The sequence below is a fragment of the Aliiglaciecola sp. NS0011-25 genome, assembly GCF_040370605.1.
In the GTDB taxonomy this organism is placed as follows: Bacteria; Pseudomonadota; Gammaproteobacteria; order Enterobacterales; family Alteromonadaceae; genus Aliiglaciecola; species Aliiglaciecola lipolytica_A.
Window position 1 is genome coordinate 115,344 of the sequence record NZ_BAABWR010000009.1, and the last position, 57,671, is coordinate 173,014.

The following is a 57,671-nucleotide window of genomic DNA, read 5'->3' on the forward strand; positions in this document are numbered from 1 at the left end:
AGTGCCACTGCCATCAGAGGAAACATAATAGGCTCCGCCGTTGGGACTGGATTTAATGTCGAATGTAGTGCGCGGTAACACACTAAACCACTTCGGTAATTGGCCCGCCATCTTACGTGTGATGTAGCTGGCTTTTTCTACCATGTCCAGTGCTGTATCAGTGTAGAATTTCTCGTCTGTTCGCAAGTAATGTATAAATTCACTGAAACTGCCTTGAAAGCCTACTTTTGCAATGATGCTTTGCATTTCAGATCTGATCCGGACCACTTCTTCTAAGCCAATTTGATGGATTTCTTCAGCGCTTAAATCTGTTGTGGTGTAGTACTCGATTAGATATTTATAGTATTGAGCACCGTTATCAACGCTGCTAATACCCGCAGTTTTGCGACAATTAGGCATGTATTGTTGAGTGAAAAAATCATAGAACTTTTGGTACTCGGGGATGACAGTTTGCATGATCAGGCGTTTAGCTTGTTGCTGGTATTTGTGTTTTTCTTGAGCAGAAATACGCGCAGGAAGAGTCGCAAATGGAGCCCAAAAAACACTGTCTTCAACATTGTTTACAATATGTTTGCTGATAGATTTATCATAGTTTTTAAAGGTTTCGCAGTAATGCACATAACCTTTGTTGACGGCCTCAGACAAATCACTTAAAAACGTTTGATTATAACGCGGAAAGTCGGCCAAACTAAGCAAATAATTATCATAATCTTCAGCGCTTAAAAACGACATATTTGCTGGTGCGCCGGCAAAATAGCTGTGATATCCAGCGTAATAATTTAATGGAAAATAGCGATCTAGTTGCTGATAGGTTTTGGCTTCGGCTTGTCTTTCATAAGAAAATAACTTGTAAGTTACCTGATTATTTTCTGACAATTGCGATACATCAATTCTGGCTAATCGTTGAATCAAGGTTTGGTTAAACTTTTCTCTTCTTTGCCGTCCTTTTTCAGACATATCGGGTAATTTGCCATTCGTTCTAAACGCATCAGGATCGTTTCTAAAAAACACTTTTTCCTGATTTTCATGTTGCCAATGATCATCCAGTAATTGTTGAAAAAGCTCGGTGTTATCTGTTTCGGCAGCGTGAGCGAACACAGAGACACAAGTCATTGTGATTAAGAAAAAAATGCCTTGATAAGAAATTGGTACTGACATGCTAACTCCTATTATTCAGCAAACAGTGAAAAGGTCTTTTAAAACGCTAACGGTAGCATTCAGTTTGTTCACGATTTTAATTATTTTAAATCAAATACAGAGCAAGTCTGGCACTTAGCACTTCTATTTAGATTAAGTGTTTGCCATTGCATAGACATTGCGTCAAATAACATCAGTTTATTGCTTAATGTTTGTCCGAAATCGACTAATATCTTGAGTGTTTCTAATGCCTGCATGGCACCAATAACGCCCACCAGAGGAGACAATACCCCTGCCTCGCTGCAACTTAATTGCTGCTCTCCAAAATGTCTGCTCAAACATCCGTAACAGGCACTTTGTTTGGCCGGTTGCATACTAAATATTTGCCCTTCCATGCGAATAGCCGCACCTGAAACTAGCGGTTTATTTGCTTTTAAACAGGCCAAATTCAATTGATTTCGAGTCGCTAAATTATCACAGCAATCCACTACAATATGATGATTTTTTATTATCTTATCTAATGCTGAAGTATCTAAACGGCGTTCAATTACAGTAATATTTGTACTGCTATTTAACATCGCTAATTTGCGTTTTGCAGATGTGCACTTGTTCTCGCCAATATTGGATTCATTATGCAGTATCTGTCTTTGCAAATTAGATTCATCGACAATGTCATCATCAACTAAGGTAATCCCTGCCACACCACTTGCCACTATATATTGAGCTGCGGCACAACCTAAACCTCCCACTCCTATTAACAGCACTTTTTTGGATAATAGTAACTCTTGTTTTTCCAAGTCAAATCCGGACAACATGATATGCCGGCTATAGCGCATTGCTTGTGAGTGAGTTAATTGAGCGGGTTCTTTTGTATCACTCATTTCCCTTGAATTCCCTGTTGAATCGACTGACGATAAGCGCTCAAAGCGGGAATACTTGCAATCACAAAGGTAGCCGCACAGACAATCCCAATAATGACTAGAGAACGGGTGCCTAAAATAGTATTTTCAATAAATAGACCGTACTCGGCGCTTAGCCAGGACGCGCCATATTGAAAACCACCCCAAACAACCACTAATGCAATCAAACTTGCACATAAACTCAGTAATAAGGCTTCAATTTGGATCAGCAAAAACACCACCCACGAATGGGCACCTATCGCCCGCAACACAGCCATTTCTTGACGTCGTTCGCGCACAGTGGTGAGCAACATAGTGGCAAGTCCAAGTAACGATGAAAACAAAATAAGCACCGAAATAAACAACAAGAGACTTTCGACACTACCGACTAATTGCCATAACTCAGCAAAGGCCACGCCGGGAATGATCGCTAACATAGGTTCTTGTTTATAGGTATTGATTGAACGTTGCAATTGAAAAATTTGCATCTTCGAATTGAGGCCAATGAACATTGCTGTCACGCTATCTACAGCTATATTAACTGGTTGTCCTGATTCGATTTTATGCTGTATTTCATCTATTTTTGCTTCACTCATATGCGCAACTTCCAGGCCACTCATACTGACGTGAATAGTTCTATCAACCGGCGTACCTGTTGGTGCGAGTATACCCGTGATAGTAAATGGCGAGTGTACATGCTTGCTGAAACTCACGTCAGCTAACCCATGGGACATCGCGATTTCATCGCCTAATTTATAATTGAGTTTACGAGCAACTTCTGAACCAATGACAGCATCAAATGTTGACTCAAATGATGTTCCGCTATTGATGACTAAAGGCTGTTTATTGCCGTACTGAAAATGCTTAAAATATTGATTATTAGTGCCCAACACCCTATACCCTCGATGGGAGTCACCTAAAGCCACTGGAATAATCCACTTCACACTAGGTAGTTTCGATAAAGATTGATAACTATCCCAGGAAACACTATTGGTTGGGCTGCCAATACGAAACACCGAATATAACAATAAATTTGACTGTCCCGTTGGTGCACCGACAATTAAATCAACACCAGAGATAGTGCGACCAAAACTGGCTTTCGCCTGCACTCTTAAATGTTCCACGCTGAGCAATAAAGACACGCTAACAATAATCGATAGCATAGTCAGTAATACTGCTGGTAAGCGATGTTTTAGGCTGCGTGCAGCAATACTAATTATCATTCAACCACCTCTTGAGCATGGTTAATCTCTGCTAGTTTTAAATGCTGATCGAAGTAGTTTGCTAAACTAAGATCATGGCTTACAAACAGCAAAGTAAACCGATACTGCTTAGCACATGCTAATAGTAATTTGATGAAACCATCTCGCGCTGACGTATCTAGGGCGGAGGTGGGTTCGTCGACAACTAACAGTTCAGGCTGGTTGATCAAAGCTCGAGCAATGGCCACCCGTTGTTGTTGCCCAACACTAAGTTGATTGGCGGGTTTTTGCAGTAATTCACTGGCTAAATTCAACTGACTACAAAGATTTATAATACTTGAAGTTGGAGCAAATTTTCGGCCCTTGCCAAAAAAAGCGGCGACCTCAATATTTTGCTTCACCGTTAAATACGGAATGAGGTTAAATTGTTGAAATACCACCCCAATATGCAACGCGCGGAAACGGTCCCGCTTTCTTTCCGATAATTTAGAAAAAGTTTGCCCTAAGATCGATATTTTGCCACTAGTTGGGACCAAGGTGCCACAGATCAGATTCAATAACGTACTCTTCCCCGAGCCGGATTCCCCAGAGATAAACACCGAACGTCCTTGGTCCACATGCCACTTTTTTATATCAATTGCATTCTTTGGCGAGTCGATTTTAAATCTAGTCGTTTGATTGGGATAACCAAAAGTGACGTTTTCGAATTCGATGGCTGTCGGAGTATTTGTCATAACACCTTTTTACAATCGGAAAAATACAGCGTTAACTTTATCTCGACAGCCGGATAGAAACAAATGCTTATTTGTTGAAAGTGTTCACATTTTTCAATTTAATCCAGTTCCGCCACTATCCCTTATCGATCACAAGCGCTAAAGCACCGAATAACCCCGAAAACTCACCTAATCCTGGACGTTGAATAATATGCTGTAAATCGATTTCTTTAGGAAAAACCACATATCCACTTAAAGATTCTTCAGTGTATTTAATCACTCTATCTAATAAACCTGGTTTGGCCATTACGCCACCACCAAAAATAATTCGTTCTGGACTGTAACTAATCGTAAGGTTGTGGGCTAACTTTGCCAACACTTGCCCTTGCACGTCCCAGGCTCGGTGATCATCAGCCAAAGTTTCCGCAGGCGTGCCCCAAATATCACTCATCGCCTTGCCTGAAGCCAGCCCTTCAACACAATTCCCATGAAAAGGACAGACACCTTTAATTCCCTCTGGCGCAGGAATTAGCATATGGCCCAACTCAGGATGCACCAAACCTTTTAAGGTTTCTCCGTTGATAACAATACCGACACCAACACCAGTGCCAACGGTCACGTAGACAGAAACAGATGTATGTTTTGCCGCACCCCATTTACATTCAGCAAGCGCCGCGGCATTCACATCAGTGTCAATAACCACGTTACAGTTTAAAGCGCTTTGCAGTTGCCCGACTATTGGCGTGTTCGACCATGACGGTTTTGGGGTTTTAGTAATATATCCATAAGTCTTCGATTGAGGTTGAAGATCTATCGGACCAAAACTGGCCAAGCCGAGCTGGCTAAAGTGATAACCTGCTTCTTGTTGCTGTTTAAAGAATGTAATCGTTTCACCAATAGTGTATTCCGGAGTGCGAGTATCGATGCGTCTACTGACCAAAACTTTCCGTTCTTTATCGATAATTGCACAGTTGAATTTAGTACCGCCACCTTCTATCGCTGCAAAATATGTATTCATTTTCTAAATCTCAATTTTATTAACTCATGTTGTTAAAACCTAGCTAAACCAGTAAATGTTAACGTCTGACTTACGACCTAATCCCGCTACAGCGCCACTTAAATTATGACTCTATGATTAAGCTATCGGGTTAATTTAAGCCCTAGCTTGATTTTCGTATCAGACCTTTGCAAATAACTGTTTAGTTAGTTCACAAACGCAATTTAAGTAACTTTACTGTAACGTTTAAGTTAAATCCATTAAATTCTTAACAAATGTTATTTATTTGTTATTGATAATGCTTTTATCACGCTGTATCATCAATAAAATAAATCTTAATCGAATTAGAAAGATATCTTATCAGGGTAATTTATGAACCTAGAAATTGAGAGTAAACGCTCGTTAAAACGAATCTTAGACAGTATTGATCTGACTTCGATGAGCAAAGCTGACCAACAATTATTTGAGCAACGATTGCACAATCACTTTCCCAAATTATTTACGCTTTTTCTAGAAATTTACGGCCATCGTTATGACGTTTTCTATTATCTTCAAGAGCTTATAGTTTGCCTTGCGAAAGGCTTTGGCGAACGCTCTAGGGCGTTAAAACAAAAAGACAAACAACGTCTTGCAGATCCATTGTGGTATAAAAATGAAAATATGCTTGGCATGGCGTGCTACGTAGACTTATTTGCTCAAGACCTTCAAGATTTACAAGCAAAAATACCCTATCTAAAATCATTAGGGATAACCTACCTTCACTTGATGCCGCTATATGATTCTCCAAAAGGCGATAGTGACGGTGGCTACGCTGTATCCGATTATCGCAAAGTTAATCAGAAGTTAGGCACCACTAAAGATTTAATCGCACTGGCAAAGGCCTTGAATAAAGAAGGTATAAGCTTAGTATTGGATTTTGTGTTTAACCATACGTCAGATGAACACAAATGGGCGTTGGCGGCGAAACAAGGTGATCCTGAATTCCAAGATTTTTATTATATGTTCGATGACCGCACAATTCCCGACCAGTACGAACATAATTTACGAGAAATCTTTCCTCAGGTTCGACGCGGTAACTACACCTGGAATGAAGATGCGCAGAAATGGGTATGGACTACTTTCAATAATTTCCAATGGGATCTAAATTACTCCAATCCTGCGGTTTTTAATGGGATAACCTCAGAAATGTTATTTCTTGCCAACTTAGGTTGCGAAGCATTGCGTTTAGATGCCCTCGCCTTCATTTGGAAAGAAATGGGCACAACCTGTGAAAATCAAGATAAAGCACACAAATTAATTCAAGCTTTCAATAGCTGTTTGCAAATATCAGCGCCAGCGGTGGTGTTTAAATCTGAAGCAATTGTGCACCCAGACGAAGTGCTCAAGTACATTGATCCTGAAGAATGTCAGTTGTCTTATAATCCTTTGTTAATGGCGTTATTGTGGAATAGCCTTGCCACGCGCAAGACCAATTTACTGACCCAGTCAATGCAAAAGAGTTTCAGTATTTCACCCAAATGTAATTGGGTAAATTATGTGCGCTGTCATGATGATATTGGTTGGACTTTTGATGACAAAGTGGCTGAACATTTAGGAATTGATGGTCACAATCATAGACAATTTTTAAACCAATTTTACACCGGACGATTCGACGGTAGTTTCGCCAAAGGAGTCGCATTTGGCGAGAACCCAAGCACCGGAGACTGCAGAGTCTGTGGTTCAATGGCATCATTGGCAGGTTTAGAGCAAGGTATCGAACTCAACGATCAGGAACTGATTCAAAATGCGCTTGCCCGAATTCAATTAATCAATGCAGTTATCTTGTCAATTGGTGGTATTCCATTACTTTACTCAGGGGATGAAATTGGCTTATTAAATGATTACAGTTATCGCCTTGATGAGAGTAAATTGCATGATGCACGATGGGTCAACCGTATTGCACTTACTGAGCAGGCAATAAACGACGCGCAAAACCCTAAGTCTACGTCTTATACAGTATCCAAAGAACTGCAAAATTTAATTGCATTACGCAAAAACTTACCGGTATTAGGGGATGCAAATACTCAAATATTAGACAATCAAAACCCACATGTGTTTGCTTACACACGATACTCTGATGAAGGCGAGGTTTTGCTAGCTATTAACAATTTCAGTGAGCATCCGCAGCTAATTGACTCAGAAATTTTACAGCAGCTTGGTGGCAGTAAGTATCAAGATCATATTTCTAAAAACACCTTAAGCCATGCTCAAAATGGCATTCAACTCGCAGGCTATCAAGTGATGTGGTTGACCGCCAAATAGCAGTCTTTTTGTTGTACTAGGAATTGTCACTAGTAAATAATTAACAGTTGCTCGGCAAAGTACTTGCCGAGTCAATTTATATGCTAAGTTAGCTCGGTTTGCAGCTGTCTCTGACCACCAATTTGGTTTCTAACACCAAATTTTCATTGGTTTTGCCATCCAATAGCAAAGTAGCCGCCACTCGGCCTTTTTCGATACTCTGTTGACACACTGTGGTTAATGCAGGTTCTGATCTAGCAGACTCAGGGATATCATCAAACCCCGTAATACTGAGCTCTTCTGGCACCTTAATATTCAATTCCTTAGCAACACGAATTGCAGCCAAAGCGATAATATCACTCATACACAACAATACCGTCGGACGTGGGTTCATCGTTAACGCTTCACGGGCAGCAATTTCTGCCAACTCAGCATCATTAATAGGAATATGCCACATTGAGGCCGCTGCAATATGGCAGTTTATTTTCTCTGCTGCTTTTCGGTAACCGGCTAATCTGGAATGGGATACTTCTTGTGAGTCTTCATTTAGATCGGCCTCGGTGAGGCGACATACTCTATCAGTATCAATTAAACGAAGTCCTAAAATAGCGACTCGCTCGTTTTCATCTCGAATAGCATATTCAGCAATTGTGAATGCGCCATTTTGGTTGTCGATATTAACAGATGCCGTCTCTTTATATTCAGAATCAACAACCACCACAGGTTTACCCGTTTTTAGAATAAACTTAAAAGAACGTGGATCGATAGCACCATACAAAATGAAACCATCAGGTAAAGATTCAGCCCCTCGCTGTTGATCCGCATCAGCATGACTAGATAGCAGCAACATATGTTTATTGCGTTCCACTAAGACTTCCGCAATCCCCTGCAAGAGTTGATTGGCCACGGGATCTGACAGACTGTATTTAAGTGAATCGAGCAGCATTACGCCTATCACGTCTGATTCGCCTCGACGCAAAGTACGAGCGGCTAAATTGGGGCCATGGTAGCCCAAATCAGCGGCTTCAAGTAGAATGCGCTCGCGCAATTTTGCTGATAATTGATCTGGTCGGTTAAATGCATTGGAAACAGTCGCGGTTGATACGCCCAACGCCTCAGCAACTTGCTTAAGATTCAACTTTTTTGCTCTTCCCACTTAACTTTCCCCTTGCAAACGACCCACACCAAATTATCGACAACGTTTAATTAGACAGCTTCTTAATCGATATCTTAAATTTAAGAAGTATCTTAATAAATCCTTAACAATCTTAAAGGTTATTCAGATTAAAGCTACTTTATTCCATTTTTTCAATTGTTTTTATTCAAAAGAAAAACAATTAAATCGCTAAATCTAACCAAAGAAGAACGGCTTGCTCGATAACAGCCGCTAAATCGTCGGAATTAGATTAGAAAGTGCCGGGTTAAACCCTATTCACTTGTAAATTTCCAGTTAATAAATGCTGGAATTCAAACTCTTAAACCATTAAGATGAAACTAACAAAACATTAACAAACATCAATCAGCCGCTAATTTGTGGTTGTTTTTAGAATCGAAAGAGAACCTTATGTCGCAATACAGTAAACAAAAACCAACCTTGTCCTTTTGGCAAATATGGAACATGAGCTTCGGGTTCTTAGGCATTCAATATGGTTTTGGTTTACAGCAGGCCAATTTAAGCCCTATTTTTCGATATCACGGCGCTGTGGAATCGGAATTACCTATATTATGGTTAGCTGGGCCAATTACCGGATTGCTAATTCAACCGTTAATCGGCGCGCTAAGTGATGGTACTTGGACACGTTTTGGTCGACGTAAGCCGTTCTTTTTAATCGGCGCATTGGTAGGCAGTATTGCGGTTATGTTCATGCCTTACGTGCCCTATCTCTGGATGGCGGTTGGCTTGTTTTGGATTTTAGATGCAGGTATGAATACAGCTATGGAGCCCTATCGTGCCCTGGTGGGAGATAAACTCAACACTCCCCAGCGTACTGTAGGTTATGCGGTTCAGACTTTTATGGTGGCGGCCGGTCAAATACTTGCCGGATTAATGCCATTGATAATGCTGGCGGTTGGGGTTTCAGGTATCTCTGAAGAAGGCGCAGTCAATTCAATTCCTGATGTGGTGAAATATTCTTTTGTGATTGGTGTAATTGCCATGCTTACCACTATGACCTGGACAGCCATCACCACTAAAGAAGATCCTCCTGAAAATCTACAGCAAATTTTAGCCGAACGTAAAAATAAGAATGTCATGCTCAGCGCTGTTAAGGATATTGTCAGCGCAGTCAAAACAATGCCTAAAGAAGTTAAAAATCTATGGTGGGTTAAATTCTTTTCTTGGTATGGCTTACCCTTAATGTGGCAATATCTTGGATTGTCTATTGCACGCCATAGCTTCAATGCGCCAGGCCCTGAATCTGAACTTTTTGCAGAAGGTGTCGCCAGAGGCGGTGTTGCATTAACCGTAATGAACATTACCACTTTGTGTATGTCATTCTTAGTCCCATCCATTGTGCACAAGTTAGGTAAGAAAAATACTTATGCGTTGTTGTTAGGATTGGCAGGAATCGGTTTTGTCTCAATGCTTTTTACCACCAACTTATATTTAATTTATGCAGCAATGGTATTGGTAGGGATGGGATGGGCAGGCATCATGACCATGCCTTTCATTATTGTCACAGATTCTGTTCCAGCTAAACAAATCGGTGTTTACATGGGACTAGTTAATGCCTTTATCTGTTTACCGCAAATATTCAGCATGTTCACTGTGGGCCTTTTTTATGACTCATTGTTACAAAGTGATCCGCGCAATGCGCTGGTATTGTGTGGTATTTGTATGTTGATTGCAGCTTATTTTGCAACGCGCTTGAAAGATCAATCAATGGACATGGGTACTGATGAAGTATTCGAATCTGAAGCTACAGCCAGAACAATGACCGAGCGATAGCAAACCTATAAGCTACAGATAAGTACGATTCACAATTGCATAATTTGCGATAGAATTTAAATGATTTGCTTACGAATGTTAGGGATAAATATTAGCTTACCCTCACACACACTCTCATTTTTATAACCTTTGAAAATGTGTGCTGAGGTAGATAAAAAAACCTAGTTAGCAACAAACTTTTTTAATTTCATCCAATGAACACGTAATGACACTGACATTTTCATAACCGACTCTTGCCAACTGCTCAGCTCCAAGCGCAGCCCGTAGCGAAGACGCACAATGCAAATAAATAGGACGTTTGGGGTCTTTCTCAAGCTCTAACATTTTTACTTCTAGCAGTCCTCTAGGAACATTAATGGCCCCACTGGCTGATCCAGCTTCGAATTCAGCGGGTTCACGCACATCGATAATGATTCCATTATTTTGCTTTTTTTCCGCATTCGCTTCTTCAGCGGTTAACATGCGCACATTCTGTCGCGCTTCCTGCAATAAAGTAGGGATAGTTTTGAGCATGGCTCCTCCTATTAAAATCTCCATTCAATGGTCCCAAATGACCATCGAAAAGTCTCACAATTTTATTCAAAATGTTGAGATGTGAGTATTTTCTTTTTCTCGTTCAACTAAAGGCGGCAATATATTAGCGGCTCTATCAGTTTCTGCTGCACTTTTTTCACTAGATTGATAAAGATTAGGCTGCTGTTGCACATAGGCTAATTTATCAATCATACTCTGATTTACTAGCCTAATACCTTTTGCACTTATACGAAAGCCACGTTTTCTATCCTCTTGCATATTTAGGCCTATTTTCAGACCCGCAGGAATATGGCAATCATTATCAATTATGCAACGAGTTAACACCGCGTTTTTGCCTATTTTAACATTTGGTAAAATAACCGCATCGATCACATTCGCACCTTCATCAACAGTTACATTACTGCACAACAAAGAACCACTTATGCTACAAACTTGAAGCGTTGTGCCATTTGCCAATAGTGAATTTTTTATTCTAGCTGAACGTCCAAGTTCGTCACTGATAATCTGCGTAGGCGCATTACAACTAGGGTTACTCCAAATAGGCCAGTTAACATCATTCACTTTTGCCGCAGGATTAGCCGCCAATAACGCCATGTTAGCTTGCCAATAAGCGTCAATCGTTCCAACATCCTTCCAATAGGCTGTTGTGTCTCCGTCGTTTGCATGAAAGCGAAATGCTTGTATATGAAATTGTTGAATAATATTGGGAATAATATCCTTACCAAAATCGTGATTTGACGCAAGGTCCTTAGCATCTTTTTCCAACTGTTGAACAAGAAAATCAGTATTAAATACATAGTTGCCCATGGAGGCTAGCACCTTACCAGGGGAGTCTTGCAAACTTGGTGGATTGCTAGGTTTTTCTTCGAATGAGGTTACTCTATCTTTGCTGTCGACGTTCATCACCCCAAATTGACCTGCAGCTTCATTTTTTGACACTTCAATACATGACACTGTCATATCTGCCTTTGAACGAACATGCTCGGTCAGTAATGTACGATAATCCATTTTATAGATATGATCGCCAGATAACACCAAGATGAATTTTGCTTTGGTAGACTTCAAAAATTCTAAGTTTTGATAAAGTGCGTTAGCAGTACCAGTATACCAGTCGGCATTAATTTGCTGTGACGCGGGCATAATCTCTAAGAAAGTGTTAAAACCCCGTTGATAGTTAGCCCATCCATTCACCAAATGACGTATCAGACTTTGTGCTTTATATTGAGTCACTACACCAATTTTTTTCAGACCCGAATTGGCACAGTTGGAAAGGGGAAAATCAATAATTCGATGATTACAACCGAATTCCAACGCAGGTTTGGCTCTTGATTGCGTCAACTCGTGTAATCGACTGCCTTGGCCGCCCGCTAAGAGGACAACATAGGTGTCATCGAGCACTTGATTTATATTTACTTGCTGCGTCATCGACATGGTTTACCTCACATTTAAATGTAATAGGACGAAACCCTGTCCTAGTTATAATTAAAGCAGTTTTTTATCAAATTAGTATTGATCCTAGTCAATATGAGAACAAAAAATGTGAAATTTTTTATACAATTTAAATTCCCTATAAACCACGGCCATTTACTATTTAACAGGCGTAAAAAACACTTAACTTCGTGAGGCTTAATTAAGTGATTTTTTAATTTGTGTTTTAATCATGTCAAACCTGGCAGGCATATCTCGGTTGTGTTTTTTAACTAAATATAAGGTTTCAGCGACAACATTATCGATATCCAGTATTTTCAATCGTTCTGCCAATTCAAAGTTATCCACTGTGCTGCGTGGCAAAACAGTGAACCCAAGGCCTTGGGAAATGGGCAGCAAAATTTGATGTATTTGATTCACGTAACCTTTGGTTTTTATTTTACGTACATCTAAATTGCTCAGAACCGCTTCATCACAATGAGCTAGATACAAACGCAAATAGTGGTCAATATCTGGATGACGAATTAAACCCAATTCCATTACCTCAGAAGCCAAATTATCCACGTCTACTGTTTTAGAGCTTGGAAAAACCAAGACCAACTCTTCCCTACCAATGACTTCACTTGAAAAAAGCAATGGGTCAGGTTTCTCAGTAACAATACCTAAATCGGTTTGGCCTTGGCTAATTTGCTCTAATATACGATTATTAGGTGCCGCTTCTAAATGAATGACTAAATTTTCGTATTGTGTTTGTAACTCAATAAACCCCGCATAAAGTGAGGTAGCTAACGAGCCTGAACAAGAAAGCGCGCATTTGCCAGATGTCTTTTCATTAGCCCCTAGATTCTCGAGCAAGTGAGATTCTTGTTGTTGGGCGGTGAGAATATATTTGTATAACAATTCGCCTGATAAGGTTACATCAAAAGATTTTTTCTGCCTTTTAATCAACTGATAACCGCAGGCTTGTTCTAACTTATTGATATGTTGACTTACGCCTGGCTGAGTCATGTGCAAAATCTCAGCAGTGCGAGTGAAATGACGGTTTTCAAATAAAGTTTTAAACGTGTTTAACCAAACAGGATTTAAAATCATAATTTTTTGTTATCAAAATAATAATTATTGATAATTTAACACAATCAAAAATACTTTGTAGTATGAATCCCATATTAAAACTAACTACGGAGTCATCACCAATGATACCTAACAAACAATATCCACGTTCCTTCTCTCATATAGGAATTTCCGTTCCAGATCTGGAAAAGGCCGTCGAGTTTTATACCCAAACTTTAGGTTGGTATCTGATTATGGAGCCAACAGAAATATTAGAAGACACTAGTCCTATCGGCGAAATGTGTACGGATGTTTTTGGTGCGGGATGGAAGAGCTTCAAAATAGCCCACTTGTCCACGGGTGACCGAGTAGGTGTGGAGATTTTTGAATTTAAAGATCAACAAAACCCAGATAATAACTTTGAATACTGGAAAACGGGTATATTCCATTTTTGTGTTCAAGACCCAGATGTAGAAGGATTAGCCGATAAAATTGTTGCCGCAGGTGGCAAGAAACGCATGCCTAAGCCACGTTACTACTACCCTGGTGAAAAGCCATACCGGATGATCTATATGGAAGACCCGTTCGGAAATATTCTAGAAATTTACAGCCACAGCTACGAATTAATTTACTCTAGCGGCGCATATAACTAGAGCTCCTATTTCACTAAAACGCAAATAAACAGTAGCCTAGTAAAAACGGCAACCGTATTGGTTGCCGTTACTTTATGTTAGTTTGTTAATCGCCTATTGGATGTCAAAGCGATCGGCAGTCATCACCTTTGACCAAGCCTTAACAAAATCGTCTACAAATTGCTGTTTAGCATCATCAGAAGCGTAGGCTTCAGACACGGCACGTAACTCTGAATTAGAACCAAACACCAGATCAACAGGTGTTGCCGTCCACTTTAGTTCACCTGACGCCCAATCTCTGCCTTCATACAACCCAACTTGCTCATTAGACTTCGCCCACTTGGTAGACATATCTAATAGATTCACGAAAAAATCATTATTCAAACTATCAGTATTGTCTGTAAGCACACCGTGTTTACTTAGGTCGGCATTGGCACCTAAGGTTCGCATGCCCCCCACTAACACGGTCATTTCAGGCACCGTTAGATTTAACGTATTGGCTTTATCTACCAACATCACTGCCGGTGAATAAGCTGCACCTTTTGCGTAATAGTTTCTAAAGCCGTCTGCAGTTGACTCAAGAACCGCAAAGGATTCTACGTCTGTTTGAGCTTGAGTCGCATCGACTCTACCTGCGTAAAATGGCACTTCGACTTTAAAACCTGCATTTTCGGCCGCTTTTTCAATTGCCGCCCCACCACCTAAAACAATGACATCAGCCAAGGATACTTTCTTACCTCGTTTCAATTTTTTATTGAACTCTGTTTGGACTGACTCTAAAGTGGCTAAAACCCGTGCCAATTCCTGTGGATTATTAACATCCCAGTCTTTTTGCGGTGCAAGTCGAACACGTGAACCGTTTGCCCCACCGCGCATATCAGTTGCTCGATAACTCGCAGCTGAGGCCCAAGCAGTTCTCACTAAATCAGCAATGGATAAATCCGTATCGAGTATTGCCGCTTTGAGTTTTCTAACATCCCTATCACTTATTACTTTGTAATCCACTTCTGGCAATGGATCTTGCCAAATTAAATCGACTTTGGGCGCATCTTCACCAACATATCGTGACCTCGGTCCCATATCACGGTGGGTCAATTTGAACCAAGCTTTAGAAAATGCCATTTCAAACTCTTTAGGATCTTCATGAAAACGCTTCGCAATTTTCCGATAAATAGGATCAAATTTTAACGACAAGTCGGTGGTAAACATGATGGGTGCATGACGTTTAGAAGCATCATGAGCATCCGGCACTAAGTTTGCGCCAGCATTATCTTTAGGGATCCACTGAGTTGCACCTGCGGGACTTTTGGTTTTAACCCACTCGAAAGCAAATAGATTATCTAAATATTGACTTGTCCAAGCTGTTGGATTGACCGACCATGCCCCTTCCAAACCGCTGGTGATAGTATCTTCAGAATGGCCTTTACCACATTTGTTTTTCCAACCAAAGCCTTGTTCTTCGACGCCCGCAGCAGCAGGTTCAGCATCCAAACATTCTTCTGGTTTGTGCGCTCCATGGGCTTTACCAAATGTATGTCCACCAGCAATAAGCGCCACTGTCTCCTCGTCATTCATTGCCATGCGACCAAAGGTTTCTCTGATATCTTTTGCTGCAAGTAAGGGATCAGGATTACCATTAGGTCCTTCTGGATTGACATAAATAAGTCCCATCTGCACTGCTGCAAGGGGCTTTTGAAGCTCTCTATCACCACTATATCGCTCGTCAGCTAACCAGGTAGTTTCTGGTCCCCAGAACACCATATCAGGCTCCCAATCATCTTCGCGACCGCCCGCAAAACCGTAAATTGTGAAACCCATTGATTCCATCGCAACATTGCCGGTTAATACCATAAGATCAGCCCAAGAAATTTTACGTCCGTATTTTTGTTTAATTGGCCATAATAAGCGTCTAGCTTTGTCTAAACTTACATTGTCAGGCCAACTATTCAGCGGTTCGAATCGTTGTTGTCCACCTGCGCCGCCCCCTCTGCCATCAGACAATCGATAGGTTCCGGTGCTATGCCAAGCCATGCGCACGAAAAAAGGCCCATAATGTCCATAGTCTGCAGGCCACCAAGGTTGGGAGTCTGTTAAAACAGCTTTAATGTCTTTTCTGACAGCATCAAGATCTAAAGTTTCAAATGCTTCTGCATAATTAAAATCATCCCCATAAGGGTTTGATCGCGGATCTTGTTGGCGTAATGGTTGCAAATTGAGTTTATCGGGCCACCAAAAATGCATATTTTTTTGAGTTTCAGCGGCAGTTACTGAATGAATTGCCACCGCCGGTAAAAAGGCAAGTGAAATAGCAGCAAAAAGAGGAACAGTACGTTTAAACATTGTTAAGTCCTGTAATAGGTTTGTATGAGTTCACACAAACTATAGACCTAAAATGAAAACATCAGCTGCGTTTAGCTATTGGAAAATTAGATTACCCTAATCTAATTTAACAATTAATTAACGCAGGCTTTAAATCGCAACATAATCAAACAATTAGATATCAACACATTGAAATTATTTAAATCAACGACAGACTTGCAGTAGGCTACTTTTATCAATTAGATTAGCAATATCTTGAGGATAAAAGGATTTATCCATTTCACACTATGAAACGAAGAAAGAAGGGCGTTTTTACTCGGCTAAAATTTCATAGGTATCTAGCATGGGTAATTGCAATACATCAGCTTTTGCCTTTACAAACAAACTTGGATGCATGGCTGAATATTCAGCTTAAAATCTATTTTCTTTTAGTCGAGTAGAAACCGATTAATTAGACCTTAAAGTGCCTCATCATTCTCTTCACCGGTGCGAATACGAATGGCTTGGGCAACTGGGGTGACAAAAATTTTACCGTCGCCAATTTTACCGGTAGCAGCCACTTCCATAATCGCTTCGATACAACGTTCTACATCAGAGTCAGTTACCACTAGTTCAATTTTAACCTTAGGTAAAAAATCCACACTGTACTCAGCGCCGCGATAGGTTTCTTTGTGACCTTTTTGTCTTCCATAACCTTTTACCTCTGTGACTGTAAGGCCAGTGACACCAACCTCCGTCAGTGCAGCTCTAACATCATCAATTTTAAAAGGTTTAATTATAGCTTCAATTTTTTTCATTCAATTTCCCAAATTGTTAAACAAAGGCTCACGTTTAAAAATGGTATACGATTTCCATCAGTTTATACATCTAGTTTTTTCAATACACCGCATTCACCAATAGAATGTCCCGCCGAACAAGAGGAGGCAATTTCAGTTAATACGACTTTTAAATTTGTTAATTCGTCAATGCGTACTGAAACTTCATTGATGTGGTGGTTAACCATTTGATTGACTGATTCACAGCTTCTGTCTGGCTCTTCCCGTAAAGCAATTAATTGCTGGATTTCATTTATAGAGATACCTAACGAACGACATTGACGAATAAAGGTTAACTGTTTTAGTGCAGAGGTATCATAGTCGCGATAGTTACTGGCACTGCGCAACGGTTGCTTCAGTAAACCTTGTTTTTCGTAAAAGCGAATTGTCTGAACAGAACAACCAGACTTGGTAGCGAGCATACCTATTTTCATTTTTAGCATCGAAACCTTGACTCTATAGTAGATATAGACTTTACACTGCAATCCTTCAGTCATCAATATGGAAATAAATTGTTATGGGTTACACTGATCACGCAAAACCATTTGTTCTTGAAAAAATTGCGCTAGCTGAACAGGCGAGAAAAAACGGAAATGAACAAAAAGCATTTGGCTTTTTGGAAGACGCGCACGTCATTGGACAAAAATCCACGTACTTACATTGTCTAGTTCATTGCTTAATGCTAAAACAAGGTTTTAGTAAGCTAAATTTAATGGAAATCGTTGGCCAAGCATTCCGATTAATCGGCGCTTTTACAAAAACACGTATTGGCTTATTACCGACGGGCAATACTGGTGGTGTGAATGTCAGTCCATTCAAAGCTATGCCGATATCAGCTGACAACCAAAAAATAATAAAAGCAATTGAACGACAAATACAACATTAGGAAACAGAGAATTCCCCATGGGTAAGAGCGATCAGCACGTAAACAGCCACCAGCATGCACATAGCCATCATCACGGGCATTCTCATATGCATGCTCACCAACATACGGCATCCAATCGTATTGGCTGGGCATTCTTTTTAAATGTCACTTTTACCATTATAGAGTTTATTGGTGGATGGTTAACCAATAGCACCGCGATCATGGCAGACGCGGTCCATGATCTAGGTGACAGTTTAGCGATTGGCACAGCCTGGTGGTTGAATAAATTAGGTGAGAAAGATGCAAATCAGGTTTTCACCTATGGCTTCAAACGCTTTTCGTTATTGGGTGCATTGATCAATAGTTTGATACTGATTGTCGGTTCAGTGTGGATAATGTTTGAAGCAATTCCAAGACTGAGTAACCCCGAAATGCCGCAGGCAGAAGGTATGTTTGCTTTAGCCATTTTCGGTATTTTAGTGAATGGTTATGCTGCTTATAAATTAAGTGACGGCGAGACTTTAAACGAACGCGTGTTGAACTGGCATTTAATCGAAGACGTTTTAGGCTGGGTAGCCGTGCTAATTGTGTCTGTGGTGTTGATGTTTAAACCTTGGCCAATTTTAGATCCCATTTTATCCATTGCATTTACGCTATTTATTCTCATCAATGTATTAAAAAATTTAAAAATCACCTTAGTACTTTTTCTGCAGGCAACACCAGACAATACAACCAGGGATGCTGTGAAAAGTATTCTATTATCTCCCAGTAGTGTTGATGATGTTCACCACCTGCACATTTGGTCCTTAGATGGCGAGCAACATGTCATGACAGCACATTTAGTGTTAAATGAACAAATTGGCATTCAATTAATGAAAGATTTAAAAGCCGATCTAAATGCTCAATTAGCCCCCTTTAACCTCGCGCACACCACAATAGAGTTTGAGTTTTCAGATGAAAGCTGTCGTGATAGTAAAACCTAACATAGAACCATTTATAAACAACAGTTGCCGAAATTCCATTAGTCTATTTACCTTCTAGGGGACAATTTCGTTATCACCAATACCAGAGGTAGAATAAATTCCTTTTGATGGAATGCCTCCTTTGGTATTTGCATAAAATACTTCTTGACGTTTTTCTATTGCATCGAGGATATTTTCTACGGTTTTCCCCTCTAAAATACCGGAAAGCATATCGATAATCTCGTGTGGATTAACCTTAGCAGCGTCCGTGGTAAAATAGGTGGGTACTCGAGAACCAATCACATCTGTATTTTCAGTATTTCCGATTTCGCTGCGGACTTCATCTAAATAAGCCATTGATGTACACGCCTGGAAAAACAATACACGATATTTATCAGGGTCAAACTGATCACTTGCTACCATCTCTTTTAAATCATGTTCAGTATCCATTTCAACACCATGTTTTTTGGCTTCTTGATAGCGAGTGCCTCTTCCTGCAGCAGCCATAGCCGCATCAATTCCGATTCTAAAATTTTCTAAAGGAGATGCTTTTTCATCAAAATCTGGACCGCTCCCGTATCGAGCATGACCGTTATAAAGGGTAATTTCCGATGATGAAAGTCCAGCTCCAAACGCACTAGCGGCTCCTACTCCAGGTTCAATTAGGTGTACCCAGACACGAATATCTCTTGTTTCAAAACTGCCATCACTTTTAGGGAAGCGAATAGGAGTGCGTAGAGCCCAAAACTCATCTGAATTTATTCCTAACAAAGCCAGAGCAAATCCACGAGCTGTCAGCCAGTCACGAAATATACGAGCAGAGGCTGTACCACTATCTTCGCCGCTATCCTTGCGTTTATTATCAATATCGACAAATGAGGTATTAACACCTGCATGACCAAAGGCAACCGTCACGTCTAAGCGGCTGTCGGCTAACAATCTGCTGTAATCAAACACATGCTCATGACGCTGATCAACAGCTGGCGCGACCTGATCTAAAAGAATAATTGCATCCTTATCGCACTTATCCAAATCATCACTTAAATATCTCGAACGGAATTGACTGATAGCTAAACGAGTTTCATCTCCATAGCTACCATCTACGCGATGTAAAGGTAGATCGAATCCCATATCATCCAACGCTCTTTGCACCTTAGATACTGCACCATGAATACCGTTTTGTTGGCTACTTAATGCCTCAATCTGACCATTAGCAATTTTTGTGAGTTGCGGGTCATTTGCAAAGCGCGGGTTATTCAATACAACTAGCGGCGAGTTTTGTTCACTTGGTTTACGTTGTACAGAATGGCTATATCCACTGCTCCCCCCTTTACTTTGTTGAACCACATGAGTCAATTCATGGGCTAACAAATGCATACTATTAGGTTGATTGGCTTGGTAAGCCCCTTGATTAAAAACAATATGATTGGCATAGGTAAATGCTTTAGCTTTTATACCTTTTGCCGCTTGATTGGCCTCACTATTAGTATGTATCCTCACTCCATCAAACGAGCGATTAAAGCGGCTAGAGAAAAATCGGTTCTCTGCTGTAGACAACGGATTACCTCTGCCATTCAAGCCATTAACATAGGAACTTAAGTGACTGGGTTGCTGGTTACCATTATGAGCCGTGTTTGAATTTAAAGTTGAATTTTCAGTCTTGGCAGAGGCTCGCGGAGATTGAAGCCTTGAAATATAACTAACCTTACCACGATTGCCGCTCATCACTTGATTGGCAATCGCATCTGCCTCTTGTTCATAGGCATCATTGGCCGGCCCCACGGTTAACTTTGTTTGAAGTGTTAATGTCTCTTCTTGCTGTTGTTCACAGTGTTCGCATTTTCGCTGTATCGGGCTGCTTGGCAAGGGAGAACTGACCAACCTTCCCCATAAGGGATTCATTGGCGTTATCCCTGCGCGTTCAGTAGCGTCTTGTTTCGCTGATGTATGCTCAGCCGAATTGGCAGCATGAAATGCCTCAGCAGGCTTTTTTGCTGCTCGTCTTGCGGATATTTCACACTGATTAGCAACACTTGACTGAGCTTTCAGCATAGCTTTCACCTAATTTTGACTAATTAAGATTTAACAACAATTTTTTATCCATGTTCTTTTCCGCTAACGTTGGCGTGCGGGCTTTAATTGTCGCCATTCGTGTTGCTAGCCCTGCTTCTTGCAATACTTTTTTTAACGCCCTAGCTTGCTTATCTGCGGTTTTTACCGATGCCGCTGAATCATCTTTACTGACTAATTCGATGGTTTTTATTTGGGTTGAGCTTTCAGTTAAATTTTTTATTTCCTTCTCTAATGCTGCATCGCGAATTACCTCGTTATTATCGTCAAACCTAACCACGCGGGCTAAATCTCCCGGTACCACACCGATGATTAGACTCGGCGTTATTATAACGAAGGTGATCACCGGACAATTGCTCGGAAATGAAGTGCGTTGACTCGCCATTATAGAATGATTTGGCGCGTCACTTAGGTTAAGCAACTCAGCTATAACTTCATTCTGACGTTTAGTTTGATCCACATTCGGTTTATATTCAAAATTGCCGTGGGCAACAACAATAGGTTTAATGCTGGAATAAAATGAAATTGCACTACCATTATTTAGAAGTTCCCGTAAGGCAATATTTGTGCTCAAGTGTGACTGCCAATTGTTCATAAACAATTGACGAGAACTCGCTTCAGGTTGATTAGTGTCCCAGTAAAATTGCATTGAATTAAGCTCATAATAAGCGGCTTGGTTACTTCCAACCCCAGTATCAAAATCAATTAGAATTTGATCTAATGCAGTTCTTTGCGCTTCATCGACTTGTTGGCCGGGAATGATTTCAATATCAAAGTCCGAGGATGTGACTAGATACACTTGATGGCACTGCGTAGCACTTAACAGTACAGAGGCTTTTTGACACTCACCAAACATGCCTCTAGGTATGGTTAACGTGTCCATATTTTCATCAGGCTCATCCGTCGCTATTCCCAACGTGTTAACAATAGTGTTGGTTTGTTCACGGGTAATTTGCGCGTTATCCTTATCTTCTGAGGGGTGAATGGCACCAGCATGAGTAATGATATAATTCCCAGCTTCCAGCCAAATATCTTTTAAATTAGCAACTTGATGCTCTGAAATGAAATCACCTGTGCCCTTTTTAAACAGTGGCTGCACATTTAATTTTTTATCATTGTTACTATCAAATACACTGTCTAAGGTGATATTTGAACCCGGCACATATTTCGATACAAATTGGTTAATCCTAATCAGTACTTCTTCAGGATTAGACGTCAGAACGTGGTATACAGTATGACAATCAGTTGCTATTTGTTGCTGCTGTTGCTGAACAAAATACACTATAGCGCCATCTCTTTCGCCGGCATTTAGAGACGACGGTAGTGTTTGTTTCACCACGACTGGAATTCCTGTGGCAAAATTGCTCACATCATCAAGTACCGCGTTAGTGCTATTGACTCGAGAAGTAGCAATCGCATCCCCTTCACTCACCACGTCACCAGCACTTGCAATAGCGGCTATTAACACTTGCGCCTGACTGGTTACTGCACTTTTCCATGCTTCTTGTAAGGCTTTATGAGCAGTATTTATCACCGCTGAACTGGCTGAGAACTGCACATCAACGACAGGTTTTGCATTGGCGATTGTCCTTTCGAACGTCCGTTCCATTGACGCTAGTAGCTTTTCTGTATCCGCATCGGCGGCAACTTCCACAAGATAGATCTGGTATAGTCGCGTTTCCTGAAACACCTCTGGAATAGATCCTCCTTCACATGCTTTAGTCCGTCTTCGATGGAATAAAACCCACGGATATTGTCCCTTAACCACAAGTTCGTTGGGAACTTTTTCCGGTGGCGGGAATAAGAGATGACTGGCAGTTTCGACAAATCCTTGATTATTCAGAGCGCCTGCGATTTGGTTTAATGCAAGCAATGACTTGTTGTAAAAAAGATTACCTGGGATTAACACCCTTTCATCAGGTACAAATTTACCTGACAAAAAGTTACCTTGTGTCGGCGTTCCATTTACAACCGTGCTGATTTGACCGACTACTTCACATTCACCTGCAGCATTCCATATTTGCGAATAGGTCATATCAACTAAATCAGAGTTACCAAAAAGTGAGGGGCTAGGTATGTTAATCACAATATTTGAACCGAACTCAGTGGTTTCTCGACTTAATATAATATCGTCATTGAGGTTAGCGCCCGTCACTTGATTTATAGGTGTTCCGTCAAGTGTTGTGGTGTATTGCAATGTGCTGTTGCCCACAAACCGGCCATTTAATTTTTTGGTTTCATTGCGCTGGGAAATAGTTTCGATAATCACCTGCCCAGTGATGTTCAGCTCAATAATGATATCCAGAGCAACATCGCGATCGTTGCCTGTGTAGCGCAAGCTCATCTCCATTATAAAGCGCGCAGACACTTGCGCCCTAGCACCTGAGTTTAGGGAAAATACATCTTTATCAGATTGCATCTGTCCCCATAAATTCATGTCTGCATTTACTTTTTGACCTTCAAATGTGGTCGAAGCAGAATTTTCGGCTGCCAAATAAAAAGCTAATTTGTTGTCACTATTTTCGGCTCTAGCAGCACCGGTCATGTCTTTACCAAAATCAAATTGCTGAGCAGATAAGATAGTGTCGCTGGCATTAAGGTTAGACCTCTTTGAAGCAGAATGTAAAACCATTTCATCACGGATACTATTTTTGTCCAAAGTGCCTTTAAAGGCATCCGCAACTAAGTGCAACATCATGCCAAGACCAGCATCGGATGAGTCAATGTGCGCTTGAAATCCAGGTTGAATTTGCGCTTGTTCTAAGAGGTTAATCTGCCCCTCAGGAACCAATATATCGACCTCTTGAATATTTGCAGCATTATCCAGACCAGAGAGCAGACATATGCGCTGCATATGTTGTGCTTCCTCTAAAGCATGATGAACAAAGTCTTCGCGAACTGCGCAAAAGCGCAAATCTACGCCCTTGCCCATTAATTGATAAACTTGCTGATTAATCGATAAGTCAGAGTCTGCTACCACTGGCAAATAACCAGCACTGGGTAATTCAACAATGCCGCAATCAATTAATAATTGTTGGCTTATTTGACTACTTCCTACCGCTTGCAACCTGTCGATGCTAACCCGCAATGCATCCACATCTAAAGTGGCAATACTGACTTGCGATTCTATACTGGCTTTGGGTAATTTTTCAATTTGGGTAAGCTTTGCAGACATGTCCGTGTAGTAAGACAACAAACGTTGCATGTCTGCTGCGGCGCTTTTAAGTAAGGCTTTTTCATCCGCACAGGGATCATGGGTAACGGGGAGATCAAGGGGATCAAAACTGCCTAGACAATCCCTCAATTGACATTGGAATTGTAATATCTGTGCCAGATAAATTTGCCAGTTGCGCATGCCCATTCTAGCCGCCCAATATTGCTGAGCCGGAGGTACTATGCGCTCACGGCGAACGCCCCAAGCATCTAAGAACACCACTGTTTCACCAATTTTTGATAACATGCCAATGGCGATACCTTCGCCACTTAATCCTTCGGCTCCCAAACACCAAGTCGCGGCGTTGAGTCCTTGTTGGCTGATAAGTGATGAAATGGCATTCTTTTCTTGCTCGAAATAAGCACTCACAGTACGTGAGCGAAGATGTTTTTGGGCCAAGCTAACATGAGTGGAACTTTTAAGTGCTTCAGTTAATGTAAGGGGCACAGCTCGAATACTTAAGCCTTCAACGATATGAGTGCGCTGGGTACTGCTTATGCACGCCTCCGAGCATAATTTACCGTAAACGTCTTCTTCACCGCAGTAGGCTTCTAAATGATACAAAACAATCAAATACAATTCTTGATTGGCAAGTACGTTGTTTGAACCTGTATCGGATTTGCGCAACTCACAGGTTTTAAAGTCACTGCTAATGAACTCACTGGATTTAGCCTTTGCCGTGGATGTATTTTGAGTTTGAACCAGCAATTGGCCTAACCCAACTTCGATATCCTGACTTAACACCAACGCTCTGCCTTGCCAGTCATATCCGAGCCCAGCGCTGATCGCTATCTGTTGGCCAGAAGCAAGGGTACAGTCAAAGCCATTTACAATACCACCACCGGCTGCCTGATTGGACAAACGTATTTGGTTCAACAATGCAGCTTGTTCTAATTGCAGATCAGGAGCACGTAGAAACTTACCATCAAAATAATTTAAACGAGTGAGTGAACTAGAACTGTCAATAACATTGTGTCCGCTAGCGTTGGCCTGTCCAGCGGCATTACTCGATATTTTACTACTCACATTGGAAGGTTTAAGACTACTCATGATCCGCTCCTTGTTTTAAACATGTAGATAAAATCATTGCCCTGATAAGCGCTACCTGCAGGGCTGTCGATGCCTCCTGCTAAAGGGATGCGATTACGCCCTAAAATCGGCGTCTCTCCCGTCCCTTTAACAATCAATCTCACAAGCACACCAGCTGGGGCATCACGCAGTTCTATCTGCAAACGATTTTCCGTACTTTGGTAAGAAACACGTTTGATATCGCAGTTCACCCAACCATCTCGAGTATCAAAAGCCGTCACACTAATTCCTTTAACGTCGACACTGGCTTTCATTAAGGGGGAACCAACAACTGTCATATTGATAAACTCGCTGTCTTGCATAGCAACGCTTTGTGAATCAATTCGAGGACCACCAGCATCATCTTCTGGCGTCGCAGAAATATTAGCGACTGACTCCTGTGTTGGATGGCAACTACCGCACAATAAGTCTTGAATAGTTGTGGTAGGCAATATATAGGGCCGCACAAATGGATCGACTTCCCCCTCTATCAGTTGCCACCCTTGTTCGTTTTTATGCAACCTTAAACCATGTAAATTTGCTAACAGCACTTTGCAAGGTGGTGGCTGAGGAAAACTGCCAAATTGGCTACTGCCAACGCTACTTTGTGGTCTGATATCAATGCCATCTAACACCGCAAAATGATTAAACCAATGTTGGCACAGCGCAGCTTTATCGCTGGGTTCAGCTGCCAGTATCTGTGCTTTGGCTTGCAAAACATCCGCGTCACTTTCTAAAATGATTCCGTCATCATCTTCTCTGGCCTCAACCAAACCAAATAGTAAATTCAAGCGATAATAGTCAGTGCTTGCAGACTGCTGATACCCACCTGGTGACAAATACACTTTGACAGTCTCGACAACCCGAGAATAAGCCGTTGAGGTGCTGCTTGCATCACAGCTTTCGCTCAGTGCCGGCACTTGGCGACTTAAACAGCCATGAAATTCCAAGGTCACATGGGCGTCAAATATCACGTCACCGCTTTCTTCATCCACAGTGACGACCTGTTGCAGTGCAACCTCGTCTTGATTGGCTTGATACCAGGCAGCTAAATTTAAGCACGCAGCCTGTTCTAAAAGTAATTCTCGGCCTGCGGCATCCATGGCCAAACCAGAGGTAACTTTTACTTCTCCCAAGAACCGGGTTTGCTCAGAATCTTCACTATCCGCTTGCGGCAAACTCACATCTAGGCCCCACACAACGCCCTGCCCGTGCAACCAAGCATTGTGATACCACATTTTGCCACGATGGTAGGCATCTAAAGTTTGAAAATCGTCGACCCCTAGGAGCATGCCAAAATGCACATACAGAGATCGAAACGGATCCACTGGCAACATTTGCTTAGATAAACCAGCAGTGCCAAATGTTTGATTCACTAATGCTTCTGCGCTCACAATATTTCTCCAATAATCCTTATGATGGGTTCACTTCTCTGAAGGCCTTGCCGGTTTTTTCAAACTCTTTGCGAACAGCCATAATGAAGTGCTCTTGTTGTATATCTTGTTGCTGTTGCGCTGCAGAAAAAGCAGCAGCAACGGCAGCATTTCTAATTTCTCCACCGACCAACGGAAATAAAGAGGCCAGTTGAGTAAAATTCACATCTGCGTTTAAGGGCGCAGTTTGTGGAACATGACAACGCCATAAGTGTTCCCTATCGGTCACATTGGGCTCACGAAAATCCACGATAAAATCAAGTCGACGAATGAACGCCACATCGATGTTATTTCTAAAGTTCGTGGCTAAAATTGTCATCCCGTCATACGCCTCTAAACGGGTTAACAAATAAGCCGTTTCAAGATTTGCATATCGGTCGTGGGAATCTGTTACCTCTGTTCGTCTGCCAAAAATGGCATCCGCCTCATCAAACAATAAAACCGCCTGAGACTGCTCGGCAAAACTAAAGACTTTTGCCAAGTTTTTTTCGGTTTCTCCAATCCACTTAGAGACCACGGCTGCCAAATCGACAACCAGCAAATCAACCTGCAGTTCATTTGCCAATACTTCAGCAGATAGGGTTTTTCCAGTACCGGGGACACCAGAAAAAAGCATCCGTACTCCTTTAGCTCCTCTTCGGTTTTGCAAAAACTGCCATTCATCTAACACCTTGTATTGTAATTTCAAACGACCAATGGCTTCTCGAAGCTGCTGTAATTTAGTCTCTGGTAACACTAAATCTGACCATCCTAACCTCGGCGTCACTCGTTTAATTCCTTGCGGTAACAGCGCGCCAGAATACTGCTTAAATGCATGACTAATGTCGCTCAGTGAGTGTTTTTTTTGTGTTGATTGATGTAATGAACGCCAACTTTTGACCCGCTGCATTGCGTGATAAGGATCAAGTGGAAACCAAGAGGCAAGCTGTCCAGCGTCAGATGCAAACTCGGGTAACAACGTCTGCCACATAAGCAAAAGTTCGTTGTGTTCAAGGCGTTGCACGGGAAGATCTAGTTTAATACAGCCAGATTCGATGATATTGATATTGCTAGTTGCGCAAATGATCACACAAGGACAAAATTGATTGAGCACACCTAAATGCAATGCGGTGGTGCTGCGTTGACTGTCGTAAAGTAAAATAGGGACAGCAGCAGACAATACACAATGACATGCCAATTGTTTATATTCTTGCTGGCTAAATTGGTCGTTAAGTTGCACCACTACGGATTTACGCTTTGTTTCTTCTAGTAATGCTAATGCGCGGTTCAAACTGACTAAATTATCCATATCTTGAATCATAATATGGGATTCAAGTGAGTTCGAAATACACCGCTTTGCATCTTCAACAATCGCCGTTTGTAACCACTTAGACAATCCTAGGAAACAACTCTGGATATTCAAAGCAGGCGTCTGTAAAAAGCAAGACTTTCCGGTATTTATTGCATACCAAGTATTGGCGTTAACCATAATTGATTGGGTGAAAATTGGCGCTTGATCTGACATTTCCACAATCCCAAGGTCGAACAAAACCGACTCATTTAAACAATTACACAAAGATTCTCGGAGTGGCTGATCAGTGCACACCAATTTTGCTAACAGTGCAGCTGTGGGATAAGGCTGTTGCCGCGGGTGTAAAGAACAAAACAGATTTGCAAAACCTTCATGTTCTTGTGCCATTCCACCTAGTACTAACAACTGTATTTCCAATTGCGAAAGATTCAAGCCAAGGACTAGACGAGACAAAGCACTTTGTGCGGAAGTTGTTTCAGATGCATTTGAGTGAGCTTGTTGCACGCTTTTTTTGTAATCGTCGATGGACTGCAAATAGCTATGCAAAAAGTCCACTCCAGATTGAATGTAGGTATCATCTTTACTAAAATTCACCTCTAACAACTGAATTAAGTTATTGGTGAGAAATACTACTTGTTCTAGCACAGGGCCTCTGCACTCGGCCGATGGCTCAGTACCAAGAACAGAATCAAATAAAGGAACAGGTTGCTTAGCGACGCCCGCTAAATAATGTAATGAGTCATTCATAATAAAACTTCACTACGTAACCTAACCATGGCACATAATCAGGATTCAAATCTAAACCTGCAGCACGGATTTGCGTATCAATCGCATCCATTTCAAATACAATGTTTACCCATCCGGCTTGATACTCTATCCGTGCATTACGCTGACATAACCAGTCAAATGTCTTGCTCACGTTGTTGTTCAAAGGTTTAGTTAAGCTTGTGTATATTGCTAATTTAATTTTCTCGGCAAAGATTTGATAGTCAGCCTTATCCTCAGTGCTGATAGCACAATCATCATCTAGAGTAGGCTCAAACACCATTAATTCACCACTGAATACGTTAAGCGCAGGATCGAATGTCCCTTGTGGCTGTAGATATTGGCCCAATAGGTTTAATTGCTGAATAAGTGGGTAAGGTTTATCCACTAAAGTGGCTAATTGTTGTTGCCATTTTGGCTGTTTAAGAATATTCAATACATACAAAATTCCAGCAAAGCTGCTTAACAGCGCCACTTTTTCTGCACTTAGCACGGAAATAGGTTCTGCCTGACGAAAAACAGTGAAGTTATTGTCATTCTGCTGTTTAGTCGCTTGCAGGCTATTTGGTTGGTTATGTTGGTGGTTGAAAGGAAATGCGGTGGAAACGACTCCAGCCACCGTTTTAATTTCCTCAACTAATTGCATCACGTAGGCAGTTAAACTCTGATTATTGGAAATAACCTTACGAACACCACTACCCGACCATTCCGATAAAACGCCGGAAAATAGTAAACACTTAATATCATCCACATTCAGTTTTGTTATTTTATTAAGGTCAATTCCTGAATGTCCGTTATTTAACTGCATGCTTAAGTAACCTTTGATCCATTCAGGCAACAGTGTAATTTCATCAATACGACGATTACTCTGTGACGCTAAATAGCGGCGAAAGGTAACAACAAGGCCTGACCAATTAATCTCTACATGGCTGTTGATATGCGCTGTAATAGACACCCAATTTGGCGTAAATTCTAACAATCCATCAATCAGTTTCAGGGCATCATCAAACTCAATAATTCTTCGTGCAATTAAAATCTCTAGTCGGCCCTCAACAGCGAGTCCAATTAACACCGCTTTGAGCAGAGTTGGTTGCCTAATTAGATAGGCCAGCCATTGTGATTTCGCTTCTTGCAGGTTTAGGCTAGATTGAGAGACAATCCCCATTTGATGCCATGCCCAAACATGACTAAGTTGTTGCGCTGCCAAATCAATAGCAACGGATTTAAGGGCTTCAACTTTTGAGCGATAATGAATCCATTTTTTAGCGTCAGCAGTTGCAAATAACTTCTGTAAAGATGATTCAAGCTCGATTAGCCAACATTCAAATATCTCAACATCAGTTTTGCTGTTATCAAAATCGATGGGCAGATACCAATTGCGAATACAGATTATATCTCTTTGTGAATATCCACTGTGCAATAACGCCAAATCAACGTACTCACGTAATAATTGTTCGGTGAGGTAATCTAATCTCGCCTTGTAAGTGCGTTGAGAGGCGCTTAACTGATAACGACGCAATACTTGATTGATTTGAATGTCCATCAGCCAACCCTCGAGTCAAAACCCACTTGACTATTACCGATTATGGTTCCAGATTTGGCCTGCCCCAACACATCAGTTGTACCCAGAATCGATTTGCCAATTTGCAATTGTCCAAATCCTGAACTTTGACCAACCACCGAAGACATACCTAAATGCAAGCCAGTTCCCACCCTCATACCTGAGTCAACGGAACATATATCGAAAACCGTATGCGCTGGACGATGAACCTCTAAAATATGTTCAATTACAGCACGCTTTTCTTCATCTAGAATTAGCGGCACAATGACGCTGAATTTATGGGCGTGCAGTGCTATTGCATCAGAATAGCTAAAGGACGATCGTACATCTGCAGCATTCGAATCTTGCTCATTGATAACACTGGTAGTATCAGCCTCCCCTAATTTTCCGCCAATCCGAAAGCCCGCGCCAAGAATCGAATTTGCCGCTAGGGAATCATCTTCACCGACAAATGCACCACCTAAACCGCGCACCTGATAATGCTCAATAATGGTGATATCACGCTGTAAATAAATTTCGATAAAACGCTTTAATCCAGCGACAGTACCGCGATATTTAAATAGCCACATTGCGTGTTTAATGATCTGTCTTTGGGTTGTTTCAGGCCAACGATTGTCAAGCTCTATTCCAAGTAAACTGCTAAGCCAAGGCAATACAGATATTGGTGAGCAAAGTGGATCGAGTAAACAATGGCGCGTATCCGAACGTTGATCAAGTTCATCAAAATTAGTGTTTAATAAGGTTAAATATCGATGTAAAAAGTCACTTGCAGTCCCTTGCTCTGAAAAAACACGGGGTAAACGTCGTAATAAATCCAGCGCAGGATATTCCACCCGAATATTTTTGATCTTAGGTGATGCATGTGATTTTCCAAAGAGATCGATGACTAACCAAAGATAGCGCCCTGGCGGCGCATTAACCGGTGCTTCATAGGTCCGCCAAGGTTCGTCGCTAAACGACCAAGGTAATTCTCGGTTTTGACTACGTCTATGCAATTTTTGACTAACTAACACTTCATTTACCGCTAATTTAGATGGCAGCGGCGGCGTTAGATCAGGTCTGGTTAATTCATACTCTCCAATATTTTGTGGTGCAGTGGCGTCTACTTGGGGACCATTTAAATGTTCATCACTAACAATGTAACCCAGTTTTATAGAGGTCCCAACTGGCAAACAGGCATCAATGAATATCCTACCCCAGCGACGCTGCATTTCATTATTATCGAGCCTAAAACACACTATGCGACCTTGGCTGCTATATTGAGTTTTGGCCACAGTTGCATACATCAACCCTTTAGCAGACCAATAAACCACTTTGCCAAAGGGGTCTAATGCAATGCCCCGTCCGTCATAATAAGGAGCTTGCAGGTGAGGCATTTGCGCAATACTGTTGGGAGTGATTCTAAACCGCTGAAAATCAGCATTTGGCGCGGCAGACACAACAATCATATTATCGTCAGTAGCTAAAATATCACTGGCAAATGGGACGTCAATTAATTCATTTTCGCCATCTATCGCCCATAGCACCGCAGACTCCTCGCCTGCGCCTAATAATACGAAGATGCGGCCATCTGTATCGACTGTCACACTATTGATAGCTAAATCACTGACATCATTGGGAAACTTAAGATCCATTTCAATTGGCATACTAGTGGCGTCAAATCTGACTAAGCTAGTAGATTGATTGAGCTGATTGCCCATATCCGGGGGTGTCACAGGCGACACAACAACAAATACTTGTTGGCCGTCACCACGAATGACACTGGGGGTGCCGTCGAGATGAACACTGCGCAATAATGTATTGTCAATTAGATCAAATATTAAGATCCGCTGATTGCCGCTATCAGCAATAAATAGTCGTCCTTTTTTATCCACAGCAAGACCGATAGGAAGACTTAAATCAGATTGCACTTGCTGACCAACAAATTCACCATAAACCTGTTGCGATCTATGAAACAGAGATTTAGCCAAACTTGGCTGGCGCTTTTCAGTCCATAATAATTTATTAATCCCATTGTCTTCAGGAACCGAATGATAAAGACGACACCAAGGGTCAAACGTCAGACCTGCGGGTTTCACTTTAAAAGCATGGGAATCGTGCAAGTGTTGATGATGCCAGGCCAACTGAACGATTTGTTGTTGTATATCCACACTGGTATTTTCGTGAGCGACACGCATCCACTGATCAACACCGGCAATCATGGCAAACTGAGACATCAGCACACTTCCTTAATCACTGGCACAGGCACAGCTATGGCATCAGATTCAGTGGGCGATATAATCTCTCCAGGGCTGAGCGTAATGGGGCCGTTTTCAACAGTGATAGCAATTAATTCCGGTACCTCATTCTTTTGCAGCGTAACAGTATTCGGAATTTCATTGCCTGCAGAATCCCACCCGACCAATTCCAAACCTTCTAAATATTCGACCCCTTCGACTTGATGGGCTGCGGCTTCCAATTCAGCGTTATGCACTCGACGTCCCAGCGGCCAACCATGCCCGCCTGGTCCATAAGGGGGTAAGGGCGCTAGAAATTGACGCAATGCCAGTTCCACCCAATGGCGAACGGCATCAATACCGAAGCCATTTTTCACTTTGACTCCCACAGCAATGGCAACCGGCACATACTTAGGCGGCAACACATATATTTCCGTGGTGATTAAACGTTTCGCATCTAAAAATCGACAGACACTACGAAGCTGATTATTGTTAGGAAGTGGCGCATTAGGATTGTGTTTATCTTCTTTTGGCCACACCACCACACTAACAACACCGGCAGATTCTAATTGTGGTAGTTGAGGATGATAACGGGGTAAAACTTCAGCACGAGCCAAATCCGCACCAGGTGCCTGCAGCGCTAATTCTTTAAAATCTGAACGGGTGACAGCTCGATTGCGTCTGCGCAGCTCACTGGGGATCCGCTCTAAAGCGGCTTCCAAGGTTTCTGCATCTGTACCGCCATAAGCATTAAGGGGATTACTCACTTTGACTAGCGGATTAGCAACAAGTTTGTTAATTGCTGCGGCCGCCACATTACCTACTCTGCCACCTCCGTAACGATATTGAATCACTCTTACCCGCTGACCTATTTGCACAACGGCTCCGTTAATACCTGTGCCAAAACGGATTTGTCCACCTTGCTTATCCAGCATAAAATGCCGATCACTTTCAGTGCTTGCATAAAAGCCTTCAACTTCGTGCCAGTCGGTCCAGCCTTGGGGCTCTTCAACTTGCAATCTAACTGAGTTGGCCAATACCTGTTGATGATTTAGTGCATAAACTTGATTAGGTTGGCCGTTTCCGGTGCCAATAAATTCAGACTTCCCTTGAACCGCTTGTTCAGCCAATGTGGTATTAGCGCCAATAAAGGTAATTTTACCAATGGCAGTGTCATCATTGCGAAAAGCACGCAACCAACAAATAACCCGAGATTGTGTATCGTCATCCAAAATGGGGGGGAAATCGCCAACGCCCTGCATGTTGACATCATCGAGTTGATACACCGACATATTTTGCTGTTCAGTGGGCATTTGCAAACGAACGACGCCTTCTTTTTCTAATCCGTTGGTGGTATCTCCTTGTATCTGCAACGGATAATAGATAGGTTTATTTTGACTATTAATTCGTCCCGTAGATATTTGCCAACTAACCGGACTCCCCGTAGCTTGCATCCCTTCGCCAGGACAACGAAAACGTAGTGCAAAATCGGCACTATGGTGATCAAGATCGTCCTCTAATCTAATCTCAGGAATGAAACCGATATTGAGTAAAAGAGGCGCTTTGGGATGCGCCAATAAATTTTGTTTAATCAATTCTGTTTCTGTGGCTTTTTCTGCCAATATGGCCACCCACAAAATCCCATCAACTGAGCTATTCATATCCCTGGAAAGTCCAGGCTCATCCTGCCAAATCGTTTCGGTGTGATAGGGCTGGGTTGCACCTGCATCAACACTTGCCGCTGCCTGTTGATAGAAAATACCTTCTTCGCTATCTTCATCAGGAACTTGATCGATTACCTTGAGCACACCTAGGGCAGATACCGGTAAAACATGTACTTCTTGCAAGGTGGTAAATTTCAGATCACCAGCGCTAGCTTGACTCGCTAGCTTAGCAGCAACACCTTGCGGTTCTTTTGTTGATAAAGACAGCATTGCGGTGGCTGGATACGCACTTTTTAATGGAATTTGTAACAGTCGCAAAAATTCCATTTTGGTGGAATCGGGTATTTGATTAAAACGATAGAGCAGATTTTCAGTCAAATAAGAGAATAATTCGATCAGAGCAATCCCTGGATCGCTAGGGTTATGATCCGTCCATTCGGGCGCGTAGACCGGGATACGTGCTATCAATTCATCACGGATTTGCTGATATGATCGGTCGTCTAAAATCGGTTTATTTAGGCTCATCCTTAGCTACTCCAGATAAAAGGGAAATACAAGATTTTCACGACTTCCGTCCTGAACATGAGAATATCGAATGCTGATCATTGCGACAGAGGGATCTTCGCCACCATTCACTTTGACTTCTTCGAGCTTTATTCTTGGTTCCCAACGGCTAAGCGCGCGTTCAATATCCCGCTGTATCCCAGACCAAGTAGCAGAATTATTCGGTTGCATTAAGTAACGTCGTAAACCACAGCCAAAATTAGGTCGCATAATTCGCTCCATAGGCTCAGTCTGCAAAATCATCCAAATTGACTGTCGCACTTTTTCAGCACCTTCAACATAAGCGATAGTTTTATCTGCTTGGCTAGGTTGGACTGGAAATGCCCAGCCCTTGCCTAAAAATGCCTTCAGTGGGGACGACTGGGTCATGCAGCCTCCTTGTTCAATTCAACTTTTTCAAAGTACACTAAGCCACTATCAGGAGTGGGCAGTATCCCCGCTAATTCAGGGTGTTTTACGTCTTGATACTCCGTTTGCATAGCGATAAAAATGCCCGCCAGTTCATTCAAACTGAGACTGCTTAAACCTGGGCTATCGCCACCATTTTTGATGTCAGCTCGCATGTCGTCACTGGCATTGATGCCGTTGGCTATCATTAATCCTAAGTCGTTAGCCAAAACCCCTTCATCCACGTAGGTTTTTTCGTTATCTTTTCCTTTATTTACAGTGATACTGAAATTCGGTTGATTAAATTTAGCTTCCAAATCGGGACCTTCAATGGCCACCTGAACCGCTAAATCAGCCGTAAATTCGGTCATCAGTTCGACATGAGCATCAATCGAGGCATTAAAATCTGCGCCAAAAGAACCGTCAAAATTCAAGCTGCCCACCAAGCCCGCATCAAACTGAAATGAGGGTGGAATACAAAATTTTAGTTTTAGCAAAAACCATAAATTGAAAATGAATAGCAAAATAGGTAAAAACAAACGGAATAAAAACATCGCAACAATGAAAAAAAGAAAAATCGAGAAGAAACAGATTTGCTGACCCGCACGAGTTAACGGCTCTCCGCCTTGGGGCATATCCATACTATCAGTGGCAAAGTTAAGGGACGACTCCGCTGGAGCTATAATCCGAGCACTTGCTCCTCGCCCTGCAGGGGCATTATTGACTTGATTACGAATAGCCGGTAAGTCAGGTAATTTGATATTTACCGGTCGATGGCTAGTGCCATCTAGATCAAAATGAGCAGCAATTTGATAACCTTCGGTTGCTTCACTCCAAATTACATCACCGCAACAGTCAGTGTGGTTTTTCTGAATGGGGAATTGACTATGGTGTCGACGCACAAAACAACGTATTTCATATAGATCAGCGTCATCAAACCTTGGATTATTGTTGCTATCAACATCAGCTAAACTAGTTGGTATAACGCCAAACCAAAGGGTTTTGCCATTGGCAGAGTGATTAGGATTAGTTGGATCAGCGATAAGCGGATACATGGGGATAACCTGTTCTGTAATCTGCTCAGGTGTTTCTTCAATTGGGAGCCAGTTTCCCACGCCTTTTAAATCACTGGACTTCCAACCTTGTAGTTCAATTTTAATGTCGCCGCTTTGGCTCAATTGGTCTAACTGTCCATTGGTGTCTTGCAGCTTTTCAGTGAGTTTTTCAGCCGTACCAGACTGCAAACCAGAAAATAATCGCGCGCTTTTGGTTTTTAACAGTCCACTAATATCGCTGCTCTGTTGAGATTCTTGCAACTGTGCTGTTTTTACCTGCATATTGACTTTGTTAAGGTCATTTTGCAGTTGGCTGCGTTGCTGTAATAAGGTCTCAACTTTGCCTTTTAGTTCTGGTGTGATAACTGGCACACGACGACGAACCACAAATCCTGCTTCACACACTTTGTTACGCTCGACTTGCGGGAACCCAGCCACATCACAATGTAATTCACACACCACAACATAAAAACGGCTATGGGTATTTAGGTAAAGTTTCAAAGGAGTGTGAGACTGCGCGCGCTCTATGGGAGTAATCACCTGATTAGGATCACCGCTAAAGGGCTGAACAAAGTCTTCACTATTAAAGCGCAATGAGTGCTGCGGTTCATTGACAAGATTGTTCGCAAAATTAGCATCCGCATATTTCTGAATAATAGGAGCAGAAAAGCGGTTTAAAGCCGTTTTGGTGACCGCGTAACCACCTAAAGAAGAAGGCCGATACCACGGACCAACCAATTTCCAAGGATGCTCTGATGTATTTAACATGGCAGAGTTACCATAAGTTACCTACCCCAGGAGTATAAGAAGGTGACACTACAGCGGCACTGGCGATGAGCGTTGTACAATTGATAATACCGTCAAAATTAGCCACTGGTGCGTGCACGTTAAACGCCGCAGCGTTCAATTCAACCGTAGAATTAGCGGTAATTTCGATGGCACCAGACGCTGAAAATTCGATTTTATGACCTCCTGAATGTGTCAACGTTATGGCACTCGATGCCTCATCCAATATCAGTTCATGCCCACCTGCGGTTTTTAATGTAATTTTGGCTGCTCCTTGACTATCATCAAATTTAAGTTCACTTCCCGAGCGGGTTTTTAAAGTACGAATGTTGTTTGCATCTTCAGCTTGTTCCGGTGGCACAGCCGCACCGTTCCAACAAGAACCGATAATATATGGTCGACGTAAATTACCTGCCTCAAACGCAACGACCACTTGAGAATCTACTTCAGGCATAATTTGTAAACCTTGATCATCATCCGCATAAGGTGTAGTCAACGTACTCCAAGCTTCAACATTTGAATCACTCAACCAAGGAAAACTGACTAACACTCTTCCCAAATTTTGAGGATCAACAAGATTTACCACTATCGCCGGATAAACACCGAAATAGCGTTGTCTGCCGCCATCAGGCGCATATTGATTTGTCATCTGCCACTCCTTAAATGCATGTTGTATCCTCAATTGAAAATTGTATAAATAAATCCATCTCGCTAATTAATATATGCTCGTTGAGCTTCAAAATGAGTTTGATGCCCCTCCGCCAAGGTGAATAATTGCTCCAGCTTAGTCACGTAATAACCATCTCCAGAAAACGGTGTTCCAATTTGCTCTAAAGTAATAGAGCTACCGACTACTAAATCTGCAACACCTACCGATATGGCATTGACAGTTACAAATTGCCGCGCCCTGCGTTGCATCTCAGCTATCGCCCAAACTGAAGCCTCTTCAGCTTGCAAGGGCACTTCCATTACGCGTTTGCTAATCCGTTCACCAAAGGCATTTTTCAAGATACTGACACCTGAACGCCCTGCTCCGATTTCGCTGCTAATGGCATCTTCATCTACCCACTCATCGATGGGTTGTTTTTGTGTAGCGTCATATCCAGCAACGTGCACTTTTGTTTTTTGATGGGCTAAATCTGCACTTACCCGTACCTGCATCAAATCTGTGCCTCGAATTAACGTCAAACTAGTGCCACTGCGCTTATCTCGCGTTTTAAAATGTAAGGTTTCAGCATCTACCCATACTTCTGCTTGCAGTAAACGGGCGCGCTCCCGCAAAAATGCAAGATCGCTCATATTGCACTGCTGAATTTGGTTATAAGTAGGTCCATCCGCATCCACCTCAATTTGTAAACCATGTTGGTTGGCGATTTCCTCGACAATTTGTTGATCACTCATTTCTTCGTAGGTTTTTGAGATACGAGTCATACGCAAATCCATCAATCTATCTTCCGCGCAAAAACTAAATTCTGGCTCTTGTCCTTCTTCAAAATGGATTTCCAACGCACTGATATAGCCATTAAAAATCAATCGCTGCCGGCTACCTGAACCAATGGCTACTTTCACCTGTTTGCCGAAATCCAAATAACGTCCATCTAAATACAACAAACTCTCTGCTCTTTGCCCTGCCATTGGTCCAATTGCGGTAAACCTTGCTTCAAGGGTTTTGAGTCCGTCTAGCCCCTCTTTTACACTCATGTACACCACATCTCGAATCAGTTCATTGATGTCTTCACCATCCACGTTAAATGCTGGTTTGGCGTTAAAAAATAGCGAGTCAGTCATCCAAACCTTCTGCTTTAGTTCGTTGTGATTTACTAAATTGACGTTTAATCGCTGCTTCTATTTTTTGTTGTTCTAGATAGCGCATATCCGTTTCTTGTTTACCTTGCTCACGCTCAGGTTGAACAACCACTTCAGTTACAATGCGCTCAATATAGGCGGTCATTTCATTACTCCATTACATAGACATGCACTCGATTGGCCCGAACTTGAACTCCCCTTTGACCCAGAATCAATTGCTTGTCGCTGAGTATCTTTGTGAGGTAAAGCCACCCAAGCCGGAGTCGAGGCGTTAGAACTAAAAGGGACATCTCGCGTATTGCGAGCAATGGAACTATCACGGTCTGTGTACACTTTCATAAGGCTTTGAGTTTGCGACACGCCAAATAAAGGCTCTAATGGAATGCCTTGACCATAGGTGATCGCTCTTTGATCGATAACTTCTGAGAGAACAGCAGATTCATCTGATGCTTTTGTAACACCTGTATTGTGTGCTCGAACCAGAGGGGTACGGGTAATAGACGCATTGTTATCAGTTGCAATGGCGAGATCTCGATCGGCCAAACTAACAGAACTGAACAAATCGCTATTGATACCAAATGCAGACACACTCATTTGGGTTTGCTGTTGATTCTTTTGAAATTTAACGGCATTAATCGTTGCACCAATACCACCGAGACTAGACATTGCTTTGCCCGCAGAATCAGCATCGCCTTTGTTATTTGCAGAAACCATAGAGCCGGCAATATCTGACTCTGAGGAATTGGACAAATTTAAAGCCGAAGATGCTTTTTGGTTAACATCTGAATCGGCATTTACACCACTACTAACACCTATACCAGGACTACTATCTGAGGCTGAATTAAACGCAACCTGACTGCCGGCGGCAAGATTTCCCCCTCCATTTGAGCCAGTATCCAAGCCTCGCCATGCGGCTGGGTCTACTCCCATTCTGGCAGCGAACTCAGCGCCCATTTCCCCCTCTAACGCTAAACCCACTTTTGCTCCAGCGGATAAGCCGATACCGGCACTAACACCTATACCAGCGCTAATACCTATGCCTGCAGAGACACCTAATCCCGCCCCCATACTCACACCTGCAGAGAAGCCTAAATTAGTTCCAGCTCCTGGTAATGCAGGCTTCGCTCCTGGACTTTTTGCATTGCCAGTACCGCGATTTGCAGGCTTAAAAACGATTGTCGGGTCTTGCTCTTTTATACTTAAATTAACCTTTGCTCTTAACGGATACCCGTTAGCTGCAAAGTGCTCCAGACTGACATCAATACTGTCAGCAATACCAACGACGGTAAGGTCTCCCCAGCTGAATTTAAGTTTAGGAGGCGGATCAGGATTGTTTTCCGGTGTGGATATAAATTGTTCTAACTGTTTGGTTTTTTGGCGCACCGAAACAGGCGCATTTTGACTGCCTTCATCGGCAGTATCAAAAACAAGTTCCATGCTAAGGACACGAGAGCTATTCCCCGTTTGTTGACGCACCTGTTTGGCTGCTGAACGACCGCCTTCAATTTGATTGGTAATGCGTATTTTTAATGAGGACGGATTAAATTGCACAGGAAAAGCTTCACCATCTTCGGTTTCCGCTTCATCAGCCAAGACCTTTTGTAATGTTGCTTTTACTAAATTACTCACTAATACAATCCTTATATTGTTATCACAATGCTTAAAACACTAGTCAATTAACATCCGTAAACCTTCATGGGCTAAGTGCAGTTCCTCTAATGCAACATCACCGCTTTTTGCATTGAGACTGGGGCCACTGACTTTAGTGGGCAATGCCCGGTCAAAAGCCCAAGTGGCAATAATTGGCGCATCTTTGGACGTGTTTTTTCGATGACCATAGACCTTAATAATGCCGTCATACCGAGTAACCGGTAGGCTTCCTCCCACCACCGATTGAATCCATTCCCAAACATCTGTGGCAAGTTTGTTATCGCTGTTATAAAACATGCCTCTTTTGAGCACTAGATTTTGATATTTGGCGTAACCAACTTGCTGGATTACACCATCATTTCGTCCACCTTCTTGAATCTGTTGCACGTCCATTTGTATTTCTAAACCGCTGCATTCAGCGAAGCCTCCATCTCCCAACACATCTTTACCGCTGCTATTTGCACTTGGCGAAAGATTGCTCCCAGATTCAATATTTGCAGCTTTAATTAAGCTAATTTCAAAATTGAAATTTGACAGTAGAAATCGTGTTTCCATTATTTGCTCACCATTTTCAAAGACCCATCGGCTTCGCGGCTAAACTGTAAAACGATGTATTCCAAGGGCTCTGCTGGAGCAACTCCAATATGCGCAACTAACCTCCCCGAATCGATAATTTGAGCGTTATTTAAGGTTTCATCACAACGTACAAAATAGGCCTGCTCAGGAGCTGCCCCCTGAAAGGCGCCGGCAATAAACAGTTGTTTCAAAAAACTCTCTAGTTTGAACTTCACATCTAGCCATAACGCTGGGGTATTGGGTTCGAATACCACCCACTGCATCTGTTGTAACAGCACCCTTTTCAACATCACCATTAGTCTGACCACACTGAGTTGCCTCCATTGGCGCTGCTGACTAATGGTTCTTGCGCCACTTAGCCAAATGCCGTCGCGCTGCTGCACAAAGACGTTGATACCTATTGGATGCAACTGATTATGAAAATCTTCGGAGACGTTAATTTGTAAAGAAAATACCGATTTAGCTAGTCGATTCGCAGGACCATGGGTCAATCCATGCTGTAATTCACTTGCCGCGATAACGCCAGCTGCCACCGCAGAAGGATTAATAATCTTAGGTGTGCCGCCAATTTGGCCATCGGGATTGTATTGATTCACTTTTAACCAAGGATGATATGCGGCGCAATATTCACTGTTGAACTTAGACCGCCACTGCAATATTTGTTGCGGTGTCTGCTCTGGTGGTACGTCTAGTAACACCACAAACTCTTTCAATTGACTGGCGAAATAAACGAGCTGTTGTTGCAGCGCTATTATGAGTTCTCGGTCTTGATGATCTTGCGGATCTAAGCGTAATTTAGGTAATGAAGGGAGCGCTTTGTCAACTTCCAGCAACTCAGTTTCCACTTCAAAACAAGGAGCGAAATCTGCGCCAGACAACAATTCAGGCTGAAGATTATGATCTACCTTGTCAAAAGACTCAGGCGCATATAAATCTGGTACTGCCAATAGTGAGCAATCAACTAGGTTCGCTAAACAATGTACTCCGCTGCCAAAATGCTCATCGCCAGGCACCCAACTCGTATCAAAGAAATCTGCGTGATCTATATCCTGATAACGATCTTCTCCACCACTAAACAAACAAGGATTGACGCTTAGTTGCTGCGCACTGCTTAGCGAGTCTAAGTTTTGACTAAAGGGATCCAAGGTCACTGGAACAAGCTCAGTTAACAACCAGTCAAGTTGCGGATCGACTAAATTCGACTCAGTCAATAAAACCCGTCCTAGAAAACGCGGATGACTAGGGCTGAATGCTAGTTTTATAAATTCTTCGGTTATTCCTGTTGCACTATCAATAATACTAAATTGACCTTCTACCCATTCAATTTTCGTGGGTTTACTAGGTAACGGAGCAGTACTGAAATCCAGTTTCCAAAATTCCGATGCAGCGAGGGTATTGCCTTGCCATTTGATTTGGTTGATAAAGCGATATTCTGAGAATTGCTCCTCAGGATGATGAGCATCATCATTAAGCAAGCGTAATAAACATCCACTTTCCAACCCCTGAGTTGCCGCAAAACACACTGAAGTGGTGTCACTGATGTCCCTTAAAAACTCAATAGGAGTAAAAGAAATGCCTGCCGCGGCCTTGAGTTGATTTCCCCAAATACCTTCGTTCTTTGCACTTAAACCTATGGCTAAACCATCAGCGCTCAGGTTATGAATTTGGCAAGATGCCACTGCATCAGCATTCACGATGTTGTCTGCATATTCATGGACAATCCGGCAGATGTAGGCCTCTTGACCACCTTGTTCGAAGAAATTTGCAACTGCGTAAACCAATCTTGCTGGGGATTCAAAGCCGCCATAAAGACGTCTGAACTGCTCCCAACTACTCACTTTTACAGCGACGGTTCTATCTCTAACTAACCAATTATTGGCAATTTTTTGCAAATCGAGTTCTTCATCAGAAGTAATTTGATGACGCCTTGACGGCCCCTTAGGAGCAACGCCCACAAAAGCGCACACATCCATTTTTACCTGACCCAGTTGACGCTGAGTTCGATCTGCTATGGAGATGATATTAGGTGCACCAAGTACCATGCCTAACGCCATTGAATTGCTCCTAAATTACCAACCAATTAACTGTATTTACAGCCTTCACAGACTAAGCTAAGTTCTTCCATCGCCACTTCTCCGCCCCCTTTAGCGGCCAACGAGGGTCCAGTCCATTTTTTCGGTTGAGCTTTGCGAAGCTCCCAACTGGCTACAGCTTCTCTTGCTTCATCCAATAGGGTAATCACCACTAATCGCGGTTCATGAGCTCCTGCGCTGACATTACTCAACCATTCCCATAAGGAAGTAGAACCAATTAAGCCTCGTTTTAAAGTGACGTCATCCACTTTGAAAGTATTGGCAATTTTGCGCACAGTATTGACTTTTTCATTACCATTTCGGTACTCGGCATAACTCACCTCTACCCCTAAACCACTGACATCAGAAAACCCACCGACTAACTCGGATTCCTGTCCATCATTGAGTGATACTAGAAAATTAAAGGCGCTGTAGGGATCTTCTCTAAATGTCGCCATAACAATAGTCCTCTTGTAAATTAGTTAGCTTGCATCAGCTGTATATTGTCCAATCCGGAAAATCACAAACTCCGCAGGTTTTACTGGTGCAATCCCAATTAAACAAACCAAACGACCGTTATCTAAATCGTTTTGAGTCATAGTGGTGCGGTCACAGCGAACAAAAAATGCATCTTCTGGTTTTGCTCCTAGTAGCGCGCCATCGCGCCATAAAACCAGCAGAAAATCTTCCACCATGCGCCGAATGTTGTCCCAAAGAATCCGGTTATTTGGCTCAAATACAGCCCATTGACTGCTTTGATCAATTGAGTTTTCAATGAAGATAAATAAGCGACGTACATTGACGTACTTCCACTCAGGGTCAGAGCTCATGGTGCGCGCGCCCCACACTCTAAAGCCACGCCCTTCGAAATAACGTAAAGCGTTGATGCCTTCAGGATTAATTACTTCGTTACGGGGTTTGTTAATATTCAACTCGAACCGAGTCAAACCACGAATCACTTCATTAGCAGGTGCTTTATGCACTCCTCGTTCAATATCATTGCGGGCATAAATGCCAGTTATAAATCCGCAGGGAGGCAATGCAATCTGTCTAGGGGGGGTACCTTGTGAAAAACGTTCATTGGGATCAAAGATATTGATCCACGGGTAATATAAAGCGGCAGATTTACTGTCAAATTGCGCACGAAAATCACGTATTTCGTTTAACGAACTATTGATGGGTCCATCAACAACTGCAATTCGATAACGCTCTCGTTCTGCGTGAGACACTAAACTTTGCGCGGCAACCCGACTCAATAAAGGTGAGCCCATATCCCCAGAGTCAGGCAAGGCAACAATGGCAATATCTTCCACTTCGGCTAACGCTTCTAAACCGGTTGCCTTAAGACTAGCATCATCAGGATCCGCTGCACTTCCGGTTAAATCGTCAGGACTGACCATCACGCCATCATTACCACCTTCGAATCGATAGCCGTAAATATCATCAGCGCCATCAGGACCGCGAAGATCAGCGGCTAATTGGGCCGCTGCAATCTCATTACCAGCGGTAGGCTCCCAATTAAACCAAAATGGGCAATTGGGATCTTCAGGATTTGTAATATCAAAAATTCGCCCTAAGTATCGTTTTTGCGCCGGGTCAGTGGCAAGCTCAGCATACTCACTAATCTGACTTCCAATGGTCACTTGAATACGTAATTGGATCAGTTGCACTACGTCAGTATCGACAAGTGCCGTAGTGCTACCATCAGCAGCAGAAATAAAAGTTTGTTGACCGTCAGAATCAATACTGACTACCCTTAGCGTATCTATATCCAGCGGTTGATTACCCACAGGCGCGGGTAAATCTGCCTCAGCGGTTACCTCGACGACCGCCCCATTTTGTACACCTCGCACTTGTACTAAACCTAAATCATCATTTTCATAGGCGATATTTTTACTTCGGGTAACCAATACTTTGACAAACATATTGCCCATTTCACCTGGCCATCTGGCCTGTAAAATCGCATCAGAATTGCCGCTAATAGGAACAGCCGCGCGGCCAATCCCCCAAGCATCTGCTGCAGTATCAAAATCGCTTGAATCGGCCCCTGTATTTGCTGCAAAAACACGAGAAACGTACAAACGCTTCCCGCCGTTCTCAAAAAATGCTCTGGCACTGTGGGCAAGATAAGGCAATCGTGGCGCAATTGTACCGCCGTCATCTATTTGAATGTTTTCTAACGCGCCATAGACTCGTTCAAATTCAGTAAAGCTAGTTATCAGTCTTGGTTCGCAACTTGTTGGTCCTTGTATCCCTTGCTCTCGATAACAAACCGGCCCCCATTTCGCCATTCCGGCAAAACCTGTGGTGCTGGTTGGTACACCTTCGATTGATTTTGATCGAAAGCTAACTTCCTCTACAAAGACGCCTGGGGCTAGATATTCTGGCATGGCTCTTGTGCTCCTTTACTATCGGCTAATCCGATGATTAATTCGTTTATACAATTTAGAATTTCGCTTAAATGAACATGTAGGCGTTCTTTAAGGTGGATTGAAAACAATGTCGCTGACGTCATGACTAGACAACATCTGACTCAATTGAAAAGATATAGACACTGAACTTTGTGACGCCACGTAGTCAGTAGGAATGACTTCTCCCGAACTAACAGGATCACTTGCTTGTGGATCGGTGACGACTTCAATAGGCAAATCCCAATAAGGGTCTAGGTTGTTGGCAGCCGGCTGCGCAATAGGGGTAACTCTGGCGTAAACCATTAATTCAAATGAAACCCTTTGATTAAGGCTTTCATCAGGCACCGCATTGGGCGGAATAAGTATTAAAAACTCTCCGCGATCATCTCCCCTAGCTCGCGCTAAAACCGTGTTTGAATCTAACGGCGAACGCAACTCAATAATACTCCATCGCAGGGGCGAATCATTAAACATGACTTTGCCCCGTAAACCAGTAGTACGACCATTGATTGGATATCCAGCGCCAGGGTACATTACCGGTCGTCGCTGCCGTGACTGCAAATAATCTTCTGGCTGCGCCGACTCTATGCCCAAAATTTGTTGCAGGGTTAACACTGATATTGATAATCTGCGGGGCACATAGCGACGATATGCATCAAAAATTCGAATTTGAATTGCGCTGCTCAAATCAGCGCGGTAGGCCAATGAAAATCGTCCAGATGGATGCCTTAATAATTGAGTATCTGAGGGTTGCTCCACATCGATATTCACCGCAAAGGGTAAATCATCGCGGGTTAGCGCATCGACCGGCAAAATACCGAGTAACAGCCGTTTATTGACAGCAATTGCTGAATTAAATAATGCGATTGTCATGGCTGCACCACTTCACTGGTGAGCTTTTGAGTCGCAAGTCCAACTTCTCGTAGCGGCTCTTGTCGGCGGCCGTGCATAACTAGCATTTTGGCCATATATGGCACACATAGTTTATAGTCCACAGGAAGTGAATCAAAAATTCGCATTAAGTCTTCGGTAGACAAATCCTCTAAACTAATTTGTATACTATCGTTGGGCGCCCAATTCGTGACGGGGTCAAGCATGGGCCCAGTTAGCAAAGGATTATCTTCTAAACACTGCATGGTTCTGCCAATAATTCGATATTCTTGATCCGCTGTAATTCCCCATGGAATCATCAAAAAGTGAAACTCAAGAGGCAAGTAGGCTCTGCCTTTAGCCATTGCTTTTCCTGAATATGCAGCCCTACTGGTACTATTGAAATCAACTCGATATAAGAACAGCGCGAGACAAGGTGGTGTGATAAGCGGGTTATCTTCTAGATTTAAATCTTCAGTTCTCGCGAGCACAACAGTCGTATCAGTGGTACTCGAACCACCGGGGATAGGTTGCTGTTGATCAAAGCAGTGTGTTAAAAACCGAACCAAACTACTTCCGACTGCCGCTACAGATGCAAAGTCAGCCATTTCAGTACACTCGTAAACATTGACTCATCCATTTATCAATTAACCTACTTTTAATCGGAGTGACTTATCTGACAACCATTTTTCGATACATCAAAGCAAACATGATCGGCAAAAACACTCAATTAATCCGAACGCCATTTACGCCACAATTCAAACTGATATTTTTAAATATCTAATTCTTATTTATGAGCTACAAAACGTTTCAGAAATTTGCAATTTGAGAATGATCGATCTCTAAAATTGAGCGCTTTTTAAGTGCATTTCAGCTACGTTATTGCACGTTATCAACTGCGAGATAAAAACAGGAAGGAATACAAGACGTCCTATATCTTAAACGGTAAACCACTACTTATTGATGGAACATTCCAACGCCCCAACTGTTTAAATTTTAGGCAAAAACAAACCAATTGCAATACCAAAAACGATATTTTAGATCAATTTTTAAACAATCTTAGTGTATCAAATAATCGACATATGTCGGTAAGCCTCGCCGTTATTGAGCTGTCATTGGAAATAATGATCAAAGAATTGAAATTAACTTGGATGAAAAAATTTTGCTATTGAGGTGGAAAGTCATTTTAGTCATAAATTCTGAAAAATGCGTCCTATATCGGCAACACCTATGGTTCCTAATTAGCAACGATTCAAGCCTTAAAACAAGGCCTATAATTCATCGTTAATCTGACGAAGTACGAAAGATAAGAAGATTCACACTAAAAAATAACATCCAATTTGGATTTAATCGATTAGTGTGAATGTTTGCCAATTATTTAATGAAATATTAACGAAAACGTAAGTTGTGCTTTGATAGTTCAGCCACTGAACTGCACCCCATTAATCGCATGTCTCGTTCAATTTCCGCTTTCATTAATTGCAGAGCTCGCTCTACACCACCTTGTCCCGCAGCGGCAAGGGCATACAAGTACAAACGTCCAACACCCACGGCTTTGGCACCTAAAGATAACGCTTTGAGTACATGGGTACCTCTTTGCACACCACTGTCGAACATGACATCAATTTTATCGCCGACTGCTTCTACAATTTCAGCTAAATGATCAAATGAACTGCGTGAGCCATCGAGCTGACGGCCTCCGTGATTGGAAATAACAATACCTGTACAACCAATATCCACTGCTTTAAGGGCATCCTCAACGCTCATAATACCTTTTAAGCAAAACTGGCCATCCCAGAACTTCACCATTTCAGCAACATCATCCCAGTTCATAGAAGGGTCGAGCATATTGGTAAAGTAATCACCGATGGAGCTTGCGCCTCCTCCCATGTCAACGTGCTCGTCCAATTGTGGTAATGAAAACTTTTCATGAGTGAGGTAGTTGATTCCCCACATAGGTTTAGTGGCAAATTGCCAAAGGCCTGACAAGTTTAATTTGAATGGAATTGAAAAGCCGGTACGCAGATCTCGTTCACGATTACCGCCGGTTATAGAATCTACGGTTAACATCATGACTTCAATTTTAGACGCTTTGGCGCGTTCCATCATGGCTCTATTCAAACCACGATCTTTATGAAAATAAAATTGATAAATTTGCGGTGTATCATATTGTTTTGCGATTTCTTCCATACTGACAGTTCCCAAGGAAGATACACCAAACATAGTGCCCAATTTCGCCGCTGATGCCGCGACAGCTCGTTCTCCTTGATGATGAAAAAGTCTTTGCAATGCAGTAGGTGAACAATAAATTGGTAACTCAAGTGTTTGTCCCATTACCTCTACCCGTAAATCAATATCTTTTACGCCAGTAAGTACCCGAGGTACTAAATCACATTGATTGAATGCTTCAGAATTACGTCTTAATGTGACCTCATCGTCAGCCCCTCCGTCAATATAATTAAAAATAGGCCCAGGCAAACGTTTTCTAGCTAAGGTACGGAAGTCGTGAAAGTTATGGCAATGACTTAGTCGCATATAAGCTTTCCAGTTATATTAATTGTATTTTGAGTGGGTATTTATATTAAACGATGCGGGAACTTGTTGCATTGTGATGTCAGGGACGTTTTTTCTCCAACTCATTACGATTATTCATTGCTCAGGACAACGCTAGAAAATTAATTGCCCCACTCCTTAGTGTTTTAGCGATCCCAAATCCCCCATCATTTCGATAAAAATGAATTAAAACGGTGAAGCTTTGCACCAATAAAATCCATTGAGTCAGAAACAAAAAACATAACTCATTGATAATAATGAATTAATTTTATGGCTTATATTTTGCTTCGTTAAAAATGTAACTCAACGAAGAGTCTACGGTCACAATATTCGAACAAAGGCGTTCAACTTCCTATGCACTGTATAGGAATTTGAACGTTTTTTTTTGCCCGTAGAAAATCTCGAGCCAGAGCAATTGGCATGAGAAACAACACACAAATTTGATCACTAATTTTACGAGGGTACTTATGGCTTATTTACTTCCTGCAGAATTCGTCACCAAAATGGTAGATGCCGGCGAATCGAAAATCTTTATGTCTACCCGCGATACGCTCATTCGCGGATACATGGCCGGAGCAATATTAGCGCTTGCGGCCGTTTTTGCAATTACCATTGCGGTGCAAACAGGCATGTTTCTACTGGGTGCAATTTTATTCCCTGTGGGATTTTGTATGTTGTATCTAATGGGATTTGACCTATTAACCGGAGTATTTGTACTTTGCCCTCTCGCATGGCTCGATAAACGTCCGGGCGTAACCATAAAAGGTATATTGCGAAATTGGGGACTAGTGTTTTTAGGTAACTTTGCTGGCGCCTTAACAGTGGCGTTTATGATGGCATTTATTTTTACCTATGGTTTTAATGTTGATCCTGGCGCAATTGGCACCAAGGTAGCGTCAATTGGTGAGGCTCGAACTTTAGGATATGCTGAATATGGCACAGCGGGTTGGTTTACCATATTTATCCGCGGCATGTTATGTAATTGGATGGTTTCGTTAGGTGTCGTAGGCGCTATGATTTCTACCCACGTGAGTGGCAAAGTCATTGCTATGTGGATGCCGATCTTTTTGTTCTTTTTTATGGGCTTCGAGCATTCAGTAGTCAACATGTTTCTATTCCCATTTAGCCTAATACTTGGCGGCGATTTTTCAATTATGGATTACCTATTTTGGAATGAAATTCCAACTGCCGCAGGGAACCTTGTAGGTGGTTTAGCCTTTACAGGTTTAACGCTTTACACCACTCATGTTCGCACTGGCTCTAAAAGAAACCTAAACAAGGTTGCTCCTGAGACTATCGCATCTGGTACTGTCGCAACAAATGCAGCTAACTAAAATTGTTAACGGTCAGTACTCAAGTGCTGGCCGTAAACCTAGCAATCAGGACTTTTGTGGAATTGCGACTCCCACACAATTGCAAATTCAGCTTAATGGATTAGCCATTGCAGTAGCGGATGGTATAAGTACTAGTGATGTCAGTCACATTGCCAGTCAAGCTGCCGTTAACAGCTTTATTCATGATTATTACTCAACCTCTGATGCTTGGTCGGTTGAGACCTCGGCAAAACGGGTCATAACCTCCATCAATGCTTGGTTGTTTGCACACAGCAAACAAAGTGAATATCCATACGAGCCCGATAAAGGTTATGTATGTACTTTTGCTGCCGTGGTAGTTAAAAGTTCGACTGCACATATTTTCCATGTGGGTGATTCACGGATTTACCTATGCCGTCAAGGTGCAATAGAACAACTCACTAATGACCACCAGCAAATTGCCGCTGAAGGACAGCGCTATCTCAGCCGCGCCTTAGGCATGGCCGATAGCATCGAAATTGATCATCAACAGATTGGCTTGATAGCCGGTGATATTTTGCTGCTGTGCACTGATGGTTTCCATGACTTTATTGATGCCAGCGTTATATTAGCGCAATTAGCAAGCCATGGGTTAGTAAACGATGGGTTAGCTGAGCGTTTAGTCAATACTGCACTAGAAAACGGTAGTCACGACAATATCACCGTGCAGTTGCTGCAAATACAAGAACTTAGCAATGAAACAAGCAGTCCTGTCAGCAATTTAGTGGAACAAATGCCACTTCCTCCGCCATTGCATCCAGGTTGCCAATTTGATGGGTTTAACGTTGTTCGGCAATTACATTATTCCGCCCGCAGTCACGTTTATCTCGTTAATGATATCGATACTGGGCAGCCCCTTGTTTTGAAAACCCCTTCTGTGGATTTACAGGATGATGATGGCTATTTAGAACGGTTTTGTTTGGAAGAGTGGATATCTCGTCGTATTCACAATGTACACGTGTTAAAAGCCCCTAGCATTGACCGCCCAAAAAACTATCTATATACACTATCAGAATTTGTTGAAGGTCAATCTCTACAACAATGGTTAACCGACAACCCAAACCCTGATTTGGCCACGGTCAGAGATATAATTGAACAGGTAGGACGGGGCTTACAAGCTTTCCATCGCTTAGAGATGCTACACCAAGATATACGTCCTGAAAATATTATGATTGATCAAAATGGTACAGTTAAAATCATCGATTTTGGCTCTACCATGGTGGCAGGCATTGAAGAGCTTGACCACAAACAACTCAAACTCGCTTTTCCTGGCACCGCCCTGTACATGGCCCCAGAATATTTTTTAGGTGAGGTGGGAACCCAACGCTCTGATTTATTTTCATTAGCGGTGTTAACCTATTACATGCTAAGTGGCCGCTATCCATATGAGACTCACGTCGCCAAAACACGTACTTTTGCTCAACAGCGTAAGTTAAATTATCAATCGGTTTTAGATGCTCATAGACATATACCTAGCTGGGTAGATGCAAGCTTACGTAAGGCATTGCAAGTAGACCCATACAAACGCTACGACGCGCTGTCTGAGTTTATCCACGATTTACGGCACCCTAACCCACAGTTTTTACAACAAAATAAAGCGCCGCTATTGGAACGTAGTCCGCTGCTTTTTTGGCAATGGTTAAGTGCGCTACTTGCAATATTAAACATCTATTTATTCTATCTGTTAAATAATTGAGGGCATTACAATGAAAAGTCGCGAAGAAGTCACAACCGCAATATTAGTAAACAAAGTGAAAAACGGCATATCTTGGCAACAAGTAGCCGATGCAATAGGTAAATCTAAAGAATGGACAACAGCAGGTTGTTTAGGGCAAATGACATTCACAGCTGAACAAGCGCAAATAATTGGCAGTCTGTTTGATTTAGATGAGAATGCCGTCGCTTGGCTACAAGTAGTGCCATACAAAGGTTCTTTGCCTGAAACCGTGCCAACTGACCCATTAATTTATCGTTTTTATGAGTTGGTAAACGTTTATGGCACTACAATTAAGTCGTTGATACATGAAGAATTTGGTGACGGAATTATGAGCGCCATAGACTTTTCAATGGATATCCAAAGGGAAAACAATCCTGCAGGAGATAGAGTGAATATCGTCCTCTCAGGAAAGTTCTTACCCTACAAATCTTACTAACACGCTTGCTTAGTTCAGGGTGGCTAAGTTAGTCGCTAGTTGCTGTGCGTCGAACACCTTGTTTGGATTGCTCGGTTTTTCATTGCCCATTTTGATGACGAGCGTGGCACTGATTTTATCAGCTACCCGTTCTGAGATTATAGTGCCTCCCTGATAATTAGATGCGTTTGTAATCGTACAGCCTAAAACCCCACAGCTAGAGGTCGCTGTTGGGTTTGCTGTCATATCGGGCACCACTGTCTTTACTTCTTTGGTTTCAACATCAGTATCGCTTTGAATGATTTCAAACCAGACAAAACCCTTAGCCATGGTCAGGTTCGCTGCATGCAGCAAAGCATAGTCTTTGGCGGTAACGCTATCAGTCTTTGCGTTGCCACTAAAGATGATTTGATATTGATCGTCACTGAGTTTTTTGTCGCTGAAACCTAATTCACCGTATGCTTCGGCCGCCACAAATGGTGTTGGCTGAACCGTTGCACACCCTGCTAACAGGAGACTACAAAACGTCAGTAACAGCGCTGCACTGGTGGTTAACTTAGAGGAAATGGTTTTTGTGTTCATAAGCAATCCTTATCGGTATTTTCACAACGTCACCTTGAATTCATCTTCAAAACAAGGTGTTTAAGTTTGTATACTTTAAGGATGCTAAATCCAATTAACGTGCCATTTTTAATATGAGCTTTACTCTCTCACAGCCCTTGTATTCCGGTTTATGCTAAATGCAGGTGAAGTGTATTTAGGTGTTTTTTACACATACACCGGTAAATAATGCTCTATTTGTATTTATGCCAAACAGATGTAACTCGCCAACATTTGAATAGTCCAGATACTTTCGCTCTTAGAATTTAAATATAATCAATGAAAGGCTGGCGATACAGTCGTTTACCTAGCGACTGATAAAGTGCATTTGCCAGTGCTGGAAAAATAGGTGGAAATGGCGGTTCTCCAAGCCCTGTGGGATCAATCAAACTATCGACAAAGTGCACGTCAATTTTAGCCGGTGTTTCATCCATACGAATGATCCTATAGCGGTCAAAGTTTTGTTTATCGGGTTTACCATCGGTAAAGGTCATTTCACCATACATGGCATTTCCGATCCCATCGATTACTGCGCCCTCAACCATATTCTTTGCGCTATCTAGATTGACAACAATGCCACAATCAATCGCGCTGGTGACACTCTCTACCCTCGCCTTGTCAGTGGATTGCGCCATCGTAATAACGTGTGCGGCATAGGAGTTGTGGCAAAAATATGCTGCTACCCCTTTGTTAATATTGTTACTTAATGTGTCCCATCCTGACTTTGCTCTAACTAAATTCAACACACCTGCGTAACGAACTGGATCGTAATCGTTATTTTCTCCCACAGGGTTAGATTTTGCTTTTTCCAACAAGGCCAAACGGAAATCAATGGGATCTGTATTAGCTGCTTCAGCGACTTCATCTAGAAAAGATTGTTCCGCACTGGCCATAAAATTAGAGCCTGGCGCTCTGAATGCACCTACTGTTATATTCGAATCAACGGCTGTACCTTGCGCTAAATAATTAGGCACTGCACCTGCAGGAAAACGGTTGGGATGAACACAGTGCTCAGGCACACCAGAACCTTGTACGTGATAAGCGACCAGTTGATCACTTTCGTCCAAAGCAGCACGTAACTTAATCGTATACGTGGGACGGTAAATGCCCATTGTCATGTCATCTTCACGTGCATAGATTAACTTTATAGGCGCTTTGACTTGTTTGGAAATTAACGCCGCTTCAACCACATAATGACAATATGCACGCCGTCCAAAGCCGCCGCCCATTCTTGTCATTTCTATTTCAATTTTTTCAGCTGGAACTTGCAACCTTTGCTGTAAGGTCTTCTTGATAAAGACGGGCCCTTGCAATGGGCCTGCGACTTTGACCTTTTGATCTGTCACATGTGCAAAAAAATTCATCGGTTCTAAGGTGTTATGAGCTAAATAAGGAGCAAAGTATTCCCTTTCAATCACCTTAGAGGCTGAGGAAAATGCAGCATCCGGATCGCCATCTTGACGCAAAATCTGCATATTCTTAGTGAAACTCGCGTTCACCGCTTTTTCATGTAAAGAAGTACTTTCAAGGCCACCTGGCACTTTTACATCCATGATATTGCCGAAATTATCTACCTTTTCAGTTTTGTCAGATAAGTTTCGCCATTGGGTTTGTAATGCTTTTTTGGCATTCATAACCTGCCATGTGCTTCGACCGACAATGGCTACGAGCTTTGGAAACGCCGTGCCATCAAAATAATTTTTGACGTAATCTGCAGGTAACGAGGTTATTGCAAAGACGTTTACAATTCCTGGCATGTTAACAATACTTGATTCATCAAAGGATTCGAGTTCTTGGCCAAAAGCAGGTGGATGCACAATCATCGCAATCAGCATATTGTCAGCGCAATAATCGATACCGAACAGAGGCTTACCTGAAACAATTTGTTCACCTACGAGATTTTTTTGAGACCCGCCTATCAGTGAGAAATCCTTGTTTTTTTTGAGTTCAACATTTTTCGGCACTGCAAGTTGTGCCGCACTCGATGCCACTTCAGCATAAGTTAGCTCTCGCCCACTGGATTGATGTATTAAGCGACCTTTATCCGTATTTATGGAATTAACCGGCACTTGCCAATGATTTGCCGCGGCTTGTTTTAACATTTCCCGAGCACTGGCTCCTGCCATTCGTAAACTCTGCCAAGCCCCTCGTATGGATTGACTCCCCCCGGAAAATTGTTTTTCATATCTAGATTCATTATACGGCGCTTGAACCGCTGACACTGAACGCCAATCCACGTCCAACTCGTCGGCTAAAATCATCGGCATCGAGGTCATCAGATTTTGTCCAAACTCGGGATTAGGTACTGAAGCGGTAACGCTACCATCGGTATTGATGGTTAAATAGGCATTTAATTCAAATTCATGATTGCCTTCACCTTGGGAGGTTGTTTCGCTGGCAAAGCTTGGGCCGAACCAACTAAAATTCAGCATCAAACCGCCTCCCACCGCCAAGCTGGCCTTCAAAAATGTGCGGCGTTCTGAGCCTTTGCCTAATTCCGCAGTCTGTGTTTTGCTTTGTTCACTCATCACGATTCCCTTTGCGCTTTGGCCGCAGTTTTAATTGCCGCTTTAATACGATAATAAGTGGCGCATCGGCACACATTGCCCTTCATACCTGCTTCAATCGCTGCATCATCGGGATTTGGGTTACTATTGAGTAATGCTGTTGCCGACATAATTTGTCCTGGCTGACAATAACCACATTGGGCAACATCGTGTTCAATCCATGCTTTTTGTACCGGATGATCTGCATGTTCAGATAAACCCTCAATTGTGGTAATCAAATTATCCCCCACAGCAGAGACGGGCAACTGACATGATTTCACTGCATTGCCATTTAAATGCACAGTACAAGCACCGCACATAGCAATCCCACAACCATATTTAGTACCAACAAGCTGCAAATTATCACGTAATACCCACAATAAGGGGGTAGTTGGATCTATATCTAGCTGATGTTGTTGATTATTAATATTGAGCGTTAGGCTTGCCATACCAACGATTCCTTAATTATTTGTAAATACTAAAGCCAAATTAACAAAATGTTTGTTTACTCTTTCCAGCTTAGACGTAAAAACGCCCCCTTGCATGATAAGCATAGCTGAATAACCGTTTAATCAGTCAGCTAGGATGCTAGGCTGTAAAAAGATAGGGTAAAAACAAACAAAATAAGGTTAAACCAGCGCTTAAACCTATTAACATCAAAACATTAGACAATGATAGTAATCTTACACTGGGCTGATGAGACTCAGTTGGCTTAGTGATAAAAGTCATCAAATAGCCGACCAAGATGGTGGTCAAAAAACCGGTTAAATTCCACCAAAACCAAAATATAGGACTTTCAAATAGCCATAACCCCATGTTCACCAATACCCCTGCGGCTAGCCCCGTATTAGCTGCATAAGAGGCTATTTTTTTACTGTAAATACCAAGTAAGAAAATGGCTAAAACTGGGCCATAAAATACCGAACCAATTTTATTTATGGCTTCAATAATTGTCGGTGCAATATCGCCGGCAATGAACGACAGAAATAGGGTCACTAACCCCCAACCGATCCCAGCTAAGCGGGCGTATTGAACATAGCTTTCATTGCTTGGTTGATGTTTAAACAAACGACACAAGTCTTCGACAGATACCGCGGCTAAGCTATTTACAGCAGAACTGAGGGAAGACATGGCAGCAGCCATAATAGCCACGACTAACAATCCGATAATGCCACTAGGCAAATAGTTAATAATAAAAATTGGCATCATCCAATCCGGATTGTCTGCTGGAATTTGCGCTTGCAAAGAAGGTGTTGTCATAACCAGAGCACCAATAACCAAGCCAGCAGCGCAATACACTAGGGTAATTGGAAAACGACAAACCGCCACTGTTAACATCATTTTACGCAGATCGCCCAAATTATGCGCTGACAACGAACGTTGCGCTTCGGATTGATCACAACCATAGTAAGATGCATAAAGCACTAAACCACCGAACAGCATAGGCAACAAACCAAAGTCGTTACCCGCTAGACCAAATTGATCTGGTTTTACTGCGACTAATCGCTCAGGCTCTATAATTGCCAACGCTTGCGTCATCCCACCAACGTGATCGACAGCGACCCAAAGACAAGTAATTGCACCACCAAAAATCAATATCATTTGCAGCGCATCACCATAAACAACAGCCTTCATCCCCCCCATGGACGAATAAACTAAGGTAATCACACCAATTAACACAATACTATGCCACTGCTCCATCCCCATTGTGCCTTGCAAAATAAGTGAAATTGCGTAGATCATAATGGCCGTTGCCACTGAGCGACTTAGTTGGAAAACTAAACTGATGAGCAATCGAGTGGAACGAGAAAAGCGTCTTTCAAGGTATTCGTATACACTCACAACACCCGACTTATGTAATGAGGGTAACAATCGCCATAGCATTAACGCGACCGCAGCGGGCAGCGCCAATTCATAAGACAACCAAATTAAGCCACCTCCTTCTCGCAAGCCGACAAAAGCCGGAGCTGAGATAAAGCTAACCGCTGAAAGTTGCGTTGCCATAACCGATAACGACAAAGCCGGCCATGGAATGCTTCGTCCGCCTAAAAAGTAATCATCTCTACTTTTCTGTTGACGGAAAAATAACCCCATCAACAACAAGCCTAGCAAATACATCCCCACAATCGAGTAATCGAGCAACGCCAAAATATTTCTCCCTAAAGTTTTTTAGTTAGCACTAGCTAGGACAGTTTTATCTACCATATCAAGGATTTGGCGAATATTGAAATACACCAGAGTGCGCGTTT

At 42.3% G+C, this 57,671-nt stretch carries 44 protein-coding genes (1 of these 44 only partly in view); 8 read left to right on the forward strand and 36 right to left on the reverse strand.

All coding sequences use genetic code 11. The features are described 5' to 3' along the window. The 5 genes from ABWV72_RS09705 to ABWV72_RS09725 all read right to left on the reverse strand — a co-directional run. Nucleotides 1-1,158, reverse strand: the 5' portion of a protein-coding gene (locus ABWV72_RS09705; RefSeq protein WP_353370258.1) for a DUF885 domain-containing protein. 594 nt of this gene lie to the left of the window's left edge; the window shows 1,158 of its 1,752 coding nt (coding positions 1-1,158); its start codon is at nt 1,156-1,158; the stop codon falls past the left edge of the window. 80 nt (nt 1,159-1,238) lie between these two features. After that, the gene (gene moeB / locus ABWV72_RS09710) at nt 1,239-2,018 is read right to left on the reverse strand and encodes a molybdopterin-synthase adenylyltransferase MoeB (protein WP_216049500.1); all 780 of its coding nucleotides are present in this window, start codon (nt 2,016-2,018) and stop codon (nt 1,239-1,241) included. Then, complete coding sequence (locus ABWV72_RS09715) at nt 2,015-3,259, reverse strand: ABC transporter permease (protein ID WP_342807676.1); 1,245 nt, start codon at nt 3,257-3,259, stop codon at nt 2,015-2,017. Before ABWV72_RS09715 ends, moeB begins: the two co-directional genes overlap by 4 nt. Next, nucleotides 3,256-3,972 (reverse strand): ABC transporter ATP-binding protein, encoded by a 717-nt coding sequence (locus ABWV72_RS09720; protein ID WP_353370261.1) that lies wholly within the window; start codon nt 3,970-3,972, stop codon nt 3,256-3,258. The genes ABWV72_RS09715 and ABWV72_RS09720 overlap by 4 nt, the downstream gene beginning before the upstream one ends. A gap of 115 nt (nt 3,973-4,087) precedes the next feature. Continuing rightward, nucleotides 4,088-4,969 (reverse strand): ROK family protein, encoded by an 882-nt coding sequence (locus ABWV72_RS09725; RefSeq protein WP_342807672.1) that lies wholly within the window; start codon nt 4,967-4,969, stop codon nt 4,088-4,090. Between the two features lie 351 nt (nt 4,970-5,320). Between ABWV72_RS09725 and ABWV72_RS09730 the strand changes: the two genes are divergently transcribed. After that, entirely contained in the window at nt 5,321-7,249 is a 1,929-nt protein-coding gene (locus ABWV72_RS09730; RefSeq protein ID WP_353370263.1) for an amylosucrase, read from the forward strand. Nucleotides 7,250-7,337: 88 nt separating this feature from the next. Here ABWV72_RS09730 and ABWV72_RS09735 read toward each other — a convergent pair whose 3' ends face one another. Further along, nucleotides 7,338-8,384 (reverse strand): LacI family DNA-binding transcriptional regulator, encoded by a 1,047-nt coding sequence (locus ABWV72_RS09735; protein ID WP_353370265.1) that lies wholly within the window; start codon nt 8,382-8,384, stop codon nt 7,338-7,340. Nucleotides 8,385-8,792: 408 nt separating this feature from the next. Here ABWV72_RS09735 and ABWV72_RS09740 point away from each other — a divergent pair, with 408 nt between their 5' ends. Next, nucleotides 8,793-10,175, forward strand: a complete 1,383-nt coding sequence (locus tag ABWV72_RS09740; RefSeq protein ID WP_216049494.1) for an MFS transporter — start codon at nt 8,793-8,795, stop codon at nt 10,173-10,175. A 165-nt stretch (nt 10,176-10,340) separates the two neighbouring features. On the opposite strand, the gene ABWV72_RS09745 is transcribed toward ABWV72_RS09740, so the two are convergent. The 3 genes from ABWV72_RS09745 to ABWV72_RS09755 all read right to left on the reverse strand — a co-directional run bounded on the left by ABWV72_RS09745 (nt 10,341) and on the right by ABWV72_RS09755 (nt 13,229). Continuing rightward, a complete protein-coding gene (locus ABWV72_RS09745) occupies nt 10,341-10,688 on the reverse strand; it encodes a rhodanese-like domain-containing protein (protein WP_216049493.1) in 348 nt (115 codons plus the stop codon). A 66-nt stretch (nt 10,689-10,754) separates the two neighbouring features. Further along, nucleotides 10,755-12,134, reverse strand: coding sequence for a glucose-1-phosphate adenylyltransferase (gene glgC / locus ABWV72_RS09750; protein ID WP_353370268.1), 1,380 nt, complete (start codon nt 12,132-12,134; stop codon nt 10,755-10,757). Nucleotides 12,135-12,335: 201 nt separating this feature from the next. Then, a complete protein-coding gene (locus ABWV72_RS09755; protein ID WP_353370270.1) occupies nt 12,336-13,229 on the reverse strand; it encodes a LysR family transcriptional regulator in 894 nt (297 codons plus the stop codon). Between the two features lie 101 nt (nt 13,230-13,330). Between ABWV72_RS09755 and ABWV72_RS09760 the strand changes: the two genes are divergently transcribed. Then, nucleotides 13,331-13,840, forward strand: coding sequence for a lactoylglutathione lyase family protein (locus ABWV72_RS09760; protein ID WP_342807662.1), 510 nt, complete (start codon nt 13,331-13,333; stop codon nt 13,838-13,840). 93 nt (nt 13,841-13,933) lie between these two features. Here the strand turns inward: ABWV72_RS09760 and katG are convergent, their stop codons facing one another. The 3 genes from katG to ABWV72_RS09775 all read right to left on the reverse strand — a co-directional run bounded on the left by katG (nt 13,934) and on the right by ABWV72_RS09775 (nt 17,387). Beyond that, a complete protein-coding gene (katG, locus tag ABWV72_RS09765) occupies nt 13,934-16,159 on the reverse strand; it encodes a catalase/peroxidase HPI (RefSeq protein ID WP_353370272.1) in 2,226 nt (741 codons plus the stop codon). 437 nt (nt 16,160-16,596) lie between these two features. Beyond that, complete coding sequence (locus ABWV72_RS09770; protein ID WP_216046979.1) at nt 16,597-16,935, reverse strand: P-II family nitrogen regulator; 339 nt, start codon at nt 16,933-16,935, stop codon at nt 16,597-16,599. A gap of 62 nt (nt 16,936-16,997) precedes the next feature. Beyond that, entirely contained in the window at nt 16,998-17,387 is a 390-nt protein-coding gene (locus ABWV72_RS09775; RefSeq protein ID WP_216047043.1) for a Cd(II)/Pb(II)-responsive transcriptional regulator, read from the reverse strand. 83 nt (nt 17,388-17,470) lie between these two features. On the opposite strand from ABWV72_RS09775, the gene ABWV72_RS09780 reads away from it, so the two are divergent. Continuing rightward, nucleotides 17,471-17,839 carry a DUF3703 domain-containing protein gene (locus ABWV72_RS09780; RefSeq protein WP_353370275.1) on the forward strand — a complete coding sequence of 123 codons (369 nt, stop codon included), beginning with the start codon at nt 17,471-17,473 and terminating at the stop codon, nt 17,837-17,839. Between the two features lie 17 nt (nt 17,840-17,856). After that, complete coding sequence (locus ABWV72_RS09785) at nt 17,857-18,801, forward strand: cation diffusion facilitator family transporter (protein ID WP_353370277.1); 945 nt, start codon at nt 17,857-17,859, stop codon at nt 18,799-18,801. A 54-nt stretch (nt 18,802-18,855) separates the two neighbouring features. Here the strand turns inward: ABWV72_RS09785 and ABWV72_RS09790 are convergent, their stop codons facing one another. The 20 genes from ABWV72_RS09790 to ABWV72_RS09885 form a co-directional block, all read right to left on the reverse strand. Continuing rightward, entirely contained in the window at nt 18,856-20,832 is a 1,977-nt protein-coding gene (locus tag ABWV72_RS09790; RefSeq protein ID WP_353370279.1) for an eCIS core domain-containing protein, read from the reverse strand. A 19-nt stretch (nt 20,833-20,851) separates the two neighbouring features. Further along, nucleotides 20,852-25,114, reverse strand: a complete 4,263-nt coding sequence (locus ABWV72_RS09795; protein ID WP_353370281.1) for a hypothetical protein — start codon at nt 25,112-25,114, stop codon at nt 20,852-20,854. Next, complete coding sequence (locus tag ABWV72_RS09800) at nt 25,111-26,526, reverse strand: hypothetical protein (RefSeq protein WP_353370283.1); 1,416 nt, start codon at nt 26,524-26,526, stop codon at nt 25,111-25,113. Before ABWV72_RS09800 ends, ABWV72_RS09795 begins: the two co-directional genes overlap by 4 nt. Before the next feature lie 19 nt (nt 26,527-26,545). Beyond that, the gene (locus tag ABWV72_RS09805; protein WP_353370285.1) at nt 26,546-28,603 is read right to left on the reverse strand and encodes an ATP-binding protein; all 2,058 of its coding nucleotides are present in this window, start codon (nt 28,601-28,603) and stop codon (nt 26,546-26,548) included. Continuing rightward, a complete protein-coding gene (locus tag ABWV72_RS09810; protein ID WP_353370287.1) occupies nt 28,596-30,164 on the reverse strand; it encodes a hypothetical protein in 1,569 nt (522 codons plus the stop codon). The genes ABWV72_RS09805 and ABWV72_RS09810 overlap by 8 nt, the downstream gene beginning before the upstream one ends. Then, entirely contained in the window at nt 30,164-32,398 is a 2,235-nt protein-coding gene (locus ABWV72_RS09815; protein WP_353370289.1) for a phage tail protein, read from the reverse strand. Before ABWV72_RS09815 ends, ABWV72_RS09810 begins: the two co-directional genes overlap by 1 nt. Next, on the reverse strand, nt 32,398-34,587 hold the full coding sequence (locus ABWV72_RS09820) for a putative baseplate assembly protein (RefSeq protein WP_353370291.1): 2,190 nt from the start codon (nt 34,585-34,587) through the stop codon (nt 32,398-32,400). Before ABWV72_RS09820 ends, ABWV72_RS09815 begins: the two co-directional genes overlap by 1 nt. Before the next feature lie 6 nt (nt 34,588-34,593). Beyond that, entirely contained in the window at nt 34,594-34,995 is a 402-nt protein-coding gene (locus ABWV72_RS09825; RefSeq protein ID WP_216046989.1) for a GPW/gp25 family protein, read from the reverse strand. Then, nucleotides 34,992-36,836: a hypothetical protein gene (locus tag ABWV72_RS09830; protein ID WP_353370294.1), complete on the reverse strand. Its 1,845-nt coding sequence runs from the start codon at nt 36,834-36,836 to the stop codon at nt 34,992-34,994. The genes ABWV72_RS09825 and ABWV72_RS09830 overlap by 4 nt, the downstream gene beginning before the upstream one ends. Nucleotides 36,837-36,843: 7 nt before the next feature. Further along, entirely contained in the window at nt 36,844-37,503 is a 660-nt protein-coding gene (locus tag ABWV72_RS09835) for a phage baseplate assembly protein V (protein WP_216046991.1), read from the reverse strand. 62 nt (nt 37,504-37,565) lie between these two features. Further along, nucleotides 37,566-38,642 (reverse strand): phage late control D family protein, encoded by a 1,077-nt coding sequence (locus ABWV72_RS09840; RefSeq protein ID WP_353370296.1) that lies wholly within the window; start codon nt 38,640-38,642, stop codon nt 37,566-37,568. Next, nucleotides 38,635-38,805: a hypothetical protein gene (locus ABWV72_RS09845; RefSeq protein WP_216046993.1), complete on the reverse strand. Its 171-nt coding sequence runs from the start codon at nt 38,803-38,805 to the stop codon at nt 38,635-38,637. Before ABWV72_RS09845 ends, ABWV72_RS09840 begins: the two co-directional genes overlap by 8 nt. Further along, nucleotides 38,802-40,289 (reverse strand): CIS tube protein, encoded by a 1,488-nt coding sequence (locus tag ABWV72_RS09850; protein WP_353370298.1) that lies wholly within the window; start codon nt 40,287-40,289, stop codon nt 38,802-38,804. The genes ABWV72_RS09845 and ABWV72_RS09850 overlap by 4 nt, the downstream gene beginning before the upstream one ends. 39 nt (nt 40,290-40,328) lie before the next feature. Next, nucleotides 40,329-40,865, reverse strand: a complete 537-nt coding sequence (locus tag ABWV72_RS09855; RefSeq protein ID WP_303499735.1) for a phage tail protein — start codon at nt 40,863-40,865, stop codon at nt 40,329-40,331. Next, complete coding sequence (locus ABWV72_RS09860) at nt 40,865-42,940, reverse strand: phage tail sheath family protein (RefSeq protein ID WP_353370300.1); 2,076 nt, start codon at nt 42,938-42,940, stop codon at nt 40,865-40,867. Before ABWV72_RS09860 ends, ABWV72_RS09855 begins: the two co-directional genes overlap by 1 nt. A 26-nt stretch (nt 42,941-42,966) precedes the next feature. After that, nucleotides 42,967-43,416 carry a phage tail protein gene (locus tag ABWV72_RS09865; RefSeq protein ID WP_216046997.1) on the reverse strand — a complete coding sequence of 150 codons (450 nt, stop codon included), beginning with the start codon at nt 43,414-43,416 and terminating at the stop codon, nt 42,967-42,969. Between the two features lie 24 nt (nt 43,417-43,440). Continuing rightward, nucleotides 43,441-45,348, reverse strand: coding sequence for a phage tail sheath family protein (locus ABWV72_RS09870; protein ID WP_353370302.1), 1,908 nt, complete (start codon nt 45,346-45,348; stop codon nt 43,441-43,443). Between the two features lie 90 nt (nt 45,349-45,438). Further along, a complete protein-coding gene (locus ABWV72_RS09875) occupies nt 45,439-46,242 on the reverse strand; it encodes a hypothetical protein (protein WP_342807632.1) in 804 nt (267 codons plus the stop codon). Then, nucleotides 46,239-46,847: a Pvc16 family protein gene (locus ABWV72_RS09880; protein ID WP_353370305.1), complete on the reverse strand. Its 609-nt coding sequence runs from the start codon at nt 46,845-46,847 to the stop codon at nt 46,239-46,241. The genes ABWV72_RS09875 and ABWV72_RS09880 overlap by 4 nt, the downstream gene beginning before the upstream one ends. Nucleotides 46,848-47,628: 781 nt before the next feature. Further along, nucleotides 47,629-48,774 (reverse strand): alpha-hydroxy acid oxidase, encoded by a 1,146-nt coding sequence (locus ABWV72_RS09885; protein WP_353370307.1) that lies wholly within the window; start codon nt 48,772-48,774, stop codon nt 47,629-47,631. Between the two features lie 485 nt (nt 48,775-49,259). On the opposite strand from ABWV72_RS09885, the gene ABWV72_RS09890 reads away from it, so the two are divergent. From ABWV72_RS09890 to cynS, 3 genes are read left to right on the forward strand one after another with little or no spacing between them, the layout of a single operon-like run. Further along, on the forward strand, nt 49,260-50,126 hold the full coding sequence (locus ABWV72_RS09890; RefSeq protein WP_342807626.1) for a formate/nitrite transporter family protein: 867 nt from the start codon (nt 49,260-49,262) through the stop codon (nt 50,124-50,126). Next, the gene (locus tag ABWV72_RS09895; RefSeq protein WP_353370309.1) at nt 50,113-51,840 is read left to right on the forward strand and encodes a bifunctional protein-serine/threonine kinase/phosphatase; all 1,728 of its coding nucleotides are present in this window, start codon (nt 50,113-50,115) and stop codon (nt 51,838-51,840) included. The genes ABWV72_RS09890 and ABWV72_RS09895 overlap by 14 nt, the downstream gene beginning before the upstream one ends. A 10-nt stretch (nt 51,841-51,850) precedes the next feature. Beyond that, the gene (gene cynS / locus ABWV72_RS09900; protein ID WP_216047006.1) at nt 51,851-52,297 is read left to right on the forward strand and encodes a cyanase; all 447 of its coding nucleotides are present in this window, start codon (nt 51,851-51,853) and stop codon (nt 52,295-52,297) included. 9 nt (nt 52,298-52,306) lie between these two features. Here the strand turns inward: cynS and ABWV72_RS09905 are convergent, their stop codons facing one another. The 4 genes from ABWV72_RS09905 to ABWV72_RS09920 all read right to left on the reverse strand — a co-directional run bounded on the left by ABWV72_RS09905 (nt 52,307) and on the right by ABWV72_RS09920 (nt 57,570). Further along, nucleotides 52,307-52,858 (reverse strand): CC0125/CC1285 family lipoprotein, encoded by a 552-nt coding sequence (locus ABWV72_RS09905; RefSeq protein WP_353370312.1) that lies wholly within the window; start codon nt 52,856-52,858, stop codon nt 52,307-52,309. Between the two features lie 284 nt (nt 52,859-53,142). Beyond that, nucleotides 53,143-55,404, reverse strand: coding sequence for a xanthine dehydrogenase family protein molybdopterin-binding subunit (locus tag ABWV72_RS09910; protein ID WP_353370314.1), 2,262 nt, complete (start codon nt 55,402-55,404; stop codon nt 53,143-53,145). Further along, nucleotides 55,404-55,871 carry a (2Fe-2S)-binding protein gene (locus ABWV72_RS09915; RefSeq protein WP_216047009.1) on the reverse strand — a complete coding sequence of 156 codons (468 nt, stop codon included), beginning with the start codon at nt 55,869-55,871 and terminating at the stop codon, nt 55,404-55,406. Before ABWV72_RS09915 ends, ABWV72_RS09910 begins: the two co-directional genes overlap by 1 nt. A 139-nt stretch (nt 55,872-56,010) precedes the next feature. Further along, a complete protein-coding gene (locus tag ABWV72_RS09920) occupies nt 56,011-57,570 on the reverse strand; it encodes a sodium:solute symporter family transporter (protein ID WP_353370316.1) in 1,560 nt (519 codons plus the stop codon). Nucleotides 57,571-57,671 lie beyond the last annotated feature (101 nt).

Excerpts from the sequence above, each read along its gene's own strand:
- moeB (WP_216049500.1), bottom strand. The coding sequence starts at position 2,018 with ATGAGTGATACAAAAGAACCCGCTCAATTAACTCACTCACAAGCAATG.
- ABWV72_RS09715 (WP_342807676.1), bottom strand. The coding sequence starts at position 3,259 with ATGATAATTAGTATTGCTGCACGCAGCCTAAAACATCGCTTACCAGCA.
- ABWV72_RS09720 (WP_353370261.1), bottom strand. The coding sequence starts at position 3,972 with ATGACAAATACTCCGACAGCCATCGAATTCGAAAACGTCACTTTTGGT.
- ABWV72_RS09725 (WP_342807672.1), bottom strand. The coding sequence starts at position 4,969 with ATGAATACATATTTTGCAGCGATAGAAGGTGGCGGTACTAAATTCAAC.
- ABWV72_RS09730 (WP_353370263.1), top strand. The coding sequence starts at position 5,321 with ATGAACCTAGAAATTGAGAGTAAACGCTCGTTAAAACGAATCTTAGAC.
- ABWV72_RS09740 (WP_216049494.1), top strand. The coding sequence starts at position 8,793 with ATGTCGCAATACAGTAAACAAAAACCAACCTTGTCCTTTTGGCAAATA.
- ABWV72_RS09745 (WP_216049493.1), bottom strand. The coding sequence starts at position 10,688 with ATGCTCAAAACTATCCCTACTTTATTGCAGGAAGCGCGACAGAATGTG.
- glgC (WP_353370268.1), bottom strand. The coding sequence starts at position 12,134 with ATGACGCAGCAAGTAAATATAAATCAAGTGCTCGATGACACCTATGTT.
- ABWV72_RS09755 (WP_353370270.1), bottom strand. The coding sequence starts at position 13,229 with ATGATTTTAAATCCTGTTTGGTTAAACACGTTTAAAACTTTATTTGAA.
- ABWV72_RS09760 (WP_342807662.1), top strand. The coding sequence starts at position 13,331 with ATGATACCTAACAAACAATATCCACGTTCCTTCTCTCATATAGGAATT.
- katG (WP_353370272.1), bottom strand. The coding sequence starts at position 16,159 with ATGTTTAAACGTACTGTTCCTCTTTTTGCTGCTATTTCACTTGCCTTT.
- ABWV72_RS09770 (WP_216046979.1), bottom strand. The coding sequence starts at position 16,935 with ATGAAAAAAATTGAAGCTATAATTAAACCTTTTAAAATTGATGATGTT.
- ABWV72_RS09775 (WP_216047043.1), bottom strand. The coding sequence starts at position 17,387 with ATGAAAATAGGTATGCTCGCTACCAAGTCTGGTTGTTCTGTTCAGACA.
- ABWV72_RS09780 (WP_353370275.1), top strand. The coding sequence starts at position 17,471 with ATGGGTTACACTGATCACGCAAAACCATTTGTTCTTGAAAAAATTGCG.
- ABWV72_RS09785 (WP_353370277.1), top strand. The coding sequence starts at position 17,857 with ATGGGTAAGAGCGATCAGCACGTAAACAGCCACCAGCATGCACATAGC.
- ABWV72_RS09790 (WP_353370279.1), bottom strand. The coding sequence starts at position 20,832 with ATGCTGAAAGCTCAGTCAAGTGTTGCTAATCAGTGTGAAATATCCGCA.
- ABWV72_RS09795 (WP_353370281.1), bottom strand. The coding sequence starts at position 25,114 with ATGAGTAGTCTTAAACCTTCCAATGTGAGTAGTAAAATATCGAGTAAT.
- ABWV72_RS09805 (WP_353370285.1), bottom strand. The coding sequence starts at position 28,603 with ATGAATGACTCATTACATTATTTAGCGGGCGTCGCTAAGCAACCTGTT.
- ABWV72_RS09810 (WP_353370287.1), bottom strand. The coding sequence starts at position 30,164 with ATGGACATTCAAATCAATCAAGTATTGCGTCGTTATCAGTTAAGCGCC.
- ABWV72_RS09815 (WP_353370289.1), bottom strand. The coding sequence starts at position 32,398 with ATGTCTCAGTTTGCCATGATTGCCGGTGTTGATCAGTGGATGCGTGTC.
- ABWV72_RS09820 (WP_353370291.1), bottom strand. The coding sequence starts at position 34,587 with ATGAGCCTAAATAAACCGATTTTAGACGACCGATCATATCAGCAAATC.
- ABWV72_RS09825 (WP_216046989.1), bottom strand. The coding sequence starts at position 34,995 with ATGACCCAGTCGTCCCCACTGAAGGCATTTTTAGGCAAGGGCTGGGCA.
- ABWV72_RS09830 (WP_353370294.1), bottom strand. The coding sequence starts at position 36,836 with ATGTTAAATACATCAGAGCATCCTTGGAAATTGGTTGGTCCGTGGTAT.
- ABWV72_RS09835 (WP_216046991.1), bottom strand. The coding sequence starts at position 37,503 with ATGACAAATCAATATGCGCCTGATGGCGGCAGACAACGCTATTTCGGT.
- ABWV72_RS09840 (WP_353370296.1), bottom strand. The coding sequence starts at position 38,642 with ATGACTGACTCGCTATTTTTTAACGCCAAACCAGCATTTAACGTGGAT.
- ABWV72_RS09845 (WP_216046993.1), bottom strand. The coding sequence starts at position 38,805 with ATGACCGCCTATATTGAGCGCATTGTAACTGAAGTGGTTGTTCAACCT.
- ABWV72_RS09855 (WP_303499735.1), bottom strand. The coding sequence starts at position 40,865 with ATGGAAACACGATTTCTACTGTCAAATTTCAATTTTGAAATTAGCTTA.
- ABWV72_RS09860 (WP_353370300.1), bottom strand. The coding sequence starts at position 42,940 with ATGGCGTTAGGCATGGTACTTGGTGCACCTAATATCATCTCCATAGCA.
- ABWV72_RS09865 (WP_216046997.1), bottom strand. The coding sequence starts at position 43,416 with ATGGCGACATTTAGAGAAGATCCCTACAGCGCCTTTAATTTTCTAGTA.
- ABWV72_RS09870 (WP_353370302.1), bottom strand. The coding sequence starts at position 45,348 with ATGCCAGAATATCTAGCCCCAGGCGTCTTTGTAGAGGAAGTTAGCTTT.
- ABWV72_RS09875 (WP_342807632.1), bottom strand. The coding sequence starts at position 46,242 with ATGACAATCGCATTATTTAATTCAGCAATTGCTGTCAATAAACGGCTG.
- ABWV72_RS09880 (WP_353370305.1), bottom strand. The coding sequence starts at position 46,847 with ATGGCTGACTTTGCATCTGTAGCGGCAGTCGGAAGTAGTTTGGTTCGG.
- ABWV72_RS09885 (WP_353370307.1), bottom strand. The coding sequence starts at position 48,774 with ATGCGACTAAGTCATTGCCATAACTTTCACGACTTCCGTACCTTAGCT.
- ABWV72_RS09890 (WP_342807626.1), top strand. The coding sequence starts at position 49,260 with ATGGCTTATTTACTTCCTGCAGAATTCGTCACCAAAATGGTAGATGCC.
- ABWV72_RS09895 (WP_353370309.1), top strand. The coding sequence starts at position 50,113 with ATGCAGCTAACTAAAATTGTTAACGGTCAGTACTCAAGTGCTGGCCGT.
- cynS (WP_216047006.1), top strand. The coding sequence starts at position 51,851 with ATGAAAAGTCGCGAAGAAGTCACAACCGCAATATTAGTAAACAAAGTG.
- ABWV72_RS09905 (WP_353370312.1), bottom strand. The coding sequence starts at position 52,858 with ATGAACACAAAAACCATTTCCTCTAAGTTAACCACCAGTGCAGCGCTG.
- ABWV72_RS09910 (WP_353370314.1), bottom strand. The coding sequence starts at position 55,404 with ATGAGTGAACAAAGCAAAACACAGACTGCGGAATTAGGCAAAGGCTCA.
- ABWV72_RS09915 (WP_216047009.1), bottom strand. The coding sequence starts at position 55,871 with ATGGCAAGCCTAACGCTCAATATTAATAATCAACAACATCAGCTAGAT.